The 57,069-nt window shown below is 71.2% G+C and carries 50 protein-coding genes (1 of these 50 only partly in view); 26 read left to right on the top strand and 24 right to left on the bottom strand.

Annotated elements, in window-relative coordinates; translation table 11 throughout:
• Positions 1–64: 64 nt before the first annotated feature.
• Positions 65–1,264, bottom strand: coding sequence for a PucR family transcriptional regulator (locus ACWFR3_RS28620; protein WP_453737529.1), 1,200 nt, complete (start codon positions 1,262–1,264; stop codon positions 65–67).
• Between the two features lie 260 nt (positions 1,265–1,524).
• On the opposite strand from ACWFR3_RS28620, the gene ACWFR3_RS28625 reads away from it, so the two are divergent.
• The 5 genes from ACWFR3_RS28625 to ACWFR3_RS28645 are packed head-to-tail and all read left to right on the top strand — an operon-like array spanning position 1,525 to position 6,409.
• Entirely contained in the window at positions 1,525–2,337 is an 813-nt protein-coding gene (locus tag ACWFR3_RS28625) for an ABC transporter ATP-binding protein (protein ID WP_453737530.1), read from the top strand.
• On the top strand, positions 2,334–3,152 hold the full coding sequence (locus ACWFR3_RS28630) for an ABC transporter ATP-binding protein (protein ID WP_453737531.1): 819 nt from the start codon (positions 2,334–2,336) through the stop codon (positions 3,150–3,152). Before ACWFR3_RS28625 ends, ACWFR3_RS28630 begins: the two co-directional genes overlap by 4 nt.
• On the top strand, positions 3,149–4,039 hold the full coding sequence (locus ACWFR3_RS28635; RefSeq protein ID WP_453737532.1) for a branched-chain amino acid ABC transporter permease: 891 nt from the start codon (positions 3,149–3,151) through the stop codon (positions 4,037–4,039). Before ACWFR3_RS28630 ends, ACWFR3_RS28635 begins: the two co-directional genes overlap by 4 nt.
• Entirely contained in the window at positions 4,032–5,147 is a 1,116-nt protein-coding gene (locus ACWFR3_RS28640) for a branched-chain amino acid ABC transporter permease (RefSeq protein ID WP_453737533.1), read from the top strand. The genes ACWFR3_RS28635 and ACWFR3_RS28640 overlap by 8 nt, the downstream gene beginning before the upstream one ends.
• A complete protein-coding gene (locus ACWFR3_RS28645) occupies positions 5,144–6,409 on the top strand; it encodes an ABC transporter substrate-binding protein (protein WP_453737534.1) in 1,266 nt (421 codons plus the stop codon). Before ACWFR3_RS28640 ends, ACWFR3_RS28645 begins: the two co-directional genes overlap by 4 nt.
• Before the next feature lie 112 nt (positions 6,410–6,521).
• On the opposite strand, the gene pssA is transcribed toward ACWFR3_RS28645, so the two are convergent.
• From pssA to ACWFR3_RS28690, 9 genes are all read right to left on the bottom strand, one after another.
• Positions 6,522–7,376, bottom strand: a complete 855-nt coding sequence (pssA, locus tag ACWFR3_RS28650) for a CDP-diacylglycerol--serine O-phosphatidyltransferase (RefSeq protein ID WP_190080876.1) — start codon at positions 7,374–7,376, stop codon at positions 6,522–6,524.
• Entirely contained in the window at positions 7,363–8,019 is a 657-nt protein-coding gene (locus ACWFR3_RS28655) for a phosphatidylserine decarboxylase (protein ID WP_453737535.1), read from the bottom strand. The genes pssA and ACWFR3_RS28655 overlap by 14 nt, the downstream gene beginning before the upstream one ends.
• A 169-nt stretch (positions 8,020–8,188) precedes the next feature.
• On the bottom strand, positions 8,189–9,394 hold the full coding sequence (locus tag ACWFR3_RS28660) for an acyl-CoA dehydrogenase family protein (RefSeq protein ID WP_453737536.1): 1,206 nt from the start codon (positions 9,392–9,394) through the stop codon (positions 8,189–8,191).
• A gap of 2 nt (positions 9,395–9,396) precedes the next feature.
• Entirely contained in the window at positions 9,397–9,909 is a 513-nt protein-coding gene (locus ACWFR3_RS28665) for a MaoC family dehydratase (RefSeq protein ID WP_398022693.1), read from the bottom strand.
• Positions 9,910–9,911: 2 nt separating this feature from the next.
• A complete protein-coding gene (locus ACWFR3_RS28670; protein WP_383316132.1) occupies positions 9,912–10,877 on the bottom strand; it encodes an HpcH/HpaI aldolase/citrate lyase family protein in 966 nt (321 codons plus the stop codon).
• The gene (locus ACWFR3_RS28675) at positions 10,874–12,901 is read right to left on the bottom strand and encodes a methylmalonyl-CoA mutase family protein (RefSeq protein ID WP_453737537.1); all 2,028 of its coding nucleotides are present in this window, start codon (positions 12,899–12,901) and stop codon (positions 10,874–10,876) included. Before ACWFR3_RS28675 ends, ACWFR3_RS28670 begins: the two co-directional genes overlap by 4 nt.
• Before the next feature lie 17 nt (positions 12,902–12,918).
• The gene (gene ccrA, locus ACWFR3_RS28680; protein WP_453737538.1) at positions 12,919–14,256 is read right to left on the bottom strand and encodes a crotonyl-CoA carboxylase/reductase; all 1,338 of its coding nucleotides are present in this window, start codon (positions 14,254–14,256) and stop codon (positions 12,919–12,921) included.
• A gap of 401 nt (positions 14,257–14,657) precedes the next feature.
• Complete coding sequence (locus tag ACWFR3_RS28685) at positions 14,658–15,461, bottom strand: TetR family transcriptional regulator (RefSeq protein ID WP_453737539.1); 804 nt, start codon at positions 15,459–15,461, stop codon at positions 14,658–14,660.
• A gap of 124 nt (positions 15,462–15,585) precedes the next feature.
• The gene (locus ACWFR3_RS28690) at positions 15,586–17,376 is read right to left on the bottom strand and encodes a 3-hydroxyacyl-CoA dehydrogenase family protein (protein ID WP_453737540.1); all 1,791 of its coding nucleotides are present in this window, start codon (positions 17,374–17,376) and stop codon (positions 15,586–15,588) included.
• A gap of 344 nt (positions 17,377–17,720) precedes the next feature.
• Between ACWFR3_RS28690 and ACWFR3_RS28695 the strand changes: the two genes are divergently transcribed.
• Positions 17,721–18,290, top strand: coding sequence for an adenylosuccinate lyase (locus tag ACWFR3_RS28695; RefSeq protein WP_453737541.1), 570 nt, complete (start codon positions 17,721–17,723; stop codon positions 18,288–18,290).
• A 21-nt stretch (positions 18,291–18,311) separates the two neighbouring features.
• On the opposite strand, the gene ACWFR3_RS28700 is transcribed toward ACWFR3_RS28695, so the two are convergent.
• Together ACWFR3_RS28700 and ACWFR3_RS28705 are read right to left on the bottom strand one after the other, a co-directional pair.
• Positions 18,312–18,704 carry a RidA family protein gene (locus tag ACWFR3_RS28700; RefSeq protein ID WP_453737542.1) on the bottom strand — a complete coding sequence of 131 codons (393 nt, stop codon included), beginning with the start codon at positions 18,702–18,704 and terminating at the stop codon, positions 18,312–18,314.
• 57 nt (positions 18,705–18,761) lie between these two features.
• A complete protein-coding gene (locus ACWFR3_RS28705) occupies positions 18,762–19,805 on the bottom strand; it encodes an Rv2578c family radical SAM protein (protein WP_453737543.1) in 1,044 nt (347 codons plus the stop codon).
• 155 nt (positions 19,806–19,960) lie between these two features.
• Here ACWFR3_RS28705 and ACWFR3_RS28710 point away from each other — a divergent pair, with 155 nt between their 5' ends.
• The 4 genes from ACWFR3_RS28710 (at position 19,961) to ACWFR3_RS28725 (ending at position 26,514) form a co-directional block, all read left to right on the top strand.
• Complete coding sequence (locus ACWFR3_RS28710) at positions 19,961–20,404, top strand: SRPBCC family protein (protein WP_453737544.1); 444 nt, start codon at positions 19,961–19,963, stop codon at positions 20,402–20,404.
• A 218-nt stretch (positions 20,405–20,622) separates the two neighbouring features.
• Positions 20,623–23,037 (top strand): MFS transporter, encoded by a 2,415-nt coding sequence (locus ACWFR3_RS28715; protein WP_453737545.1) that lies wholly within the window; start codon positions 20,623–20,625, stop codon positions 23,035–23,037.
• Positions 23,038–23,209: 172 nt separating this feature from the next.
• Positions 23,210–25,645 (top strand): SpoIIE family protein phosphatase, encoded by a 2,436-nt coding sequence (locus tag ACWFR3_RS28720; RefSeq protein WP_453737546.1) that lies wholly within the window; start codon positions 23,210–23,212, stop codon positions 25,643–25,645.
• 149 nt (positions 25,646–25,794) lie between these two features.
• Complete coding sequence (locus tag ACWFR3_RS28725; protein ID WP_453737547.1) at positions 25,795–26,514, top strand: class I SAM-dependent methyltransferase; 720 nt, start codon at positions 25,795–25,797, stop codon at positions 26,512–26,514.
• A 97-nt stretch (positions 26,515–26,611) separates the two neighbouring features.
• Here ACWFR3_RS28725 and ACWFR3_RS28730 read toward each other — a convergent pair whose 3' ends face one another.
• On the bottom strand, positions 26,612–27,553 hold the full coding sequence (locus tag ACWFR3_RS28730) for a LysR family transcriptional regulator (RefSeq protein WP_453737548.1): 942 nt from the start codon (positions 27,551–27,553) through the stop codon (positions 26,612–26,614).
• A 145-nt stretch (positions 27,554–27,698) separates the two neighbouring features.
• Here ACWFR3_RS28730 and ACWFR3_RS28735 point away from each other — a divergent pair, with 145 nt between their 5' ends.
• From ACWFR3_RS28735 to ACWFR3_RS28775, 9 genes are all read left to right on the top strand, one after another.
• Positions 27,699–29,225: an MFS transporter gene (locus ACWFR3_RS28735; RefSeq protein ID WP_453737549.1), complete on the top strand. Its 1,527-nt coding sequence runs from the start codon at positions 27,699–27,701 to the stop codon at positions 29,223–29,225.
• A 6-nt stretch (positions 29,226–29,231) separates the two neighbouring features.
• The gene (locus tag ACWFR3_RS28740; RefSeq protein WP_453737550.1) at positions 29,232–30,065 is read left to right on the top strand and encodes a M55 family metallopeptidase; all 834 of its coding nucleotides are present in this window, start codon (positions 29,232–29,234) and stop codon (positions 30,063–30,065) included.
• Positions 30,058–31,410, top strand: coding sequence for a M20/M25/M40 family metallo-hydrolase (locus tag ACWFR3_RS28745; protein WP_453737551.1), 1,353 nt, complete (start codon positions 30,058–30,060; stop codon positions 31,408–31,410). Before ACWFR3_RS28740 ends, ACWFR3_RS28745 begins: the two co-directional genes overlap by 8 nt.
• A gap of 36 nt (positions 31,411–31,446) precedes the next feature.
• The gene (locus ACWFR3_RS28750) at positions 31,447–33,432 is read left to right on the top strand and encodes a prolyl oligopeptidase family serine peptidase (protein WP_453737579.1); all 1,986 of its coding nucleotides are present in this window, start codon (positions 31,447–31,449) and stop codon (positions 33,430–33,432) included.
• Positions 33,429–34,352 carry a S66 peptidase family protein gene (locus ACWFR3_RS28755; RefSeq protein WP_453737552.1) on the top strand — a complete coding sequence of 308 codons (924 nt, stop codon included), beginning with the start codon at positions 33,429–33,431 and terminating at the stop codon, positions 34,350–34,352. The genes ACWFR3_RS28750 and ACWFR3_RS28755 overlap by 4 nt, the downstream gene beginning before the upstream one ends.
• A 239-nt stretch (positions 34,353–34,591) precedes the next feature.
• Positions 34,592–36,337, top strand: a complete 1,746-nt coding sequence (locus tag ACWFR3_RS28760; protein WP_453737580.1) for a CocE/NonD family hydrolase — start codon at positions 34,592–34,594, stop codon at positions 36,335–36,337.
• Between the two features lie 138 nt (positions 36,338–36,475).
• Complete coding sequence (locus ACWFR3_RS28765; protein WP_453737553.1) at positions 36,476–36,724, top strand: DUF1049 domain-containing protein; 249 nt, start codon at positions 36,476–36,478, stop codon at positions 36,722–36,724.
• A gap of 51 nt (positions 36,725–36,775) precedes the next feature.
• The gene (locus ACWFR3_RS28770) at positions 36,776–37,327 is read left to right on the top strand and encodes a GNAT family N-acetyltransferase (RefSeq protein WP_453737554.1); all 552 of its coding nucleotides are present in this window, start codon (positions 36,776–36,778) and stop codon (positions 37,325–37,327) included.
• 82 nt (positions 37,328–37,409) lie between these two features.
• Positions 37,410–39,392 carry a DUF5107 domain-containing protein gene (locus ACWFR3_RS28775; RefSeq protein WP_453737555.1) on the top strand — a complete coding sequence of 661 codons (1,983 nt, stop codon included), beginning with the start codon at positions 37,410–37,412 and terminating at the stop codon, positions 39,390–39,392.
• Positions 39,393–39,450: 58 nt separating this feature from the next.
• Here the strand turns inward: ACWFR3_RS28775 and ACWFR3_RS28780 are convergent, their stop codons facing one another.
• From ACWFR3_RS28780 to ACWFR3_RS28805, 6 genes are all read right to left on the bottom strand, one after another.
• A complete protein-coding gene (locus ACWFR3_RS28780; protein ID WP_453737556.1) occupies positions 39,451–40,749 on the bottom strand; it encodes an amidohydrolase family protein in 1,299 nt (432 codons plus the stop codon).
• Between the two features lie 44 nt (positions 40,750–40,793).
• Positions 40,794–42,074: an amidohydrolase family protein gene (locus tag ACWFR3_RS28785; RefSeq protein WP_453737557.1), complete on the bottom strand. Its 1,281-nt coding sequence runs from the start codon at positions 42,072–42,074 to the stop codon at positions 40,794–40,796.
• A gap of 153 nt (positions 42,075–42,227) precedes the next feature.
• The gene (locus ACWFR3_RS28790) at positions 42,228–42,872 is read right to left on the bottom strand and encodes a GntR family transcriptional regulator (RefSeq protein ID WP_453737558.1); all 645 of its coding nucleotides are present in this window, start codon (positions 42,870–42,872) and stop codon (positions 42,228–42,230) included.
• A gap of 91 nt (positions 42,873–42,963) precedes the next feature.
• On the bottom strand, positions 42,964–43,317 hold the full coding sequence (locus ACWFR3_RS28795; RefSeq protein ID WP_397715317.1) for a VOC family protein: 354 nt from the start codon (positions 43,315–43,317) through the stop codon (positions 42,964–42,966).
• 10 nt (positions 43,318–43,327) lie between these two features.
• A complete protein-coding gene (locus tag ACWFR3_RS28800) occupies positions 43,328–43,915 on the bottom strand; it encodes a hypothetical protein (protein ID WP_453737559.1) in 588 nt (195 codons plus the stop codon).
• Between the two features lie 28 nt (positions 43,916–43,943).
• Entirely contained in the window at positions 43,944–45,044 is a 1,101-nt protein-coding gene (locus ACWFR3_RS28805; RefSeq protein WP_453737560.1) for an enolase C-terminal domain-like protein, read from the bottom strand.
• A gap of 290 nt (positions 45,045–45,334) precedes the next feature.
• Here ACWFR3_RS28805 and ACWFR3_RS28810 point away from each other — a divergent pair, with 290 nt between their 5' ends.
• Entirely contained in the window at positions 45,335–47,182 is a 1,848-nt protein-coding gene (locus ACWFR3_RS28810; RefSeq protein WP_453737561.1) for a transketolase, read from the top strand.
• Between the two features lie 6 nt (positions 47,183–47,188).
• On the opposite strand, the gene ACWFR3_RS28815 is transcribed toward ACWFR3_RS28810, so the two are convergent.
• Positions 47,189–47,707 (bottom strand): hypothetical protein, encoded by a 519-nt coding sequence (locus ACWFR3_RS28815; RefSeq protein ID WP_453737562.1) that lies wholly within the window; start codon positions 47,705–47,707, stop codon positions 47,189–47,191.
• 135 nt (positions 47,708–47,842) lie between these two features.
• On the opposite strand from ACWFR3_RS28815, the gene ligD reads away from it, so the two are divergent.
• Together ligD and ACWFR3_RS28825 are read left to right on the top strand one after the other, a co-directional pair.
• Entirely contained in the window at positions 47,843–48,790 is a 948-nt protein-coding gene (gene ligD, locus ACWFR3_RS28820; protein ID WP_453737563.1) for a non-homologous end-joining DNA ligase, read from the top strand.
• Positions 48,791–48,851: 61 nt separating this feature from the next.
• A complete protein-coding gene (locus ACWFR3_RS28825; protein WP_453737564.1) occupies positions 48,852–49,619 on the top strand; it encodes a GvpL/GvpF family gas vesicle protein in 768 nt (255 codons plus the stop codon).
• A gap of 48 nt (positions 49,620–49,667) precedes the next feature.
• On the opposite strand, the gene ACWFR3_RS28830 is transcribed toward ACWFR3_RS28825, so the two are convergent.
• The 3 genes from ACWFR3_RS28830 to ACWFR3_RS28840 all read right to left on the bottom strand — a co-directional run bounded on the left by ACWFR3_RS28830 (position 49,668) and on the right by ACWFR3_RS28840 (position 52,307).
• Complete coding sequence (locus tag ACWFR3_RS28830) at positions 49,668–49,838, bottom strand: hydrophobic protein (RefSeq protein WP_453737565.1); 171 nt, start codon at positions 49,836–49,838, stop codon at positions 49,668–49,670.
• Between the two features lie 102 nt (positions 49,839–49,940).
• On the bottom strand, positions 49,941–50,756 hold the full coding sequence (locus ACWFR3_RS28835; RefSeq protein WP_453737566.1) for a class I SAM-dependent methyltransferase: 816 nt from the start codon (positions 50,754–50,756) through the stop codon (positions 49,941–49,943).
• Between the two features lie 93 nt (positions 50,757–50,849).
• A complete protein-coding gene (locus tag ACWFR3_RS28840; protein ID WP_453737567.1) occupies positions 50,850–52,307 on the bottom strand; it encodes a phosphatase PAP2 family protein in 1,458 nt (485 codons plus the stop codon).
• Positions 52,308–52,482: 175 nt separating this feature from the next.
• Here ACWFR3_RS28840 and ACWFR3_RS28845 point away from each other — a divergent pair, with 175 nt between their 5' ends.
• From ACWFR3_RS28845 to ACWFR3_RS28855, 3 genes are all read left to right on the top strand, one after another.
• Complete coding sequence (locus ACWFR3_RS28845; protein WP_453737568.1) at positions 52,483–54,102, top strand: ABC-F family ATP-binding cassette domain-containing protein; 1,620 nt, start codon at positions 52,483–52,485, stop codon at positions 54,100–54,102.
• 115 nt (positions 54,103–54,217) lie between these two features.
• A complete protein-coding gene (locus ACWFR3_RS28850; protein WP_453737569.1) occupies positions 54,218–54,829 on the top strand; it encodes a TIGR03086 family metal-binding protein in 612 nt (203 codons plus the stop codon).
• A gap of 42 nt (positions 54,830–54,871) precedes the next feature.
• Positions 54,872–55,867: an AraC family transcriptional regulator gene (locus ACWFR3_RS28855; RefSeq protein WP_453737570.1), complete on the top strand. Its 996-nt coding sequence runs from the start codon at positions 54,872–54,874 to the stop codon at positions 55,865–55,867.
• Between the two features lie 345 nt (positions 55,868–56,212).
• Here the strand turns inward: ACWFR3_RS28855 and ACWFR3_RS28860 are convergent, their stop codons facing one another.
• Entirely contained in the window at positions 56,213–56,584 is a 372-nt protein-coding gene (locus ACWFR3_RS28860; RefSeq protein ID WP_453737571.1) for a CBS domain-containing protein, read from the bottom strand.
• 245 nt (positions 56,585–56,829) lie between these two features.
• Here ACWFR3_RS28860 and ACWFR3_RS28865 point away from each other — a divergent pair, with 245 nt between their 5' ends.
• Positions 56,830–57,069, top strand: the start of a protein-coding gene (locus tag ACWFR3_RS28865; RefSeq protein ID WP_453737572.1) for an RNA polymerase sigma factor SigF. Its footprint extends 558 nt past the window's final position; only the first 240 of its 798 coding nucleotides appear in the window; it begins with the start codon at positions 56,830–56,832; the stop codon falls past the right edge of the window.

The following is a 57,069-nucleotide window of genomic DNA, read 5'->3' on the forward strand; positions in this document are numbered from 1 at the left end:
GGCTGAATATCTTCAGCCCGTCCGGCGTTTGAGGACGAACTCGGCGGAGCCGGTGATCACCGCCCTAGCCCGGCGCCAGCCGATACGCGTCCAGGGCCAGCGTCATCTCCATCAGGTCCCGCGGGCGCGCCAGCGATCGTGATGTCAGTTGTTCCAGGCGCCGCAAGCGGTTGAACACCGTGTTGCGGTGGCAGTACAGACGTCCCGCGGCCCGCCCCGCGGACCCCTCGCACAGCAACCACGCGTCCAGCGTCTCCAGGAGCACCGCCCGGTCGGCCGGCTCAAGGGCGAGGACCTCGCCGAAGACGTCCGACACCAGGCGGCCCGCCAGTTCCGGCTGGCTCACCACCAGGGCCGTCGGCATCCGCTGGTCGAGGCGGACGATGCCGGTCGCGTCCGGCGGGCACGTACGCAGCGCCAGTTCGGCCAGGCGCCGCGCGTGGCCCAGTTCGGAGAGGCCCGCCACGACAGGGCTGATGCCGCCCGGCCCCGGGCACCGCCCCTCAAGCGCGGCGGCCAGCTCGTCAAGGCCCTCCTCGTCGCCGAGCGCCACCACCCCCACCTCCCGGTCCGTCCGCATCCGCCAGACGAAGCGGAACCCGGCCCGCTGGATCTGCCGGTGGAACGCGGCCCGCCCGTCCCGCCGCTCGGCGCGCAGCACCACCACCGCGTACGGCCCGCGCTCCGGCAGGTCGAGACCCGCCGCCACCTGCGCGGCCAGGCCGGGTCCCGCCTGGCCCTCCAGGAGCGCGTCGAGCAGTGCCTGCAGCTGCTCGTCGGTGCGCCGCCGCAGCTCCATCTCCGTGGCCCGGTACGCGTCGGACGCGGCCGCCGCCTGCGCGTCGACCGCCGACCACACCATCGTCGCCGACCGCATCAGGACCGCCAGCTTCTCCGGGTCCTGCCCCTCGGTGCCTTCGAGCAGCGAGTCCCAGACCAGATAACCCGCGTTGCGGTACGAGTGCACCACCAGTTCGAGCGGCAGGCCCTGCTGGGCCCGGCGCTTTCCCGCCTCCTCCGCGTACTCCAGGTCCCGGCGCGGCGACGCCCGCGGCGCCGAGATGGTCTCGATGCCGATCCGCATCGCCTCCTCCGCCTCCCGCCACTGCTGGTCGTGCGGCAGGACCCGCGCGTACACCGGCGAGTGCTCGAAGAGCTGCCGCAGATGTTCGTCCACCAGATCGGGGATGCGGGGGAGCAGCGCGGCGCACGCCTCCTCGAGCACCTTCCAGTCATGGCCCGTACGAGGTCTGCGTCCGCTCATGAAACCCCCATCGCCGCCGGCGGCCGTGCTTCCGTGCTGCGGAGGATGCCATCGCCCGACCACCCCTGGCAGGCCCCTGACACGCGGTGTTGTGCCCGTGCACAACGGGCGGCCGGTCCCGCTGGTCACCCGCAGCGATTCGGAGACAGGCCGTGGACGGGCGGGCGCGGCGGTGCTGGGGTGAGCGCCACGCAGCGGGTCGTGCGGTGCCGGCGGCCGGGCGCAAGGAACAGGGCAGGCAGAGGACAGGGGGGTCCCAGGTGGGTGGTTCCGGACTGGTCGTACAGGACGCGTCGGTCGGATACGGACCGGTACGCGCACTGCGCCAGGTGTCGCTCGAAGTACCGGAGGGCGCCGTGGTCGCCGTCCTCGGCGGCAACGGCGCGGGCAAGTCGACGCTCCTGCGCGCCATTTCACGCACCCTCGGCTTTCACCGGGGGGCGCTCACCACCGGTTCCATCCACTTCGGCGGGCGGCGCATCGACGGATGGCACGCGGACCGGGTGGTCGCCGCAGGAGTCTCCCAAGTACCGGAAGGAAGGCAGGTGTTCGCCCGGATGACCGTCGCCGACAACCTGCGGGCGGGCGCGCTCGGCTCCGCGGGAAGCCGGGGCGCGAAGGCCACGGCCCTGAGCCGCGTCCACGAACTCTTCCCCGTGCTCGCCGAGCGCGCGGGCCAGCGGGCCGGGCTCCTCTCCGGCGGCGAGCAGCAGATGCTGGCGGTCGCCAGGGCGCTGATGGCCTCGCCGAAGCTGCTGCTCCTGGACGAACCCTCCCTGGGACTCGCCCCGTTGATGGCGGCACGCATCGCCGACACCATCCAGGAGATCAACACCCAGGGCACCTCGGTCCTCCTCGTCGAGCAGAACGCCGCCCTCGCGCTGCGCCTCGCGTCGAGCGCGTACGTCCTGGACGTCGGCGAAGTGGCTCTGGCGGGAGCGGCGGACGATCTTGCCGCCTCCGACGAGGTGCGCCGCCGCTACCTCGGGGTGGTCGACGAGACCGCCGCGGCCGATGCCTCGCGGGGTGTCGCCGCGCTGCCGGTGCTTGAGCGATGGGCGGGCCGGCGATGACCGAGAACCGTCCGGCGGTCGACACGACCCCGCGAGAAGAAGACGTACCCGCCCTGGAAGTGCGGGACCTGACCGTGCGGTTCGCGGGCCTCACCGCCCTCGACGCCGTCAGTTTCACCGTCAGGCCCGGCACCGTGCACGCCGTCATCGGACCCAACGGCGCGGGCAAGTCGACCTGCTTCAACGTCCTGTCCGGCGTGTACAAGGCCACCGGCGGCAGCGTCCGCCTCGGCGAGCACGAGCTCACGACGATGCCTCCGCACCGCATCGCAGGACTCGGCGTCGCACGGATCTTCCAGAACCTGGCCCTGCCCCCGCGCGCGACGGTAGCCGACAGCCTGATGCTCGGCCGCCACCGACTGACCCGCACCGGGTTCGTCGCGGCAGGTCTGCGCCTCCCGTCGGCCGCGCGCGAGGAGCGCCGGCATCGCGAACGGGTGCGTGAGATAGCGGCGTTCGTCGGCATAGAACATCAACTCCAGGCCCCGGCGGGCTCATTGCCGTACGGGCAGCAGAAACTCGCCGAACTGGCCCGTGCCCTGTGCATGGAGCCCCGGCTGCTCCTGCTCGACGAGCCCGTCGCGGGCATGACCGCCGACGAGCGGCAGCGCACGGCGGCCGTCATCGCGGGCGTCCGCGACAGCCTCGGAATCTCGATCGTCCTGGTGGAACACGACATGGGGGTGGTGATGCGGCTCGCGGACGCGGTGACCGTACTGGACTTCGGCAGGCGCATAGCGGACGGCGCCCCGGCGGCCGTGCAGAACGACCCGGCGGTCGTGCGCGCCTACCTGGGAGAGGAGGCCGCGTCGTGACCACCTTCGTCGAGCTCTTCCTCAACGGTCTCTCGATGGGCTCCGTCTACGCCCTCATCGCCCTCGGCTTCGTCGTCATCTTCCGGGCCACCGAGGTCGTGAACTTCGCGCACGCCTCGCTGCTCCTGGCCGGCGGCTACATCACCGCCACCCTCCACGACGACATCGGCTTCTGGGCGGCACTCGGCGTCGGCATCGCGGGCGCCGCCGTCGTCGGCGCGGCCATCGAGTTCCTGGTCATGCGGCGCTATCGCGGCTCCGACCACAGCGTCCTCGCCATCGTCACCATCGGCGTCGACATCCTGCTCACCACCGAACTCACCCGGCGCCTCGGCACCGACGTGCTCGCTCTCGGCGACCCCTGGGGCGACTCGGTGCTCACGATCGGGTCGGTCTCCATCGCGTACACGCGGATCGCCGCGTTCGTCGCCGCCGCGCTCCTCATCACCGTCTTCCTGCTCGCCTTCCGCTACACCTCCTGGGGCGTGGCGATGCGGGCCGCGGCGGAGAGCCCCGAGACCGCCGCCCTGATGGGCGTGCGCCTGGGCCGGGTCTCCCTCGGCGCCTGGGCGGTCGCGGGCGGGCTCGCCGCGGTCGCGGCACTCTTCCTCACCGTCTTCCCGACGCCGGGACTCGAACGGGCCACTTCGCTGGCCGCGCTCAAGGCGTTCCCCGCCGCGATCCTCGGCGGCCTCGACTCCACCACGGGCGCGCTCGTCGGCGGGCTCGTCGTGGGGGTCACCGAGTCGCTCGCCACCGGCTACCAGAGCGAACTCACCTTCCTGGGGCGGGGCCTCGGCGACCTCGCGCCCTACCTCGTGATGACCGTCATCCTCCTCATCCGGCCCGCCGGACTCTTCGGCACGAAGGAGCTCACCCGTGTCTGAAGTCCTGGCCCGCGGACGCGAGCTGCGCTCCCGCAACCGCACGAGGCTGACACGCCCGCGCACATACGTCTGGATCGCGGGGGCCGTGCTCCTGCTCGCCCTGCCCTTCTACCTCGACCGGTTCTGGCTCCAGGCGGGCCTGTTCGCCATGGCTGCCGCGATCGGCGCCATCGGCCTCAATCTCCTCACCGGCGCGACCGGCCAGCTCTCCATGGGACACGCCTTCTTCCTGGCGATCGGGGCGTACGGATACTGCGTCTTCGCGGGAGACGGCGAGGCCGGGCTCACCGGCCTCGGGCTCCCCACCTGGATCGCCGCCGCCCTGGCGGTGGGCGTTGCGGGGGTCGCGGGCGGGCTCTTCAGCCCCATCGCGGGACGCCTGCGCGGCGCCTACCTCGGCATCGCGACCCTCGCGCTGATCTTCATCGGGCAGCACGTGCTCTTCAACGCCCATGACCTGACCGGCGGCTCCAACGGACGTGACGTACCGCCCCTGAGCGTCTTCGGCATCACCTTCGACGACAGCGAGCTCGTCGTGGCCTCCGTGCCGTTCGGGGCGTCGGAGAAGCTCTGGTACGCCGGACTCGTCCTGCTCGTCGGCGGCGGACTCTTCGCCCGCGGCGTGCTGCGCGGGCGCCCGGGGCGGGCCATGAACGCCATCCGCGACCACCGCATCGCCGCCGGCGTCATCGGGGTGCCCGTCGCCCGCTACCGCGCGGGCGTCTTCGTCCTGTCGTCGATGTACGCGGGCCTCGCGGGGGTCCTCCTCGCGCTCGTCTTCCAGCGCACCGTGCCGGACTACTTCGGCATGGTGCTGTCCCTCGAATACCTCGCCATGATCGTCATCGGCGGCCTCGGCTCGGTGGCGGGCGCGGTGGCCGGTGCCGCCGTCGTCTCCCTGCTCCCGCAGCTCCTGACCCGGTACAGCGACGCGCTGCCCCTGGTCTCGGCCCCCGGCAGTGGCGGGATCACACCGGGCGAGGCGTCCCGGTATCTGTACGGCGCCGCCGTCGTGGCGGTGGTGCTGTTCCTGCCCGGCGGTCTGGCCAGCATCGCCGCCCGGCGCTCCAGGCCGAAGTCCGGCCACACTCCAGGGGAGGAACAATGAGTTCACGCAGGTTGAGAAGGGCCACCGCGACGGCGACAGCGCTCGCCGCACTGCTCGCGGTCGCGGGCTGCAGCTCGAAGGCGGGCGACAGCGAGGGCGACAAGGAGGGCGCGGGCGGGGTCAAGGCCGGTGCCGGCGTCTCCGCCAAGACGATCGATCTCGGTGTGCTCACCGACATGACCGGCGTCTACGCGACCCTCGGCAAGAGCGTCACCCAGGCCCAGCAGCTCTACGTCAAGCAGACCAACGCCGACGGCGGCATCTGCGGCCGCAAGCTGAAGCTGACCGTCCGCGACCACGGCTACGACCCCCAGAAGGCGGTCGCCGCGTACACCGAGCTTGAGCCGGACGTCCTGGGCTTCGCCCAGTTCATCGGCTCGCCGTTCGTCGCCGCGGTCGAGCAGCGGGTCGACGCCGACAAGGCGCTCGTCCTGCCGCAGGCCTGGTCGGCCAATCTCCTGGGCAGCCCGTACGTCCGGGTCGTCGGCTCGACGTACGACCTGGAGACGATCAACGCGATCGACTTCCTGATGAAGGAGAAGGGCCTGAAGAAGGGCGACAAGCTCGGGCATGTCTACTTCGAGGGCGACTACGGCGAGAACGCCCTGCAGGGCTCGAAGTACATGGCGAAGAAGTCGGGCCTCACCGTCGTCGAGCAGAAGATCAAGGCGACCGACAACGACATGACGGCGCAGGTCGCGGCCCTGAAGAAGGCGGGCGTGAAGGGCATCGTCATCAGTGCGGGGCCCCGGCAGGCGGCTTCGCTGGTCGGTGTCGCGGCGGCGGGCAGGTTCGACGTGCCGATCATCGGCAACAACTCGGCGTTCGCCCCCCAGCTCCTGGGGACGCAGGCGGGCCCGGCCCTGGCCAAGAACTACTACGTGGCCTCGCCGACCCTCCCGATCGGCGCCGACACCGCCGCGGCGAAGAAGCTGGTCAGCGACTACAAGGCGGCCTACCCGAAGGACTCCCTGGACAACGGCGTGACCGCCGGCTGGACCGCGGCGTCCATCTTCGGCGAGGCCCTGAAGAAGGCGTGCGAGAGCAAGGACCTCACGCGTGAGGGCGTCGACAAGGCGCTCCTGACCATCAGCGACTACGACACGGGCTTCGGCGTCTCGCAGGACTTCAGCGACCCCAAGGCCCCGTCCTCGAAGGAGAGCGTCATCCTGCGCCCCGACAAGAGCGCGACGGGCGGCATGAAGGTGGTCCGCGAGCCGGGCGCCGCGGACGCGGTGGAGGGCTACACGGCGGGAAGCTGAGCGATTTTAGCCCGTCCGGCATTTGAGGACGAGCCCGAAGGGCGACAGACGGCAAGCGAAGGGGGGCCCGCACCATCTGGTGCGGGCCCCCCTTCAAACCGTTCAAGCGCCGCTACGGCAACTGCGCCGCCCGTGCCTCGCGCCGGTTCCCGCGGAAGTTGTTCACCCGGCGGGCCGTGGCGAAGAGCGGGATGACCGCGCCGAGCACCAGCTGCAGCGCACAGCCGGTCTGCAGCAGCAGCTGGCCGCCCGGAGCCTCGAAGGCCCAGGCCGCGAGCAGTCCCATCGCCGCGACGATCCACGCGAGCATCGCCACCGCGAGCGGGCCCCGCGGCTTGGGGTACTCGACCCGGCTGACCATGAGCCACGCCGTACCGATGATCGCGAGGAGCGTCGCCACGAAAGGCAGCTCCAGGAGCACGATCGAGACGACCGTGAGGGCGCCGAAGGGCGAGGGCATGCCCTGGAAGGTGCCGTCCTTCACGGTCACGCAGCTGAACCGCGCAAGCCTCAGCACCACCGCCAGGAGCACGACGATCGCTCCGACCGCGGCCACTCTCTGGTGCGCGTCGTCGGCGACCATGCCGTAGACGAGCACGAAGTACGCGGGGGCCAGACCGAAGCTGATCAGGTCCGACAGGTTGTCGAGCTCCGCGCCCATCGGCGAGGACCGCAGCTTGCGCGCCACGAGCCCGTCGAAGAGGTCGAAGACCGCCGCGCAGAGCATCAGGATCACGGCGGTCGCGGCGGAGTGCCGCGCCATGCCGCTTTCGTTGCTGCCCTGCAGGTGCGGGATGAGGATGCCGGTGGTGGTGAAGTACACCGCCATGAACCCGCACGTGGCGTTACCGAGCGTGAGGGTGTCCGCTATCGAGAGGCGGAGTGAGAGAGGCATCTCCTCGTCGGCCTCGTCCTCGGCCGCCTCGGGCACCCAGCCCGCTTGTGTCTCAGGATCAACCACGGTCAATTCGAGTCACCCCAGCCACGGTCTTCTGACCGACCTCGACATCCACGTCGACACCCTCGGGGAGGTAGATGTCCACACGGGAGCCGAAGCGGATCAGGCCGATCCGTTCACCTTGCTCCACCTTCGTGCCCTGCGGCACGTAAGGAACGATGCGTCGCGCGACCGCGCCCGCGATCTGGATCATCTCGATGTCACCGAGCTCGGTGTCGAAGTGCCAGACAACGCGCTCGTTGTTCTCGCTCTCCTTGTTGAACGCCGGGACGAACCCGCCGGGGATGTGCTCCACGGACGTCACCGTGCCCGCCAGGGGCGCGCGGTTGACGTGGACGTTCAGCGGGCTCATGAAGATCGCGACGCGGGTGCGCCCGTCCTTCCACGGCATGATGCTCTGCACCACACCGTCGGCCGGCGAGATGACCCGGCCCTGGGTGATCTCACGCTCGGGGTCGCGGAAGAACCACAGCATGCCCGCCGCCAGAGCGGTGACGGGTACAGCTACGGCCGCGGCGCCCTTGGAGCGACGCGCGCGGGCGAGGCTGAGTGCCGCGGTGGCGACAGTCGGCAGGAGCCACGGCGATGCTCCGCGCGCAAGGCGTACGCCAGCGAGGCTGTCGCGTGGTGCAGAGGTTTGGCTGTGGGGCATGGATGACCTTCGTAGCGGATGATGCCGCGCATGAACGGGGGACGGCGGCTTTTTCCGGATGGTATCGGTTGCGAGCCACAACTGGGCAAGCCAGGAAGCGGAGTCGACGGCCGAAGAGTGCTGACAGGGTGTGACCTTCTTCTCGACGAAACCGCCCCAAAGCGGGCATTTAGCCCTGGAGTCGATACTCTTCGAGCAGTCGGCGCCCAATGATCATCTTCTGGATCTCGGCGGTACCTTCACCGATCAACAGCATCGGAGCCTCACGGTACAGGCGCTCGATCTCGTACTCCTTCGAGAAGCCGTAACCGCCATGAATCCGGAACGCGTCCTCTACGACTTCTTTGCAGTATTCGGAGGCGAGGTACTTCGCCATCCCTGCTTCGAGGTCGTTTCGTTCCCCGGAGTCCTTTTTGCGTGCTGCGTTCACCATCATCGCATGGGCGGCCTCGACCTTGGTAGCCATCTCGGCCAGCTTGAACTGGATCGCCTGGTGCTGAGCGATCGCCTTGCCGAAAGTGTGACGTTGCTGGGCATACGAGACACCGAGCTCAAATGCACGCTGAGCGACACCGCAGCCACGCGCCGCGACATTTACCCGACCGACTTCGACGCCGTCCATCATTTGGTAAAAACCGCGACCGGTTTCCCCGCCGAGTACGCGATTGGCCGGAATTCGTAGCCCGTTCATGACGAGTTCGGTCGTGTCGACGCCCTTGTAACCCATCTTGTCGATCTTGCCGGGGATGGTGAGGCCGGGCCGGACCTCTCCGAAACCGGGCTCCTTCTCCACGAGGAAGGTCGTCATCGACTTGTGGGGCGCCGTGCCCTCGGGGTGTCCTTCGTCACTCCGGCACAGAACGGCGACCAGCGTGGACGTGCCGCCGTTCGTGAGCCACATCTTCTGACCGTTGAGGACGTACTCGTCGCCTTCCTTGACGCCCTTGGACGTGATCGCCGACACGTCGGAGCCGAGCCCGGGCTCCGACATGGAGAACGCGCCGCGCACCTCGCCGGCCGCCATGCGGGGCAGGAAGGTGTCCTTCTGCTCCTGTGTCCCGTGCTGCTTGAGCATGTAGGCCACGATGAAGTGGGTGTTGATGATGCCGGAGACCGACATCCAGCCACGCGCTATTTCCTCGACGCACAGGGCGTACGTGAGCAGCGACTCGCCCAGACCGCCGTACTCCTCCGGGATCATGAGCCCGAAGAGGCCCAACTCCTTGAGGCCGTCGACGATCGCTTGCGGGTACTCGTCGCGGTGCTCCAGCTCCGTGGCGACCGGAATGATCTCCTTGTCGACGAAGTCCCGGACGGTGGAGAGGATCTCCCGCTGGATGTCCGTGAGACCTGCGGTCTGCGCGAGTCGGCTCATGGCTACTTCTCCTGCTGCTTGAGTTCGGGGCGGCCGGGCTGCTCGCCGCCGCGCTCCTTGATGTACGTCTCGGTGGGGACCATCACCTTGCGGCGGAACACGCAGACCAGCGTGCCGTCCTGCTTGTAGCCCTTGGTCTCCACGTAGACGATCCCGCGGTCCGACTTGGACTTCGACGGCGTCTTGTCCAGGACCGTGGTCTCGCCGTAGATCGTGTCGCCGTGGAAGGTCGGCGCCACGTGCTTGAGCGACTCCACCTCCAGGTTGGCGATCGCCTTGCCCGAGACGTCCGGCACGGACATGCCCAGAAGCAGCGAGTAGATGTAGTTCCCCACGACGACGTTCTTCCCGAAGTCCGTCGTCTTCTCCGCATAGTTGCTGTCCATGTGGAGGGGGTGGTGGTTCATCGTCAGGAGGCAGAAGAGGTGGTCGTCGTACTCGGTGACCGTCTTTCCGGGCCAGTGCTTGTAGACGTCCCCGACGGTGAACTCTTCGTAGGTGCGGCCGAACTGCATCGTCAGGCCTCCGGGATCTCGAACTTGGAGGTCCGGGTCATGCCCGCGGCGCGCCCCTTGCCGGAGATGACGAGCGCCATCTTGCGGCTCGCCTCGTCGATCATCTCGTCGCCGAGCATCGCGGAGCCCTTCTTGCCGCCCGCCTCGGAGGTGCAGTAGTCGTACGCGTCCAGGATCAGCTCGGCGTGGTCGAAGTCCTCCTGGGAGGGCGAGAAGACCTCGTTGGCGGCGTCGACCTGGCCGGGGTGCAGGACCCACTTGCCGTCGAAGCCGAGCGCGGCGGCGCGGTTCGCGACCTCGCGGTAGCCGTCGACGTTCTTGATCTGGAGGTAGGGGCCGTCGATCGCCTGGAGGTTGTTGGCGCGGGCGGCCATCAGGATCTTCATCAGGATGAAGTGGTAGGCGTCAGCCGGGTAGCCGGGCGGCTGCTCGCCGACGACCAGGGACTTCATGTTGATGGACGCCATGAAGTCGGCCGGGCCGAAGATGATCGTCTCGACGCGCGGCGAGGCCTGCGCGATCGCGTTGACGTTGTTCAGGCCCTGCGCGTTCTCGATCTGCGCCTCGATGCCGATCTTGCCGACCTCGAAGCCCATCGTCTTCTCGATCTGCGTCAGCAGGAAGTCGAGCGCCACGACCTGGTCCGCGCTCTGCACCTTCGGCAGCATGATGCAGTCGAGGTTCTGGCCCGCGCCCTCGACGACCGTGACGACGTCGCGGTACGTCCACTCGGTCGTCCAGTCGTTGACGCGCACCACCCGCGTCTTGCCCGTCCAGTCGCCCTCGTTGAGGAACTTGACGATGGTGTGCCTGGCCTCCGGCTTGGCGAGCGGCGCGCAGGCGTCCTCCAGGTCGAGGAAGACCTGGTCGGCGGGGAGGCCCTGGGCCTTCTCCAGGAAGCGGGGGTTCGAGCCGGGAACCGCCAGACACGAGCGGCGCGGGCGCAGGCGGTTGATGGGCGCGGTCATGCGGGGACCTCCAGAGGGTCGAGCTTGTTCGCTTTCCGGATCTCGTCGACGATACGGCCGATGATCTCGGTGATACCGAAGTCCTTGGGGGTGAAAACGGCGGCGACACCCGCCGCCTTCAGGTCCTCGGCGTCGCTGTTGGGGATGATGCCGCCCGCGATGACGGGGATGTCGGGCGCGCCCGCCTCACGCAGGCGCACGAGCACGTCCGGCACGAGCTGGGCGTGCGAGCCGGAGAGGATCGAGAGGCCCACGGCGTGCACGTCCTCGGCCAGGGCGGCGTCGACGATCTGCTCGGGGGTGAGCCTGATGCCCTGGTAGACCACCTCGAAGCCGGCGTCACGCGCACGCACCGCGATCTGCTCGGCCCCGTTGGAGTGCCCGTCAAGGCCCGGCTTGCCGACCAGGAAGCGCAGCTTGCCGGTGCCGAGGTCGGCGGCGGTCCTTGCGACCTTGTCCCGGACCAGGGCGAGCGGCGTGCCCGCCTCCGCGGTGACGGCCACCGGGGCGCTGGAGACGCCCGTGGGCGCCCGGAACTCCCCGAAGACCTCCCGCAGGGCCCCGGCCCACTCTCCGGTCGTCACACCGGCGCGTGCGCACTCCAGGGTGGCTTCCATGAGGTTGCCGGTGCCCGCGGCGACCTCCTTGAGCTTCTCCAGGGCCTTGCAGGGCCGCGGGTGGTTGAACGGGGGCTGGTAGCGGGTGTCGCGCCAGGTGCCAAGGGCCTTCACGACGCGGTTCTCGACGGCGGGGTCGACCGTCATGATCGCGGTGTCCAGGTCCGCGGTGAGCGGGTTCGGCTCGGTCGACTCGTAGGCGTTGACGCCGACGATCTTCTCGTCGCCCGACTCGATGCGCGCCCTGCGCTCGGCGTGCGAGGAGACCAGCTGCGACTTCAGGTAGCCGGACTCGACGGCGGCCATCGCGCCGCCCATCTGCTCGATGCGGTCGATCTCGGCGAGCGACTCCTCGACGAGGGACTCCACCTTGGCCTCGATGACGTGCGAGCCCGCGAAGATGTCCTCGTACTCCAGGAGATCGCTCTCCAGGGCGAGCACCTGCTGGATGCGCAGCGACCACTGCTGGTCCCACGGCCGGGGCAGGCCCAGGGCCTCGTTCCAGGCGGGAAGCTGCACGGCACGCGCGCGTGCGTCCTTGGAGAGCGTGACGGCCAGCATCTCCAGGACGATGCGCTGGACGTTGTTCTCGGGCTGCGCCTCCGTCAGGCCGAGGGAGTTGACCTGCACGCCGTAGCGGAAGCGGCGCTGCTTGGGGTTGGTGATGCCGTACCGCTCACGCGTGATCCGGTCCCAGATGCGGCCGAACGCCCGCATCTTGCACATCTCCTCGATGAAGCGGACGCCCGCGTTCACGAAGAAGGAGATACGGGCGACGACGTCACCGAACTTCTCCGGCGGCACCTGCCCGGAGTCGCGCACGGCGTCGAGCACGGCGACGGCGGTGGACATCGCGTAGGCGATCTCCTGCACCGGCGTGGCCCCGGCCTCCTGCAGGTGATAGCTGCAGATGTTGATCGGGTTCCACTTGGGGATGTTCGCCACCGTGTACGTGATCATGTCGGTGGTCAGGCGGAGGGAGGGCCCCGGCGGGAAGACGTGCGTCCCGCGCGAGAGGTACTCCTTGACGATGTCGTTCTGTGTCGTCCCCTGGAGCTGCGTGATGTCCACGCCCTGCTCCTCCGCGACCACCTGATAGAGCGCCAGGGTCCACATGGCCGTGGCATTGATCGTCATCGAGGTGTTCATCTGGTCCAGGGGGATGTCCTGGAAAAGACGCCGCATGTCCCCGACGTGCGAGACGGGGACGCCGACCCGGCCGACCTCGCCGCGGGCGAGGATGTGGTCCGGGTCGTAGCCCGTCTGCGTGGGCAGGTCGAACGCGACCGAGAGGCCCGTCTGACCCTTGGCGAGGTTGCGACGGTACAGCTCGTTGGACGCCTCGGCCGTGGAGTGACCGGCATAGGTCCGCATGAGCCACGGCCGGTCCTTCTGACGCTCTGTCATGTGCGAACCCTCAGCCCTCAGACGTTGCGGAAGCGGTTGATGGCGTCGATGTGCTGCGCGCGCTTCTCGTGGTCGCGCACGCCCAGGCCCTCACGGGGCGCGAGGGCGAGGACGCCGACCTTGCCCTGGTGGAGGTTGCGGTGCACGTCGTAGGCGGCCTGGCCGGTCTCTTCGAGGGAGTAGACGCGGGAGAGCGTGGGGTGGATCTTGCCCTTGGCGATCAGGCGGTTGGCCTCCCAGGCCTCGCGGTAGTTCGCGAAGTGCGAGCCGATGATCCTCTTCAGGGACATCCACAGGTAGCGGTTGTCGTACTCGTGGTTGTAGCCCGACGTCGAGGCACAGGTGACGATCGTGCCGCCCTTGCGCGTGACGTAGACCGAGGCACCGAAGGTCTCGCGGCCGGGGTGCTCGAAGACGATGTCGACGTCCTCGCCGCCGGTCAGCTCGCGGATGCGCTTGCCGAAGCGCTTCCACTCGCGGGGGTCCTGCTCGTGCTCGTTCTTCCAGAACTTGTAGCCCTCGGCGTTGCGGTCGATGACCGCCTCGGCGCCCATGGCCTCGCAGATGGCGGCCTTCTCCGGGCTGGAGACGACACAGATGGGGTTGGCGCCGCCGGCCAGGGCGAACTGGGTGGCGTAGGAGCCGAGGCCGCCGCTGGCGCCCCAGATCAGGACGTTGTCGCCCTGCTTCATGCCGGCGCCGTTGCGGGAGACGAGCTGGCGGTAGGCGGTGGAGTTCACCAGGCCGGGCGATGCGGCCTCTTCCCAGCTCAGGTGGTCCGGCTTGGGCATGAGCTGGTTGGACTTGACCAGGGCGATCTCGGCGAGCCCGCCGAAGTTGGTCTCGAAGCCCCAGATGCGCTGCTCGGGGTCGAGCATCGTGTCGTTGTGGCCGTCCGAGGACTCCAGCTCGACGCTCAGGCAGTGCGCGACGACCTCGTCGCCGGGGTTCCAGGCGTTCACGCCGGGGCCGGTGCGCAGCACGACGCCCGCGAGGTCGGAGCCGATGATGTGGTACGGCAGGTCGTGGCGCTTGGTGAGCTCGCTCAGGCGGCCGTAGCGCTCCAGGAAGCTGAAGGTGGAGACCGGCTCGAAGATCGAGGTCCACACGGAGTTGTAGTTGACCGAGGAGGCCATCACGGCCACCAGGGCCTCGCCCGGGCCGAGTTCGGGGACGGGCACGTCGTCCAGGTGGATCGACTTGCGGGGGTCCTTGTCGCGGGTCTCGAGCCCGGCGAACATCTCCGCCTCGTCCTTGTGCACGGTGATCGCGCGGTACGAGTCGGGCAGGGGGAGAGCGGCGAAGTCGGCGGCCTTGGAGTCCGGCGACTGGATCGCGTCCAGGATTTCCTTCACGGTTTTGCCTCCGGCGAAGTGCGGGCCCCCTTTGAGGGGACCACGCTCTTGAGGGTTACGTCGGGTGCTGCTGGTGCTTGTGAGGGTGTGCCGTCGGTTCGGCGAAGGTGTTGCTCGGCAGCGCTTGGTGTGGCGCGGGAGGTTGCCTGTGACGCAGGCGTCCGGGCACACGAGCCGTGGCTTGTGGGGACAGCCGGCGTACGAAGGTTCTCTGCACGCCGGCCGCCCGGACAACATCAACGTATGACACCGCGTGCCAGTGAGCAAGACACTGAGTGCCATCAATTTTTGATGGATGATCGATCAGTGCAGGTCAGAGGGTGTGGTGGCATGGCAGAGGGGGCGCTACCCGTGGGTAGTGCCCCCTCAAAAGCCCAGGAGAAAAAGGTGGAAAACGGGATCTACTGCTCCCGCAGCGCCTTCTCGATCGTCCGCATGATCTCGTCCAACGGTGCGTCCGTCCGTGCCACGGTGACCAGCACATCGCCTCCGGTGCTCACCGAGGCCGCCGGAGCGGTGGTGGAGTCGCGCCCCGCCCCGATGCCGGAACCGAACGTCCTGCGGACGATGGCGAAGGCGTGGTCCAACTGGGTCTCCACGTCGCCCTGGCCGCCCGCGCGCAGCCAGCGCCGGAGGACGTGGTTGTGGGCGGTCACCACCGCCGACGCCGCGACCTCCGCGAGCAGCGGATCGTCGTTGCCGTCGTGGTGGGCCTGCTCGTCGAAGTGGCCGAGCAGATAGCGCGTGAAGAGCCGTTCGTAGCGGGCCACCGAGGCGATCTCGCGCTCGCGCAGCGTGGGTACCTCACGGGTCAGGCGGTAGCGCTCGACGGACACCGCGGGCGAGGCCGCGTACATCTTCATGACTTCCTTGATGCCCCGGCACACGGTGTCCAGCGGGTGCTCGTGCGGCGGCGCCGCGTTCAGGACCGCTTCCGCCCGGATCAGGGTGTCGTCGTGGTCCGGGAAGATCGCCTCTTCCTTGGAGCGGAAGTGCCGGAAGAAGGTCCGCCGGGCGACGCCTGCCTGCGCGGCGATCTCGTCGACCGTCGTCGCCTCGTACCCCTTGGACGCGAAGAGCTCCATCGCGGCCGCCGCCAGCTCCCGGCGCATCTTGAGCCGTTGGGCGGCGGCGCGGCTGCCGGCCGCGCTCTCCGGAGCGTCGGGCGTAGCGGGCGTACGTGAGGACTTGGCGGCCTTGGGCATGACCCGAACGTACTGCATATGCGCAGCCGAGTGTTCCCGTGGGACGGGGCTGCCCGACGGTTCGAGCAGCCCGCCCCAGTGCGTGCGCGGTCTTCCCTCAGGCGCGCCCCCGTCCGATCCCGGCTTACCGCCGCGCATATTCGCGGAAGCCGCGGCCGGTCTTGCGGCCGAGGCAGCCCGCGGCCACCAGGTGTTCGAGCAGCGGAGCGGGGGCGAGACCCGGGTCGCGGAACTCGCGGTGCAGGACCTTCTCGATGGCGAGCGAGACATCCAGGCCGACGACGTCCAGGAGCTCGAAGGGGCCCATGGGGTAGCCGCCGCCGAGCTTCATCGCGGCGTCGATGTCGTCGAGCGTCGCGTAGTGCTCCTGGACCATCTTGACCGCGTTGTTGAGGTAGGGGAACAGGAGCGCGTTCACGATGAAGCCCGCGCGGTCGCCGCAGTCCACCGGGTGCTTCTTGATGGTCGTGCAGACCTGGCGCACCGTCGCGTGCACGTCGTCGTCCGTGAGGACCGTGCGGACCACCTCGACCAGCTTCATCGCCGGTGCCGGGTTGAAGAAGTGCATGCCGATCACGTCGCCGGGGCGCGAGGTGGCCCGGGCGCAGGCGACGACCGGCAGCGACGAGGTGGTGGTCGCCAGGATCGCGCCCGGCTTGCAGACCTTGTCGAACGCCGCGAACAGCTGCTGCTTGATCTCCAGGTCCTCGGCGACCGCCTCCAGGGCCAGATCGACGTCGGCGAACGCGTCGTACGTACCCGCCGGAACGATCCGGTCCAGCGTCTTGGCCGCGGTCTCCGCCGTCATCCGCCCCTTGTCGACGGAGCGCGAAAGCGACTTGGCGATACGGGACTTGGCCTTCTCCGCCTTCTCCTCGCTGCGTGCGGCGAGCACCACGTCGTAACCGGCCTTGGCGAACACCTCGGCGATGCCGGACGCCATGGTCCCCGAGCCCGCGACGCCGACCGAGCGGACGGTGCGCCCGCCGGTCCGCCGGCCGTCCTCGGACGGGGTCAGCGCGTCGCGCACGACGGTCGAACTGCCCGGCGCTGCTGTCTTGTCGTATGAGTAGAATCCACGCCCCGACTTGCGGCCGGTCAGGCCCGCTTCGCTGAGCTGCTTGAGGATGGGGGCGGGCGCGTGCAGACGGTCATGCGACTCGGAGTACATCGCGTCCAGGACCGTGCGGGCGGTGTCGACGCCGATCAGGTCGAGCAGGGCCAGGGGCCCCATGGGCAGGCCGCAGCCGAGTCGCATCGCCGCGTCGATGTCCTCGCGGGACGCGTACTTGGCCTCGTACATCGCCGCTGCCTGGTTGAGGTAGCCGAAGAGCAGGCCGTCGGCGACGAATCCGGGCCGGTCGCCCACCGCGACGGGCTCCTTGCCGAGGGCGTAAGCGAGGTCGGTGACGGAGGCGACCGCGGCGGGCGCGGTCAGCACGGACGACACGACCTCGACCAGCTTCATCGCCGGTGCCGGATTGAAGAAGTGCAGGCCGAGGACCCGCTCGGGGCGCTGGGATTCGGCGGCGAGACGGGTCACGGACAGCGCGTTCGTGCCGGTCGCGATGATCGTCCCGGGGCGCACGACGTCGTCGAGTTCACGGATCAGCTGCTGCTTGATCTCGTACGACTCCGGGGCGACCTCGATCACCAGGTCGGCGTCGGCCGCGGCCTGCAGGTCGGTGAACGTACGGATACGGGCGAGCGCGTCACGCCGCTCGTCCTCGGTGAGCTGCTCGCGGCGCACGGCTCGCGCGGTCGACGACTCGATGGCGGACACCGCCTGGGCGCCCGCGGCCTCGCTGATGTCGATGCCGATGACCTCGCGTCCCGCGCGGGCCAGGACCTCGGCGATGCCGGTGCCCATCGTGCCGAGACCGATCACGGCGACGGTGTTCAAGGGAGTGTCCATGGGTGGACTCCAGGAAGTGAGTGACGACTGAGGGGCGCACGCGGTGCGCGGCGACGGCGGCGCGGCGTACGGAGGGGAGCTGCTGCGTGTCGTGACCGGGCGGCGAAGAGCGCACGCCCGTGAGGAGTCGACCGGCCCTGTCCCGGAGCCGCGTCGTACTGGATGGAGCTGAGGTGCTCGAAGCACCGAACCGACAAGCACTCGCAGCAGCTGCGTCACCAGGCCGCTGCGAGGAAAGAAAACTGCTGACGAGGAGTGTGCCCCGCTCACTTGAGATTAACCGGCGAGTAACGAGCGCGCCAGTCCCCGGGGTTTGTGATCTGCATCGCGGATAGGCTCCCCGCATGGACGTGGAGTTGCGCACGGTGACGGAACGCTTACGCCGCGAGGCAGGGGTCTCGGAGAGTTACGAGAGGCTGGTCGCGACCGGCGATATTGAGGAACTCGCGGAGGTGCTCGTCGGGGCGGGCCAGCCGTTGTGGGCACGGGAACTGGCGGCCGTCCGGCTCGGCACCGCCGGCGACCGCCGGGCCTTCGAAGCCCTGGTGCTGCTTCTGAACCACCGGGATCCCTCGCGGTGCGCGGCCGCCGCGTACGCCCTGGCCAGGCTGCGTGACCCGCGTACGGCGCGAGCGGCAGCCGCCCTGGCCACCAATGAGCTGCGCATCGCCTACGCCCTGCACCCGGTGCGTCTGCTCACCGAGCTGCGCGCGCCGGAATCGGCGCCCGCCCTCATCACCACGCTGGGGCGCAGACTCGCCCCGCACGATCCGTACGGGAAGATCGCGCTGGCCTGCGTGGAGGGCCTGGGTGCGCTGGGGGACCCGCGTGCCAGGCCCGTACTCACGCAGGCGTGCGGCTTCCCGCGGCTCGCGGCGGCGGCGTCCGCGGCCCTGGCCCGGCTGCCCGCCTAGCCTCCCGCGGCCGGGCGGGGTTCACAGAACGGCGTACCCCTCTATCTCCATCAGGAACTTCGGCGAGACCAGCGCGGAGACCTGGACCGCGGAGGAGGCGGGGAGGTGCGCGGGGTCCATATAGGTGTCCCGTGCGGCCCGGATGTCGGTCATGTAGGCCATGTCCGTGACGAAGTACGTCAGTTTCACGACGTCCCGGAAGCTGCCGCCCGCGGCCACCAGGCAGTGCCACAGGTTGTCGAACACCTGCCGCGCCTGCGCCGCCGGGTCCTCCTCGCCGACAAGCTGTCCGTCCTTGTCCAGGGGCAGTTGACCTGAGATGGCGACGAAACGGCCGGTTCCCATGACCACGTGCGTGTACTGGGTGGCGGGGAAGACGCCGTCGGGGGCGTTGATGCGGGTGAGTCGGCTCATGTGGTCATCCTGGACCATGCCTCTGACAAATGCCTTGGCGGGCTTGCCCATTGGCGATCACAGCAGGGTGAGCTGAGTGCCGCCGGGTGGGGCGGGGGCGGGCCCGGCCTGCTCCGGTACGCGGATGCGGCGGGCGGCGTCCGCACGCGCGGGTCCGATGCCGAACTCCTCCGCCAGTTCGTGCACTTGGCGGGTGATCCGGCGCTGGTACCACTTGGGTGCGTAGGCCCCTTCCGCGTACAGCCGCTCGTAACGCCGCACCAGATACGGATGGTGCCGCTCCAGCCAGGCCATGAACCACTCGCGCGCGCCGGGCCGCAGATGCAGCACGAGCGGTGTCACGGAGGTGGCACCCGAGGCGGCGATGGCCCGCACGGTCGCCCGCAGCTGCTCGGGCCTGTCCCCGAGGAACGGGATCACGGGCGCCATCAGCACGCCGCACCCGATGCCGTGCTCGGTCAGGGTCCGTACGGCATCAAGGCGTCGCTCCGGAGCGGGCGTGCCCGGCTCGACGGTGCGCCACAGCTCCTGGTCGACGAAGCCGACGGACACCGAGATCCCGACGTCCGTGACGGCGGCTGCCTGCTTCAGGAGTTCCAGGTCGCGCAGGATCAGCGTGCCCTTCGTGAGGATGGAGAAGGGGTTCGCGTGATCGCGCAGGGCGGCGATGATGCCGGGCATGAGGCCGTAGCGCCCCTCGGCCCGCTGGTAGCAGTCGACGTTCGTGCCCATCGCGATGTGCTCGCCGTGCCAGCGCGGCGAGGCGAGCTGGCGGCGCAGCAGATCGGGGGCGTTGACCTTGACCACGATCTGGCTGTCGAAGCCGAGCCCGGTGTCCAGGTCCAGATAGCTGTGCGTCTTGCGCGCGAAGCAGTACACGCAGGCGTGTGAGCAGCCCCGATAGGGATTGACCGTCCACTCGAACGGCATGCGTGACGCCCCCGGCACCCGGTTCACGATCGATCTCGCCCGGATCTCGTGAAAGGTGATCCCACGGAACTCAGGGGTGTCGAAGGTCCTCGTGGTAACCGCGTCCGCGCCGAACAGCGCGGCATCCGCGACACCCCGTACCGGACCGTCGGCGAGGTTCTCCCAGCGCATGACGCCTCCTCGGTAGCACTGACCACAGAATAGAACATACGTTCCCTTGATCGCGCGACCTGGTATCGCGGAGACCCCGATTTGAGGGCCCGGTGGCCAGGGTGGTTGGCTTTCCGCGAACCACCCCCGAACAACCGAGTGCTGGAGGAAGTGCCATGGCGCAGGTCGAGGCGACCACGGAGCGGATCATCGCGGCGCGGCCGGAGGACGTCTTCGACGCACTCGCCGACTACGCGAACGTGCGCCCGAAGATCCTGTCGGAGCACTTCAGCGAGTTCGAGGTGCGCGAGGGCGGCGACGGCGACGGGACGCTCGTCCACTGGAAGCTCCAGGCGACCAGCAAGCGGATCCGCGACTGCCTCCTCGACGTCTCCGAGCCGACCGACGGGCAGCTCGTCGAGAAGGACCGCAACTCCTCCATGGTCACCACCTGGACCGTGACCCCGGCGGGCGAGGGCAAGGCGCGCGTCGTCGTCTCCACCGTGTGGAACGGCGCGGGCGGCATCGGCGGCTTCTTCGAGAAGACCTTCGCCCCCAAGGGTCTCGGGCGCATCTACGACGAGGTGCTCGGCAAGCTCGCGGGGCAGGTCGAGAAGTAACCCGACCGCTGGCCGGCCCTCAACTCCGGTAGCCCATCAGGGTTGTTGTCACGCTCACCGTTTCGAGTGGTTTTCTGTTCGGGCCAGTTGTACGGCGTAGGGCTCCCACCGGCGCATACGTGTGCCGGACCCCGCGCAGGGGCGACTCGTCGCGCTTGCTCGCAGTTGTCGCGTAATGCGAGAAATGTGCGGCGCAGGTGCGACGAGGGGAGCAGGACGTGGGCGGCACGACGCTGGTGAAGGGCGCCGAACTGGGGGAACCGGTGGCGGTCGTGGCGCCCGACGGGCCCCGCGAGCCGCCACCGCCGCAGCGGCACGGGTCGGCGGCTGACGGGCTCAGCCCGGCACGGGTCCGGATGGTCTTCGTCGGGCTCATGCTCGCCCTGCTGCTCGCCGCCCTGGAGCAGATGATCGTCGCCACCGCGCTCCCGAAGATCGTCGGTGAGCTGCACGGCCTCGACAAGATGTCCTGGGCGATCACCGCCTACCTCCTGACGTCCACCGTCGGGCTGCCCATCTACGGCAAGCTCGGGGACCTCTTCGGACGCAAGGGTGTCTTCCAGTTCGCGATCATCATCTTCATCGTCGGCTCGGCGCTCGCCGGTTGGTCGCGGACGATGGACCAGCTCATCGCCTTCCGCGCCCTCCAGGGCGTCGGCGCGGGCGGCCTCATGATCGGCGTACAGGCGATCATCGCGGACATCGTGCCGCCACGGGAACGCGGCCGCTACATGGGCCTCATCGGCGCCGCCTTCGGCCTCGCGTCGGTCGCCGGACCCCTGCTCGGCGGGTTCTTCACCGACCACGTCACCTGGCGCTGGTGCTTCTACTTCAATGTGCCCTTCGGGCTCGTCACCCTCGCCGTCGTCAGCTTCGTGCTGAAACTGCCCAAGCCCACGGCCAAGGCCCGACTCGACGTCCTCGGCGCCCTGTTGCTCACCTCCGCGTCCACCTGCCTGGTCCTGCTGACCAGTTGGGGCGGCACCGAGTACGAGTGGGGCTCGCGCGTCATCCTGGGGCTCGCGGCCGGGGCCGTCGCCTCGATCGTGCTCTTCGTCGTCGCCGAGCGCTTCGCCGCAGAACCGATCATTCCGCTGCGCCTGTTCCGCGACCCGGTCTTCAACGTCACCGCCGTCGTGGGCATGGTCGTCGGCGTCGCCCTCTTCGGAGCCGCCAGCTATCTGCCGACCTTCCTGCAAATGGTCGACGGTGCGAGCGCCACCGAGTCCGGACTGCTCATGCTGCCGATGATGGGCGGCGTCGTCGGCGCCTCGATCCTCTCCGGCCAGCTCATCAGCCACACCGGGCGCTACAAGATCTATCCGGTGATCGGCGGCATCCTGTCCGTCATCGGCATGTATCTGCTCTCCCGGCTCGAAGTCGACACGCCCCGGCTGCACTACAGCATCTGGATGGCCGTCCTGGGCGCGGGCGTCGGCCTCGTCATGCCGGTGCTCATCCTCGCCGTGCAGAACGCGGTGCGCCCCGCCGACCTCGGCACCGCCACCAGCGCCAACAACTACTTCCGGCAGATCGGCGGCAGTGTCGGCGCCGCGATCTTCGGCACGCTCTTCGCCGACCGCCTCGCCGACTCGCTGAGCGACCGCATCCCGGCCGGAGCGGGCCTGCCCGACCCCGAGGCCATCACCCCGCAGCTCGTCCACGCGATGCCCGCAGCGCTGCGCGACGGCTACATCCAGGCGTACGCCGACGCGATGCCGCGGATCTTCCTGTACCTGGTGCCGGTGCTCGTACTCGGCATGATCATCACCTTCCTCCTCAAGGAGACACCCCTGTTGTCCAGTGCAGCAGCGTCCCAGGACGCTCCCACGGCAGAGCCCACGACCGTCCCGCAGGCCCGTGCCTCGTACGCCGCCGGGGTGCCCGTCTGCGGCACCGTGCAGCACCCGGACGGCACCGTCGTGCCCCGCGCCGCCCTCACCCTCATCGACGTCGGGGGGCAGCAGATCGGCCGCGGCGCGAGCGGCGACGACGGGCGGTACGCGCTCTCCACGCCGGGCCCGGGATCGTTCGTCCTGATCGCGGCCGCGGGCGGCCACCAGCCGCAGGCGGTCACCGTCACCGTGGGGGAGCGGCCCGTGGAGCTCGACGTGGTGCTCGGCGGCGCCGGGCGCCTGGCGGGCAGCGTCGTCACCGCCGACGGCACCCCGGTCAGGGACGCCGCGGTGACCCTCACCGACGTACGGGGCGAGGTCGTGGCGAGCACCCGCAGCGGGCGCGAGGGCGGCTACGTCATCACGGAGTTGGTGGCCGGCGAGTACACCCTCGCCGCCAGCGCCCCCGCCTTCCGCCCGGCGGCCCTTCCCGTCTCCGTACAGGCATCGCGCGAGACCCGCCAGGACGTCGAGCTCGCGGGCGGCGCCGTCCTGCGCGGGACCGTGCGGGCCAGCGGCGGGCGGCCCGTGGAGGACGCGCGCGTGACGCTGCTCGACGCGGCGGGCAACGTCGTGGACACCCTCACGACCAGGGAAGACGGCACGTTCCGGTTCATCGATCTGTCGTCCGGCGAGTACACGGTCATCGCCGCGGGTTACCCGCCGGTCGCCACCGTGCTCCAGGTCGCGGGCGGCGGGCGCACGGAGCGGGATCTCCAGCTGGGGCACGAGGACTAGAGCCTGGTGGGGCGGGCGGCGGAGGCCCGGCGGGCGGGCGGCGCGAAATACCCGCCGGAGGCGCTCCTGTGCGCCCAATTCCCTTATTGCACCGCACGGCAACCTGCGCCGGTCGTACGGTGGTTGAGGGCGGCGCAGGGCCTTCGCGGTGCCGCCGGAAGGAGCGTTCGCCATGGAATACGGCAGCCCGGGCGGGCCGGTGGCGCAGCCTGCCATGGCCGGCCGGATCCCACTCGCCGTGGTCGTCGTCGACGGCGCCGGTTCCGTCTCCCACTGGAGCACCGGCGCGCGCAAGCTGTTCGGGTACTCCAGGGAAGAGGCCGTCGGAAGCCCGGCGGGCGACCTGCTCCCGGTGTCGGGCGCGATTCCGGAGGAACACGCCAACTTCGGTGTGTACGACGGCCTGGGCCCCGACCTGGAGACCTCCCTCGACGGACGCATCTCCTACCCCGCGGCCGGGCGCGCGCGGCTCTCCGTGCCCGGCGGCGAGAACCACCGCGTGGACGTCCTGTGGTGGGCGTATCCGCTCGTCGGCCCCGGCCCCGAGCGGCTGCTCGTGCTCGCGGCCGACGCCGACCGCCTTGCCGACGAGGAGGGCGGGGACCCGGGCCAGGTGGAGCGCATAGCACCGGGATTCGCCCTGCACACGGACTTCCCCGGAGCGGACGAGCTGGCGCGCCGGCTTCCCGAGATCCTGCCCAGCATGAGCGTGGGCGAGAGCTCCCGCATCGTGGCGCAGATCCTCGAACTGGGCTATCCCGTCCTTGAGTTCAGCAAGCACGACCGGGTGCCCGTCACCCCCGACTGGGGCGTGCCGCGGCGCACCGAGCGCAAGGAGCGCAGGCTGCGCGCCCAGCAGGCCGCCGCCGAAGGCATCACCCCCGGGCCGGGCACGCCCGACGAGGGCCAGGACCTCGAGTACGCGGCGGTGCGCGAGCACCTGGAGTTCTTGAACGAGGTCAGCGGGCGCATCGGCTCGTCGCTCGACCTCTCCCGGACGATCATCGAGGTCAGCCGGGCCGTCGTGCCCCGCTTCACGGATGTCGCGGGCACCTACCTGCGCGAACAGGTCGTCGCCGGTGAGGGCTTCCCCGAGGGGCCGCCGGACGAGACGACGATGTGGCACCGGGTCGCCGTGGAGCACACGGACGAGCCGGGCCGCTGGGACGACGTCGTGCCCGTCGGCGAATCCATGCCGTTCCCCTCGCACACGCCGTTCTTCCAGTGCATGACCTCCGGCGATCCGGTCCTCGTGCCGCGCATCACCGAGGAGATGGGCAACGCGATCGCCTCGCAGTTCGAGAAGCGCGACATCCGCCCGCTCATCAACCACCGCTCGATGCTCGTCGTGCCCCTCAAGGCCCGCAATGTGGTGCTCGGATTCATGATCCTGCTGCGCCACCGGGAGCGGCCCGTCTTCAACGACATGGACCGCGTCACCGGCGCCGAACTCGCCGCCCGCGCCGGCCTCGTGCTCGACAACGCCCGCATGTACACCTACCAGGAGAGCGTCGCCGACACCCTCCAGGACAGCATGCTGCCGCACATCGAACCGCGCATGACCGGCTGCGACATCGCCACGCGCTATCTGCCGGGCACGCTCCTGGGCCGGGTCGGCGGCGACTGGTTCGACTCCGTGAAACTGCCCGGATCGCGCACGGCGCTCGTCGTCGGCGACGTGATGGGCCACGGCCTCAACTCGGCGGCGATGATGGGCCAGTTGCGCACCGCCGTGCAGACCATGGCCGCCCTTGACCTGCCTCCCGCGCAGCTCCTGCGCAACCTCGACGACCTGGCGCAACGGCTCGGCGAGCACTACCTCGCGACCTGCCTGTACGCGGTCTACGACCCCATAGCGAGCGAGCTGCACCTCGCCAACGCGGGACACATCCCGCCCGTCCTGGTCCGCGCCGACGACGGCCGCAGCGAGCTCCTGGACCTGCCGACCGGCGCGCCCATCGGCGTCGGCGGTGTGCCCTTCGAGGCGGTCACCGTCCGGGTGGCGCCCGGCGACCGGCTCCTGATGTGCACCGACGGCCTCGTCGAGGTGCGCGGCGAGGACATCGGCGTCGGCCTGGCCACGCTCACCGAGTCCGCCGCGCATCCGGCGGCCTCCATGGACGACGCCTGCGACACCATCATCCGGGCGCTCAACACACGCGGCGGACGCAAGGACGACGTGGCGCTCCTGATGGCACGCCTGAACGGCGTCGCGGACGAGGACGTCGCGAGCTGGCGGCTCGCGCTCGACCCGAGCGAGGTGAGCAGGGCCCGCGACCTGGTGCGCGGCCAGCTGATCAGCTGGTCCCGCCAGAGCCAGTCGGAGACCGCCGAGCTCTTGGTCAGCGAGCTCGTCACCAACGCCGTACGGCACTCGCGCGGACGCCGCGTCGAGCTCCGTCTCGTCCGCTCCGGGACCACGCTGATCTGTGAGGTCGAGGACGACGACCACACCCTGCCGACACTGCTGAACGCGGGCCCCCGCGACGAGTTCGGGCGCGGCCTGCGGATCGTCAGCGTGCTCGCCAAGGAGTGGGGGACCAGCCGTACGTCGTCCGGCAAGACCGTGTGGTTCGAGCTGGCGCCGCCTCGCACGGGAAGGGGCTGAGGGGGCAACGGGGGCGCACGCCGGGCGGGAATGCGCTGAAGTCGCGGTGAATGCTCGCGCCGGTGACTTGTCCGTGCACTCCGGGCGCGGTAGACCGATCTTGCCGTCGGCTTCGGCGGCGGTCGTCGTCGCATCCTGGGGAGCTGGGCATGAGCGTCACGAGTCGGTACAGAGAGGCCTGGGAGGGGTTCTGGCGGGAAGCCCCCGAGGAACCGGGGGCCGTCTTCTGGGACGCCGAACCCGCGCTCACCGTCGGCATCCATCTCGCCCTCTTCGAACCGCACATGACGGCCGCAGGCCTTCCCGTCGTGGACGTCGGCTGCGGCAACGGCACCCAGACCCGCTTCCTCGCCGACCGCTACCTGCGCGTCCTGGGCGTCGACCTGTCCGCCGCCGCGCTCGCGCACGCACGGCGCGCCGACCCGGCGGAACAGGTCGAGTTCCGGCAGGTCGACGCCGCGGAGAGATCCGAGGCCCAGCAACTGCACGCGGAACTGGGCGACGTGAACGTCTATATGCGCGGGGTGCTCCACCAGTGCGAACCCGCCGACCGCGGGCCGCTCGTCGAGGGCATCGCGGCGCTGGTCGGCGAGCGCGGACGAGCATTCGTCGTCGAGCTCGCCGAGGCCGCGGGTACGGTCCTGAAGGGTCTTGCCCAGCGCCCCGAGGGCCCGCCGCCGAAGCTGGCGCCGGTGTTCGCGCACGGCATCGCGCCGGGCGAGGTCGCGGACGCGGCGGTGCCGGAGTACCTCGCGGCGGCGGGGCTGACGATCATCGCCTCGGGTGAACTGCCGCTCATCACCACCGAGTTCACGCCCGACGGCACGCGGATCGAACTGCCGTCGAAGTGGCTCGTGGTGGGCCGGTGAACTCAAGTCCCGCCACACCGTCCGTACGCTGACGCGATGGGTCTCTTGGACGTGCCCTACGTGGCGCGCGACGGCACCCCGGCCGAGGGCGCCGACCTCAGCCCACCGCGGTGACGGGCCCCGGCGCCGTTCGCCGGTCGTCACCCCGCGACACCTCACCGGCCACCTCACGGGCGGTCCGCGCGAAGGTCTGCGTCGCCCCCGTGCCGTGGCCGGCCCGCCATACCAGGCCGTAGCGGACCGGCTCGGCGTCGGCGAAGGGGATGTACGCGACACCCGGCCTGGCGAAGTACGTCCCCGTGTGCGCGGGAGCGAGGAACGCGCCCCTGCCGCCCGCGACCAGCATCAGCGCCTCCTGCATGTTGGTCACCGACGGGCCGCGGGCGATCGGCATGCCGGACGGGGTGTGGGACGGGACGTGGTGCTCCAGCCAGTAGTCGGGCACCTCGCCCTCGATCGGCAGGAGCGGCACGTCGGCCAGATCATCCAGCGACACCGAGTCCCGTACGGCCAGCGGATGCGACGAGGCGATCGCGAGCACGCGCTCCTCCGTGAGCAGCTCGGGCCCGCCCCCCAGGTCCTCCTCGCGCACCGGGAACTCCGTGAGCTGCACGTCGAACTCGCCCTTGCGCAACTGCCCGTACGGATCGCCGAGGGGCACCTCGCAGATCTCCACCGCGAGCCCCGGATGGCTGACACGCAGTGCCTCCGTCGCCCGCATCACGAGCTCGCCCGCCAGCGGATTGGCGAAGCCGACGTGCAGCACACCGTCGATGCCGCGCGCGGTGGCCGCGGCCCGCTCCACGGCGGCGTCGATGGCCCGGTGGTGCGGTTCCAGATCGGCGCGGAGCTGGCGGCCGAGCGCGGTGAGGCCGACACGGCGGCTCGTGCGGACGAACAGCGGGGCGCCGACGCGGCGCTCGGTGCGCTGGATCAGCTGGCTCACCCTGGCCCGGGAGAGCCGCATGCGCTCGGCCGTCCGGCCGAAGTGCAGCTCCTCGGCGAGCAGCAGAAAGCACTCCAGTTCATCGCGTTCCATCGACGTCCCCCCGGGGCAGCTCGGATCGGTAAACCTGGTTGAACGAACGTTGCGCTCTTCGCCGTTGTTCCGTCACAGCGCCCTGATCGAGGGTGAGTGGGCCGGGAAATCCCCGGCGGTACCGGTCGATCGGCGGAGAGCTGACGTGAGTTCGAGTTCGCAGAGAGAATCATCAGCCGGGGCGCCGCGCGCCTCCCGGGTCGCCTTCGAGCCCCGCGAGTGGGGCGTCCTGCTCGTCCTGTGCGGCGCGATCTTCCTCGAAGGCATCGACGTGGCCATGCTCAACGTGGCGATGCCGTCCATCCGCGCCGACCTGGGCCTGTCCACCGGGTCCCTGCAGTGGGTCATGAGCGCCTACGTCCTCGGATACGGGGGCTTCATGCTGCTCGGCGGCCGGGCCGCCGACCTCTTCGGGCGCCGCCAGATGTTCGTCTTCTGGCTCTCCGTCTTCCTGGTCTTCTCCGGGCTGGGCGGCTTCGCCACCGATGGCTGGACGCTGATCGTCGCCCGCTTCGTCACCGGCGTCGCCGCGGCCTTCATGACCCCCGCGGGCCTCTCCATCATCACCACCGGTTTCGAGGAGGGCCCGCGCCGCAACAAGGCGCTGCTCTTCTACTCCGGCACCGCGGCGGGCGGCTTCTCGATCGGCCTGGTCGTCGGCGGTCTGCTCACCGCGTTCGGCTGGCGCTGGGTCTTCTTCGTGCCCGTCGTGCTCTCCGCCCTGATCCTTCTCGCCGCGCTCGCCTTCGTCCCCCGCTCCCCGCGCCCCGACCGCACCGGGCAGCGCGTCGACCTGCCGGGCGCCCTCACGGTCACCGCCGCGATCGTGCTGCTCGTCCTCGGCGTGGAGCGCGCGTCCCACGCGAGCGCCGCCGCCACGACCGGCACCCTCGCGGCGGGCTTCGCCCTGCTCGCCGTCTTCGTCGCCGTCGAGCGACGCTCGGCCTCGCCCCTCGTCCGCCTGGGAATCTTCCGCAGCGGCCCCCTGGTCCGCGCCAACCTCGCGGGTCTGTTCTTCGCGGGCGGCTTCTTCGGGTTCCAGTTCCTTGTCGTCCTCTACCTCCAGGAGCTGCGGAACTGGTCCACCCTCCAGACCAGCCTCGCGATGATCGTCATCGGGATCGACGCGGTCCTCTCGCCCACCGTCACGCCCCGGATCGTCGAGCGGCTCGGCAACGCCAGAGCGATCTTCGGCGGACTGCTGCTCGCCGCGCTCTCCTACGCGCTGTTCCTGCCGGTCGGCGCCGACTGGACGTACCTGGCGATGTTCCCGAGCCTGATCCTCCTCGGCGTCGCCTTCGCCCTCAGCTACGGACCGCTCACCATCGTCGCCACCGAGGGCGTCAAGGAGGAGGAGCAGGGCCTGGCCGGCGGGCTGCTCTACACCGCCTTCCAGTTCGGGGCCGCGCTCGGTCTCTCCGCGGCATCCGCCGTCAACGTCTGGGCCACCACGTCGAGTTCACCCGAAGCCCTCCTCGACGGCTACCACGCGGCCCTGTGGGTCCCGCTCGCGGCAGCTCTGCTCGCCGCCCTGATCAGCGCCTTCGGGCTCCGTTCGCGGCGGGGCACGGTGGCCGCGTCCGGCGCCGGGCCCGTCCGGAACGGGGACGCGGGGGCACGCGACGCGATGGCTGACGGATCTGGTCCAGGAGTGGGTGAACGCGTAGCGTGAGGCGGCATGAAGATCCTGATCAGCGCCGACATGGAGGGCGCCACGGGCGTGACCTGGCCGGCCGACGTGCTGCCCGGCACGCCGCAGTGGGAGAGGTGCCGTTCGATGTTCACCTCGGACGTGAACGCCGCCGTGCTCGGATTCTTCGACGGCGGAGCCGACGAGGTGCTCGTCAACGAGGCGCACTGGACCATGCGCAACCTCCTCCTGGAGGACCTCGACGAGCGGGCCGAGATGCTCACCGGGCGGCACAAGTCCCTCTCCATGGTCGAGGGCGTACAGCACGACGACGTGGACGGCATCGCCTTCATCGGCTACCACGCGGGCGCCGGCATGGAGGGTGTGCTCGCGCACACCTACCTCGCCAACTCGATCACCGGCGTGTGGGTCAACGGCGACCGGGCGAGCGAGGGGCTGCTCAACTCCCACGTCGTCGCCGAGTACGGAGTGCCCGTCGTCCTCGTCACCGGTGACGACCTGGCCTGCGACGACGCGCTCGGCTATGCGCCAGGCGCGCTGAAGGTCGCCGTCAAGGACCACGTGTCGCGCTACGCGGCGGTCTGCCGCACCCCGCGGCGGACCGCCGCGGACATCCGGGCCGCGGCGAAGGAGGCGGCGCCGCTCGCCGTGCGCCACGATCCGGTTCAAGGCGGCCCGTTCACCGTGGAGCTCGAATTCGACGCCGAGCACCTGTCCATGGCGTCCACCGTGGTGCCGGGCGTGCGGCGCACCGGCGAGCGGAAGATCGCGTACACCAGCGAAACCATGTACGAGGGCATTCGTACGTTCAAGGCGGTCACGACGATCGCGTCTGCGGCTGTGGAGGAACAATATGGCTGAGGAGCAGCCGGGGCATCAGGCCGCCGGACACGTCGACGAGCAGGCGCTCGACGAGGTCGTCCGGTTCACCTCCGATCTCATCCGCATCGACACCACGAACCGGGGCGGCGGCGACTGCCACGAGCGGCCCGCCGCCGAGTACGCCGCCGAGTGCCTCGCCGGAGCCGGGCTCGAACCTCGCCTCCTGGAGCGCACACCGGGGCGCACGAACGTCGTCGCGCGCATCGAGGGCACCGACCCCTCGGCCGACGCGCTGCTCCTGCACGGCCACCTGGACGTCGTTCCGGCCGAGGCCGCCGACTGGAGCGTGGACCCCTTCTCCGGGGAGATCCGCGACGGCGTCGTATGGGGCCGCGGCGCCGTCGACATGAAGAACATGGACGCGATGATCCTCTCCGTGGTGCGCGGCTGGGCGCGCCAGGGAGTGCGGCCCCGCCGCGACATCGTGATCGCGTTCACCGCCGACGAGGAGGCGAGCGCCGTCGACGGCTCCGGGTTCCTCGCCGACCAGCACGCCTCGCTCTTCGAGGGCTGCACGGAGGGGGTAAGCGAGTCCGGTGCCTTCACCTTCCACGACGGGCGCGGCAACCAGCTCTACGGCATCGCGGCGGGGGAGCGCGGCACCGGCTGGCTCACGCTGACCGCGCGCGGCAGGGCGGGCCACGGCTCGAAGGTGAACCACGAGAACGCCGTCACCAGGCTTTCGGCCGCGATCACCCGCATCGGGAGCCACCGCTGGCCGCTGCGTCTGACACCGACGGTCCGGGCGGCGCTGACCGAACTGGCCGCGCTGTACGGCCTGGACGCGGACCTGGACGCGCCCGGATTCGACGTGGACATGCTCCTGGAGAAGCTCGGCCCCGCCGCCTCCCTCGTCGAGGCCACCGTGCGCAACAGCGCCAACCCGACGATGCTGCAGGCCGGCTACAAGGTCAATGTGATCCCCGGCGAGGCCGTCGCCCACGTGGATGGCCGCTTTCTGCCCGGCGGCGAGGAAGAGTTCGCCGCCACCCTTGACCGGCTCACCGGAGTCGACGTCGACTGGGAGTTCCACCACCGCGAGGTGGCGCTGCAGGCGCCGGTCCACTCCTCGACGTACGCGAAGATGCGCGCGGCAGTCGAGGAGTTCGCGCCCGAGGGGCATGTCGTGCCGTACTGCATGTCCGGCGGCACGGACGCCAAGCAGTTCTCGCGACTCGGCATCACGGGCTACGGCTTCACGCCGCTGAAGACACCGGAGGGCTTCGACTACCAAGCGCTCTTCCACGGAGTCGACGAGCGCGTGCCGGTCGACGCGCTGCACTTCGGGGTCCGCGTCCTCGACCGCTATCTGAGAACGGCCTAGGGCACACAACCGATCATGGGGGAAGAGAAGGACATGATGGAGACCCAGGCTTACGGATCATGGCCGTCACCCATCGACGCGGCACTCGCCGCCGCCCACGACGGCTCCCCGGGCCACGTGGGCTTCGTCGGTGACGAGGCGTGGTGGACCGAGCCGAGGCCCGCCGAAGGCGGCAGGCGCGCCCTGGTCCGGCGGCGTCCTGACGGCGCGGAGGAGTCCGTGCTGCCCGAGCCGTGGAACGTGCGCAGCCGGGTCATGGAGTACGGGGGGCGTTCGTGGGCCGGGGCCGAGGGCCCTGACGGCCCCTTCGTGGTGTTCGCGAACTTCGCCGACCAGCGCCTGTACGCCTACGAGCCCGACACCGCGGGCGCCGCGCCGCGCCCGCTGACCCCGCTCTCCGGCGTGGGCGGCGGCCTGCGGTTCATCGATCCGTGCGTGCACCTGGACCGGGGCGAAGTCTGGTGCGTCATGGAAGAGTTCACCGGGGAGGCGTCCACCGACATACGGCGGGTCGCCGTCGCCGTCCCGCTCGACGGCTCGGCCGCCGACGACCGCTCGGCGGTGCGTGAACTCTCCGACGACCGGCACCGCTTTATCACCGGGCCCCGGCTCTCGCCGGACGGCGCCCGCGTGGCGTGGATCGCCTGGGACCACCCCCGGATGCCGTGGGACGGCACGGAACTCCTGGTCGCGACGGTCCGCGAGGACGGCACGTTCGCCGCGCCGCGGGTCATCGCCGGCGGCTCCGAGGAGTCCGTCGCGCAGGTGGAGTGGGCGCACGACGGACGGCTCCTCTACGTCAGCGACCGCACGGGCTGGTGGAACCTCTACCGCACGGACCCGGCGGACGGCGGGAACGGAGCGCCGGTCTGTCCGCGCGACGAGGAGTTCGGCGGACCCCTGTGGCAGCTCGGCTCCGGCTGGTTCGCGCCCCTGGACAGCGGCCTGGTCGCCGTCGTGCACGGCAAGGGCGCCACCGCGCTCGGCGTGCTCGACCCGGAGACCGGCGAGGTCGTCGACGCGGCGGGCCCCTGGACGGAGTGGTCGGCGACCGTCGCGGTCAACGGCAGCCGCGCCGTCGGCGTCGCGGCCAGCCCCCGCAGCGCGTACGAGGTCGTGGAGCTGGACACCAGCACAGGGCGCGCCCGGGTGATCGGCGCCGCGCACGACGACCCGGTGGACACCGCCTACTACCCCGAGCCGCGCATCCGCACCTTCAGCGGCCCGGCGGGCCGCGAGATCCACGCGCACGTCTACCCGCCGCACCACCCGACCCGCGTCGCCCCCGACGACGAACTCCCGCCGTACGTCGTGTGGGTGCACGGCGGCCCCACCAGCCGCTCCCCGCTCGTGCTCGACCTGGAGATCGCCTATTTCACCTCGCGCGGCATCGGTGTCGCCGAGGTCAACTACGGCGGCTCGACGGGCTACGGCCGCGCGTACCGCAACCGCCTGCGCGAGCAGTGGGGCATCGTCGACGTCGAGGACTGCGCGGCCGTCGCGCTCGCGCTGGCCGACGAGGGCACCGCCGACCGCGACCGCCTGGCGATCCGGGGCGGCAGCGCGGGCGGCTGGACCACGGCGGCCTCGCTGACCACGACGGACGTGTACGCCTGCGGCACGATCATCTACCCCGTCCTCGACCTCACGGAGTGGGCCGCGGGCGGGACCCACGACTTCGAGTCGCGGTACCTGGACTCGATGATCGGGCCGTTCGACGAGGTGCCCACGCGGTACGTGGAGCGCTCGCCCGCGGAACACGCCGACCGGGTGAGCGTGCCCTTCCTGCTGCTCCAGGGCCTGGACGACGTGATCTGCCCGCCCGAGCAGGCCGAGCGGTTCGTCTCCGAGCTGGAGGGGCGGGACGTGCCGTACGCCTACATCGCCTTCGAGGGCGAGGGGCACGGCTTCCGCCGCGTGGACACGCTGATCCGCGCCCTGGAGGCCGAACTCTCCCTGTACGCCCAAGTGTTCGGCCTGGATCTGGCCGGTACCACTCCCGTCCTGGAGCTCTCCAAGTGAACCCTCTGAAGCGTCCCGCGCGGCTGGTCCCCGGCGCGCGGGTCGCCGTCGTCGCGCCCAGTGGCCCCATCCCCGAGGAGCGGCTCCAGGCGGGCCTCGACATCCTGCGCGGCTGGGACCTCGAACCGGTCGTCGCCCCGCACGTCCTGGACCGGCATCCGCGCTTCGACTACCTCGCGGGCACTGACGCGGACCGCGCCCGCGACCTCCAGGAGGCGTGGTGCGACCCTTCCGTCTCCGCCGTGCTCTGCGCGCGCGGCGGCTACGGCGCACTGCGGATGGTGGAGCTGCTCGACTGGACGGCGATGCGGGCGGCAGGCCCCAAGGTGTTCGTCGGCTACAGCGACATCACCACCCTGCACGAGGCGTTCGCGGCGCGGCTCGGCCTGGTCACGCTGCACGGCCCGATGGTCGCCGCCATGGACTTCCTCAAGAACGCCCGTGCGCAGGAGCACCTGAGGGCCACGCTCCTCGCACCGGAGCAGGTCCAGGTGATCGCCTCGGGCGGGACCGCGCTCGTGCCGGGCCGCGCGCGGGGCGTCACGCTCGGCGGCTGCCTCTGCCTGCTCGCCTCTGACCTCGGCGCCCCCGGGGCGCGCACGTCGGCGGGGGGCGGGCTGCTCTGCCTGGAGGACATCGGCGAGGAGAACTACCGCCTGGACCGCTACCTCACGCAACTCGCGCGCGCGGGCTGGCTGGAGGGGGTGCGCGGGGTCGTGCTCGGCTCGTGGGCGGACTGCGATCCGTACGACTCGGTGCGGACCATGCTGCTCGACCGGCTCGGCGGGCTCGGGGTGCCGGTCGTCGAGGAGTTCGGATTCGGGCACTGCGACGGGGCGCTGACGGTTCCGTTCGGAGCGGCGGGAGAACTGGACGCGGACGCGGCGACGTTGACGCTCGACGTGCCCGCGCTGGCCTGAGAACCGCCCCGTCACGGCGGGGCGCTCTCCTCGCTGGATCTCCGTACTGAATCTCCGTCAATTTCTGCCGAGAAACTCCTGTCACGAGCGTTGACCCACACCTGACACGTGTCACAACATGACCCTGGCCGGTTACTTACCGGTCGGTAGTCGGCTGTCCTCAGCGTGGAGGTCTCGTGTCCCGTCGTACCGCATCCCGTCGTGCCGTCCCCCGGGCCCGCGCCCCGCTCGCCCTCGCCATGGGCGCCGCCCTCGCCGCACCCCTGGCGATCGCGGCACCCGCGCCCGCGAGTGCCACCGGTCAGTACACGGTCACCGCGCTGAAGTTCACGGTCGACGCGGGCGGCAGGAAATGCACCATCGACGCCGACCTCTACCGCCCCGCCGGGGTGGACGCCGCGCACCCCGCCCCCGCCGTCCTGACCACCAACGGCTTCGGCGGCAGCAAGTCGGACGGCGGAACGGCGGCCACCGGCAAGGCCTTCGCCGAGCGCGGCTACGTCGGGCTCGTCTACTCCGGTCTCGGCTTCGGCAAGTCCGGCTGTCTGATCTCCCTCGACGACCCGAAGACCGACGGCAAGGCGGCGTCCGGGCTAGTCGACTTCCTCGCGGGCAAGCGCGCGGCCGACGACGGCACGACGATCGACTACGTCACCAAGGACGCCGGGTCCGACCCCCGCGTCGGCATGATCGGCGGTTCGTACGGCGGGGCGATCCAGCTGGCGACGGCCGCCGTGGACCGCCGGGTCGACGCCCTCGTACCGATGATCACCTGGAACGACCTGAGCTACTCGCTCGACCCGAACAACGCCGCCGACCGCAGCGTCCCCGGCGCCTCCAAGTGGCAGTGGATGAACGGCTTCTACCTCATCGGCGAGGGCCAGCCGCTCCTCGAACCGAGCCTCGACCCCTCCCGCATCAACTCCCTCACCTGCCTGCACTTCGTCACCAAGGCCTGCGAGACGATCCGCACGCTCAATTCCGGCCGCTATCCCGCCGACAAGACCCGGGCCCTCCAGGAGTACGCGCGCGGCGTCTCGCCCGTCTCGTACCTGCCGAAGGTCAAGACGCCGACGCTCCTCATCCAGGGCCAGGTCGACAGCCTCTTCAACCTCAGCGAGGCGCAGGCGACGTACGAGACGCTCAAGGCGCAGGGCACCACGACGAAGATGATCTGGCAGTCGGCGGGCCACAGCGGCGGGCTCTCCGACCCGGCGTCCGGTGAACTCAACATCTCCGAGGGCAACCTGGAGACGAGCTACGTCGGCAAGCGCGTCCTGTCGTGGTTCGACCGCTACCTGAGGAAGAACAAGGGCGCCGACACCGGGCCCGCCTTCGCCTACCACCAGGACTGGGTCCCCGCCGACAGCGGACCGAACGGCTCCTACGCCACCGCCGCGAACGTGCCCGCCCTGAGCCAGAAGCTGTACCTGTCCGGCGACGGCAAGCTCGTCGACAACCGCAAGAAGGTCGCGCGCGGCAGCCGCGAGTACCGCAACTGGCTGATCCCCACGAGCCACTCCGAGAGCTCCCTGGCCGGACTCATCGGCCTGCCCGACCCCGCGCCGCACGACACGAAGGGCACCTACCTCGACTGGACGACCGAGCCGCTGAGCGCCCCGGTGGACGTCGTCGGCTCCGCGAAGGCCACCCTCAAGGTCGTCTCGCCCCGGACCGAGAAGGTGCAGAACTCCGGCGACGCGGCCGACAAGCTGGTCCTCTTCGCCAAGCTGTACGACGTGGCGCCCGACGGCAAGAAGACGCTCGTGCACCGGCTCGTGTCGCCCGTGCGCGTGCCGGACGTGACGAAGCCGTTCACCGTGTCGCTGCCGGGGATCGTGCACCGGTACGAGGCGGGGCACAAGCTGCGGTTCGTGGTGGCGGCGAGCGACGACGCCTACGGGGGCAACAGGGGCGTGAAGCCGGTGACCGTCACCAGCGCTCCTGGCGACACCGGAGTGCTCCGGCTCCCTGTCGTGCGCTGACTCTCCCCGGACTCCCGGACTCACCCGTACGGCCCACACCTCCACCCGGCAGGGGCATCCACCGCGCGCGAACCCGGCCCAGCTGCCCATGCTGGTCACCGGGGGAGGCCGGTCGAAGCTCCGACGGAAGGTCCACGTATGAGTCCCAACACCTCCTCGGGCGGTTCCAAGGGCGGCTCGGGCGGAGCCAAGGGCTTCCTGACGCCCGGCAGGATCGTCGTCGCCGTGCTCGCCGTCCTCACCCTGATCTTCATCTTCGAGAACACCCGCCACACCAAGATCAGACTGCTGATCCCCGAGGTGACCATGCCGCTGTGGGTGGCGCTGCTCGGCACCGGCCTGATCGGCGCGCTGTGCGGGGCCTACTTCGTCCGGCGGCGCAAGTGAGGACGCGCGGGTGACGCCGGGGCCCGTCCCGGCAGCGGTTAGCGTGGCCTGATGTCCGACAGAACCCCGCGTCTCGCCGAGGGACCCCACGCAGTCATACGTCCCTACACCTACGCCGACGGCCCCGAGTTCACCGCACGCGCGCGGGAGAGCCGCGAGCTGCACACCCCCTGGCTCTTCCCGCCCACCACGGACAAGGCGTACGCGGAGTACGCGGGCGCGCTGATCGAGGGCCGGGGCAGGATCGGGTTCCTGGTCTGCGAGCGGGCTCGTGAGCACGCGGCCGGTGGCGCCATCGCCGGGTTCATCAACATCAACAACATCGTCGAGGGCGCCTTCCTGTGCGGAGCACTGGGATACGGCGCCTTCGCGCACGCCGCGGGGCGCGGCCTGATGAGCGAGGGGCTCGGGCTCGTCACGCGGTACGCCTTCGACGTCCTGAAGCTGCACCGTCTGGAGATCAACGTCCAGCCGGGCAACACCGCCTCGATCGCGCTCGCCCGCCGCTGCGGCTACCGCCTCGAGGGTTTCTCCCCGGACTTCCTCTACATCGACGGGGCCTGGCGCGACCACGAACGATGGGCGCTGACCGCCACGGAGTAGCGGCGCCGCTCGGAGGTGCCGCGCGCCTTTGCGCAATCCTGACCGGGATAGCCCCTGGTCGGCACGGCGTCGACCGTGTTCCATGGTGATCGTGACGACCACCGTGCGACGTGACGTACTGACGCTGCCCGCCGCCCCGTTGGGCCCCGAGAACCCCCTGCCGCCCCTGCGGCCACTGCGCGAAGTGCACACCCTGGACGAGCGCGGCAGAGAGGGACTGCCACGCGACATGGCGCGGCAGCTGGGATACGAGCCGCTGCGCGGCGTCCTGCCCACACGCATGCTCGACGGATACGGACGCGAGCGGACCGACACGGCGATCGACACGCTGGTCATCGAGAACGACCGGCTGCGCGCCACCGTCCTGCCCGGCTTCGGCGGCCGCGTGCACTCCCTCTTCCACAAGCCCACCGGCCGCGAACTCCTCTACCGCAACCCGGTGTTGCAGCCCGCCGCCTTCGCGCTCAACGGCGCCTGGTTCTCCGGCGGCATCGAATGGAACATCGGCGCCACCGGCCATACGACCCTGTCCTGCGCCCCGCTGCACGCGGCGCGCGTGACGGCGCCCGACGGCGGCGAGATGCTGCGCCTGTGGGAGTGGGAGCGGCTGCGGGACGTGCCGTTCCAGGTGGACCTGTGGCTGCCCGATGACTCCGACTTCCTGCACGTGGGGGTGCGGATCCGCAACCCGCACGAGAAGGCGGTGCCGGTCTACTGGTGGTCCAACATCGCGGTGCCGCAGGAGCGCCGGATCATCGCCCCGGCCGACGAGGCCTGGCACTTCGGGTACTCGGGCGGTCTGAGCAAGGTGCCGGTGCCGGAGACCGACGGGATGGACCGGACGTATCCGCCGCGCAGCGAGTACGCCGCCGACTACTTCTACGACGTACCGGACCGGGCACGGCGCTGGATAGCCGCGCTCGACGACGACGGGTACGGCCTCGTCCAGACGTCGACCGACCTCCTTCGCGGCCGCAAGCTCTTCGTGTGGGGTTCCGGCACGGGCGGGCAGCGCTGGCAGGAGTGGCTGACGGAGCCCGGCACCGGCGGGTACGCGGAGATCCAGGCGGGCCTCGCGCGGACCCAGCTGGAGCACGTACGCCTGGACGCCGAAGCCGAGTTCGCGTGGCTGGAGTCGTACGGGCCGCTGTCGGCGGAGCCGGGTCCCGTGCACGGCGGTGACTGGCGGGCCGCCCGTGACGAGGTGCAGGCCCGGCTCGCGGACGCGCTGCCGCGGGTCGCCGTGGAGGAGGCGTACGACGCGTGGCGGCCGTGTGCCGACAACGAACCGGGGGAGGTGCTCGCCACCGGGTCCGGGTGGGGTGCGCTCGAAGTCCTGCGCGCCGCCTACAAGTTGCCGGGCACGCCCTTCGCCGAGTCCACGCTGGGTCCCGAACAGGAGCCGTGGCTCGAGCTGTTGCACTCCGGAGCGGTGCCGGAGCCACGGCGGGTCGCGCCGCCGGGTCCGACCCTGGTGGCTCCGCACTGGCGGGACATGCTGGAGACGGCGCCCGCGCGGCCGGTCGCCGAGTACCACCTGGGTGTCGCGCAGTGGCACGCGGGTGACCGGGCGCAGGCGGTGCGCAGCTGGGAGCGCGGCCTCGGACTCGCCCCCTCGCGCTGGCCGTTGCTGCGGTGCCTGGCGGTCGCCGACCAGGACGCGGGCCACATCGAGCGCGCCGCCGACCGGTACGCGGAAGCCTTCGACGACCTGTGCCAGGAGCGGCGCGACGACGGTGTCCTGTGGACGTCGGCCAGTGCGGCCCTCGGCAGGGAGGCGATAGCCGTCCTCCTCGCGGCCGGACGGCAGGAGGCGGCGCGCGGCGTGTGGGAGCGCCTGCGGCCGGCCACGCGCGCGGAGGGCCGCTTCCGCCTCGTGGAGGTCCAACTGCTCCTCGCGGAGGGGGAGCGGGACGCGGCCCGTGCGGTCTTCGACGAGGGCTTCGAGGTGGCCGACCTGCGCGAGGGCGCCGAGGTGCTCGGCGAGCTGTGGCGCGCCACGACCGACGAGGAACTGCCCGCCCGGTACGACTACCGGATGCGGCCGGCGGCTTCGCGGGAGTGAGGTACCCGGGGGGCGGGGCAGCCGCCCCCCGGGAGTGCCGGGCGTGCCAGGAGACCGGCTACGCCAGCTCGCCGTTCCTGGCCACGACACGGCCGCCGTGCACGACCATGTCCCGCTGCGGCATGTCCACCAGGGCCTGCTGGACGTTCTCGCCGCGTACGAGGATGAAGTCGGCGGGGGCGCCGGGCTTCAGGTCCGCGTGGTCCAGGCCCATCACGTCGGCGCCGCCGTGCGCGCCCACGTCGTAGCAGTCGGCCAGTTCCTCGTCGAGGCGGACGTCGGTGACCCAGCCCAGGATGTGCGCGCGGTGCAGCATGTCGGCGTTGCCGAACGGGCTCCACGCGTCGCGGACCCCGTCCGAGCCGAGCCCGACCCGCACGCCGTGCTCGCGCAGCTTCGCGATCGGCAGGACGAGCGACTCGTTCGGCGCGACCGTCGTCAGGGAGATGTCCTGCTCGCCCAGGTCGGCCGCCATCTTGCCCAGGTCGCCGTCGGACAGGTTCGGCAGGCAGAAGACGTGGCTGACGGTGACCTTGCCGCGCAGGGAGAGCGCCTTGGTGCGCTCGATGATCGCCCGCAGGACCTTGGTGCCCTTCTCGTCACGGTCGTGCAGGTGGATGTCCACGCCGACACCGTGGCGGTCCGCGAGGCCGAAGACCAGGTCGAGCTGTTCGTCCATGGCGTTGTCGAAGCTGATCGGGTCGATGCCGCCGACCAGGTCGATGGCGCCGGAACGGGCCGCCTCCTCAAGGAGCTCCGCCGTGCCAGGGGTCCGGATCACGCCGTGCTGCGGGAAGGCCACGACCTGTACGTCGAGTGCGTGCCCGAGGCGCTTACGGGCCTCGTTCACGCCCTCGACCCCGGCCAGGTCGTAGGCGGGCGCCACGTCCACGTGGGCGCGCATCGCGCGGGTGCCGCGGGTCACGGCGTGCGACATCAGGCCGTACGCGCGCTCGCCGACCGGGCGCGGCTGGCTCTTGAAGATCTCCACGTCCTGCTCGCAGTAGTCGGCGATACCGCTTGCCGGCTTCCGCGTCACCCAGGAGCTGCCCCAGGTGGTCTTGTCCGGGTGGATGTGGGCGTCCACGAGCGAGGGCAGGGCGACGCGGCCACCGCCGTCGATCACCTTGGCGCCCTTGGGCGCCGGGCCGTCCGTGATCCGGCCGTCGACCACCGTGAGGTCCACGGGGGTCTTCGCGCCGAAGGGGCGGACGTTGCGGAAGACCACGGCCTTGGGGTGCTTGCCGTCGCCGCCGCGGGAAGCGGCGGCGGCCGGAGTCGCGGCCGAAAGGGCGGCTCCGGTGCCCGCGATGGCGGCGGCACCGGCGAGTATGCCGCGACGGGAGAGAGGCGTCATGGGGGTCTCCTTCAGGGGTGGGGGACTCGGTGACTCGGCGGGATTCAGAGCGCGATGCCCGAACGGACCACGCGTACGGGCTTCTTGAGGACCGTCACGTCGGACAGCGGATCGCCGTCCACGAGGAGCACGTCACCGGCGAAGCCGCGCGCGAGCCGGCCCGCCGTGCGCTCCAGGCCGAGCAGCCTGGCGGCACCGGTGGTGGCCGTGCGGATCGCGTCGAGCGCGGAGAGCCCCGCCGCGCGCATCAGCTCCACCTCGCGGCCGATGGGCTTGATCTTCCCGCCGGAGGAGTCCGTGCCCGCCGCGAGCGGCACCCCCATCTCGTGCGCGGCGAGCACGGCCCGCTTCAGGACCGGCAGGTACTGACGGCCGCGCTCCGCGAGCACCGGGTCCGACGACTCGGCGAGACCGGCGATGGCGGTGAGGGTCGGCGTGAAGTACGTGCCCCTGCGCCGCATCTCGTGCAGCGTGTGCTCGCCGACGAAGGCGCCGTGCTCCAGGGAGCGGATGCCCGCCATGACGGCGTCGTGGCAGCCCTTCTCGCTGTAGCTGTGGCAGAGCACGCCCTTGCCGCCGCGCCGGGCCGCCGCGACCACGGCGGACAGCTGCTCGCGGTCGTACACCTGGGCCAGCGGGTCCTGCTCGGGCAGCCCCGCCCGCTCGTTGACCCTGGTCTTGATGACGTCGGCCCCACGGGCGAGGTTGACCTCGACGACGCGGCGCAGCGCCTCGGGCGAGCGCACGCCGTCCCGCAGCCTGGCCAGCGGGGTCAGCTCCGGGTCGGCGAGGATCGTGTCGCCGAGGTCGGGCGTCACGAAGATGCCCGCGGCCCGCAGGCGGGGCGCCTGCTTCGGTGCCTCGCGGGCCAGCTCCCGTACGGCGATGTCCTGGTAGAAGTTGGTCGAGCCGCTGCGGGCGCTGGTCGCGCCGAGCAGCACCGCGTCGCGCGCCTCGGCGGCGGTGTTGAGGTGGATGTGCGCCTCGACGAGCCCCGGCAGGATCCAGCGCCCGTGCGCCTGGAGCACCTCGGCGCCTTCGGGCACCCCGGTCCGGCCGCGCCTGCCCGCCGAGCGGACCACGCCGTCCGCGATGACGACCACCGCGTCCTCGGTCACCTCGCCGGTCGCCGGGTCGAGGAGGGTGCCGCCCTCGACGACCAGATCGCCGCCGGTCCGCCGCCCCTCGCGTGCGGGGGTGCTCGCGCTCGCCCGGGGCGCTGCGGCGGTCAGCGCGGCCGTGGTCCCGGCGAGCGCCGCCGCACCGGCGAGGACGCCGCGCCGGGTGAGCCGTGAGGAGGGCGGAGGGATGGACTCGACGCACATGGGGCTGCTCCAGGACGGGTTGTGGAGGGAACGCGTCCGCAGTTTGTATACCAAGCCGGAGTGGCCCGCAAGGAGTGGCGGGTAAATGTACAGGTATGGGCGAGCTGGAGCTCGCAGGGGTGACCGACATGAGGGGCTTGGTATACAGAGCGCTTAAGAGTCGTTTTCCTCGAAAAGCGCCCGCAATGCCACCGCCTGGCTGTCCCGCACATGCAGCAGCGTGCTCGCGGCCGCCGTCTCCTCGTCGCCCGAAGCGATATGGCGGTAGATGAGGTCGTGCTGGGCCCGCATGTGGTCCGGCTCGGCGCGCATGCCGAACAGGAGCTGGAGCTGCCAGCTCAGCTGCTCCATCGTGCGGGCGAGCAGAGGGTTGCCGGAGAGGGCCACGATGCCGTCGTGGAACGCCGTATGTGCGGCGACCTCGCGCGGCCCGTCGTCCACGTCCGACGCCCGCTCGGCCTGGCCGAGCGTGGCGCGCAGCGCGGCCAGCTCAGGCGGCTCGTCCGGCGCGCTCGCCGCCACCCGGCGCGCGGAGAGCCGGGACGCCTGGACGGCGAGCGGCTCCCACACCTCGTACAGGTGCCGTACGTCGGACCGCTCCAGGCGGCGCACCCGCACCCCGCTGTGCGGCAGGAGTTCGAGGAGGCCCTCGGCGACCAGCGCGCGCAGCGCCTCCCGCACCGGGACCCGCGACATCCGCAGCTCCTCGGCGACCTCGCGCTCCACCAGCCGCGAGCCCAGCGGATAGCGGCGGTCCACGATGCGCCGCCGGACGGCCTCGCGCGCCTGAGCGCTCATCGAGACCCGTTCCGTACCGTCCGCCGTACTGCCCGCCACGTGCACCGTCCTCCGTTCGGCCTGCCTGCCGTGGAGGATACGGGCAGACCGGTCAGGTCGCGGGGCGCCGGTCCGCGTACTCGAAGACCGTGCCGTCCGGGTGCACCGCGATGAGATTGCGGCCCACCGGCGTCGGGACGGGGCCCGCGATGACCCGGGCGCCGGACGCGTTCAGGACGGAGTACGCCTCGTCGACGTCCGGTACCGCGATCGTCGCCGAGACCTTCCGCAGGATCTCCAGCTCGCGCTCGGGTCCGCTCATCAACAGAAAGCAGCCGACCGCCGCGACGGACACGCCCTCTCGCTCGAAACGCTGCGCGGTACCGCCCGCGAGGCGTTCGTAGAAGGCGACCGAGGACTCCAGGTCCTCGACGCAGATACGCAGCGTGGCTCCCAGGATCTCCATACGGGCGAGCCTAGTTGGCCCGGCCGTCGTTCGAGATCGTTTCCGGCGACTTCCGGGAGTTCCATCCCGTGGCGGCCACCACATCGGCCGCGATCTCCCCGACCCGCCGCCCGTCCGTCGCCACGCGACGTGTGCCGTCGGCCGCGTGCTCCTGAAGGTGCCCGGCCATGAACGCGCTTCTGCGCAGCTGCTGTTCGAGCTCCGAGCCCAGCTCGCGCGCCGTGAGACGCTCCTCGACGGTGGCGTCCGTCGCGGTGAGGAGTACGCGGATGATGCGCGGTCCGCGCAGGGCGCCGGTGAACAGCCACTCCTCGCTGCCCAGGACGCTCGCCGAGTTCGTGTAGACGAGGCGGTGGCAGCCTAGGTCCGTGTAGTTCGCCCAGAGCGCCGCGAGGTTGCGCTCGGTGATCCGGGAGCGGTCGGGATCGCCCCTCGGCGCCGGGTGGACCGCGTCCAGGACGTCCCCCTCGATGTACGCGTGGCCCACGTCGGCCGCCCGCAGCAGCGCCGCGACCTCCCGGCCCACCGACGACTTGCCGGCCCCGGAGCGGCCTCCGATGAGCAGTGCTTCCGTCTTCAGCGCTTCTGTCTCCCGCATCGGCTGAGCGTGGCAGGCCCGCACTCCCTCACGCGACCCGGTATTCCTCGACCTCCTCCGTGCGCCGCAGCTCCAGGCCGTGGCCGATGCCGCCGTCGGGGCGGACGGTGCCGCCCGTCGGGTCGAGGGCGCCGTCGAAGAACATCGACTCGATCCGCACATGGTCGTGGAACCACTCGATGTGCCGCAGATTCGGTACGCACGAGGCGACCGCGGCATGAGCGTGCGGGGCGCAGCGGGCCGAGACCTCGATTCCGTGCGCCTGCGCGAGGGCCGCCGCGCGCAGCCATTCGGTCAGGCCGCCGCAGCGCGTCGCGTCCAGCTGGAGGCAGTCCACGGAGGGGACCATCCGTGCGAAGTACGCGAGGTCGTGGCCGTACCCGCCCGCCGTCACGTCGCAGACCAGCGCGTTCCGTACCAGCGCGAGCCCCCGCAGATCGTCCTCGGGCACCGGCTCCTCGAACCAGCCCACACCGTGCTCGGCGAGCGCCCGGCCCACCCGGATCGCCTGCTTGCGGTTGTAGCCGCCGCTCGCGTCGACGTACAGCTCGGCCTGCGGTCCGATGACGTCACGCGCGGTGCGCACCCGCAGCACGTCACGGGTGACCGCCCGCCCCCACCCCTCACCGACCTTGATCTTCACGCGGGGTATGCGCTGGCCGTGCACCCAGCCGTTGAGCTGGGCCGCCAGATGCGTGTCGTGGTACGTGGTGAAGCCCCCGCTGCCGTAGACGGGGACCTCGTCGCGGGCCGCGCCCAGGAGGCGTACGAGCGGAAGCTCAAGGAGGCGTGCCTTCAGGTCCCACAGGGCGATGTCGATCGCGGACACGGCGCAGGAGGCGGCACCGGCCCGGCCGGTGTTGCGGACCGCCTTCGTCATCGCCGCGTGCGCCGCAGGGATGTCGAGCGCGTCGAGGCCCGCGACGGCCGGGCCCAGCTGCTCGGCGATCAGGGACACGGTGGACGCGGGGGCATAGGTCCAGCCCGTGCCCGTGGCGCCGCCCGCGGTCACCTCGACGAACACGATGGTCGTGCTCTCCCAGGCGAAGGTGCCGTCCGCCTCGGGGGCGTCCGCTGGCACGAGGTAGGCGGATACGGCGGGGCTTTCGATGGGCACTGCGTCCTTCATCGGGACCGTCCTGGATCACGTGCGTGAGTGGGGGGCCGCGGGAGGCGTAGGAGGCGGCTGGGGCCCCGGCACCTGCGGCGGCGCGTCGTACGGGTATCCCTTTGCCCGGCGGGCAAACGGAGGCCGCGCCGCCCCCGCCCCGGAGTCCGGCGGAGTTTGGCGGCGATTCGCCCGGGGAACCGAGGGACCCGCGTGCCAGGGTCGTCGGGAGGTCTCGCGACCCGGGAACCGACGGCCGATGCCACCCGCGGACCGCCGGAACCGAGAGCCCCGTCCAAGGAGGACCCGCCATGACCACCAGTGAACTCGCCCAGCTCGCCAGGCAGCTGCGGGTCGACTCCGTCCGGGCCGCGGATGCCGCGGGCTCAGGGCACCCCACCTCCTCGATGTCCGCCGCCGACCTGATGGCGGTGCTCCTCGCGGACCATCTGCACTACGACTTCGACCGGCCCGACCACCCCGGCAACGACCGCTTCGTCCTCTCCAAGGGCCATGCCTCGCCGCTCATGTACGCGGCGTACAAGGCGGCGGGCGTGATCACCGACAGCGAGCTGCTGACCTTCCGCGAACAGGGCAGCCGCCTGGAAGGGCATCCCACCCCGCGCCGCCTTCCGTGGGTCGAGGTCGCCACCGGGTCCCTCGGCCAGGGGCTGCCCATCGGCGTCGGCATGGCCCTCTCGGGCAAACGGCTCGACCGGATCCCCTACCGGGTCTGGGTGCTGTGCGGCGACAGCGAGCTGGCGGAGGGCTCGGTGTGGGAGGCCGCCGAGCACGCCGGGTACGAGCACCTGGACAATCTGACCGCCGTCATCGACGTCAACCGCCTCGGGCAGCGCGGCCCCACCCGCCACGCATGGGACCTGGATGCCTACGCCCGCCGTTTCGCCGCCTTCGGCTGGCATGTCGTCGAGATCGACGGCCACGACCTGGACGCGGTCGAGCGCGCCTTCGGGCAGGCGCGTTCCACCAAGGGGCAGCCCACGGCCATCCTCGCCCGCACCGTCAAGGGCAAGGGCGTCGCCTCCGTCGAGGACCGCGAGGGCATGCACGGCAAGCCGCTGCCGGACGCCGCGGCGGCGATCGAGGAGCTGGGCGGCGTACAGGACGTGCACGTCGAGGTGCGCAAGCCCGCCGCCGCGCGGGCGCTGCACGCCACCCGCACCGGTCATCTGGAACTGCCGCGCCACGAGACGGGCGACTCCGTCGCCACCCGCGACGCCTACGGCCAGGCGCTCACCGCGCTCGGGACGGCGCGCGGCGACGTCGTGGCCCTGGACGGGGAGGTCGGCGACTCCACGCGGACCGAGTACTTCGCCAAGGAGCACCCCGAGCGGTACTTCGAGTGCTACATCGCCGAGCAGCAACTCGTGGCCGCCGCAGTGGGGTTGGCGGTCCGCGGCTGGGTCCCGTACGCGGCCACGTTCGCCGCCTTCTTCACCCGCGCCCACGACTTCATCCGGATGGCGGCGATCAGCGGCGCCGGCATCAATCTCGTCGGCTCCCACGCGGGTGTGGCCATCGGCCAGGACGGGCCCTCCCAGATGGGCCTGGAAGACCTGGCGATGCTCCGCGCCGTGCACGGCTCGACGGTCCTGTATCCGTGCGACGCCCACCAGACGGGGCGGCTCATCGCGCAGATGGCGGACCTGGACGGTGTGCGGTACCTGCGTACGTCGCGCGGGGACACGCCCGTCATCTACGGACCCGGCGAGGAGTTCCCGGTCGGCGGCTCCAAGGTCCTGCGCTCGTCCGACGCCGACCGGCTCACGCTGGTCGCCGCGGGCGTGACCGTGCACGAGGCCCTGACAGCGGCCGAGTACCTGGACCGTGAGGGCATCCAGGTGCGGGTCATCGACCTGTACTCGGTCAAGCCGGTCGACCGCGCGACCCTGCGCGAGGCCGCGGACCGTACCGGCTGCCTGCTCACCGTGGAGGACCACCGGCCTGAGGGCGGCATCGGCGACGCCGTCGCGGAGGCGTTCAGCGACGGGGGCCCGGTGCCGCGCCTCGCGCGGCTCGCGGTGAAGTCGATGCCGGGCTCGGCCACTCCCGATGAGCAACTGCACGCGGCCGGTATCGACGCCGAGTCCATCGCGGCGGCGGCGCGGCTGCTCGTGGAGCAGGCCGTCGTACGGTGAGCCCGGTCAGTGCCTGCCGGATTCCGCGGCCCGCGCCCTGAACCAGGCGTTGGCCGCGGGCCGGAACATCAGGACCAGCGCGGTGAGCACCGCGCTGAGCTGCAGGACGCGGCTCGCGCCGAACAGGACGTCCACCGCCCCCACGTCCCGAAAGGCGTCGCCCAGGGGGTGGTCGGCGAGCCACCGGACGGGTTCGGCCACCAGGGACAGCGTGCCGAGGACGCCGAGTCCCGCGGCGAGCGCCAGGCGGGCCCGGTTCCTGCCGCGGCGCAGCTGGACGGCGAGCAGGACGGCCGCCGAGCACACGGCCATCCGCGGCACCAGGCCGCCGGAGAGCTCCCCGGCGGACGTGCCGCCGTCGGCGATCAGCCTGCCTGCCATGAGCACCGCCTCGAAGAAGCCCGCCACGACCGCGGTGATCCAGAGGGCGAACGCGGCCTGCACGGGCGGGGGAGCGGAGGGCAGCGCGCCGCCCGTCCGCTCCCGTCGCGGGTGTACCGGAGTTCTGTGCGTTTCGTTCGCCACGGTGTGCCTCGCTCACTACGGTCCGACCTGAACCGTCCTTCTGAATCCTTCCGGCGTACGCGGCCGGGGGCACGCCTGTCGGCCCCCGTCCCCGGGTGTTGTCAGCACCCCCGCGCAGCATGAAAGGAACCCCACATGACACCCCGCACGACCAGCACACGGACACTGCGGGCGGGACGCCGCACCGTACGCCTGAGCCGTCCCGACAAGGTCCTCTTCCCGCCCGGCGGTTCGCAGGGCTCCGTGAGTCACACCAAGAGCGACCTCGCCGACTACTACCGGGCCGTCGCCCCGTTCATGCTGCCCCACCTGCGCGGCCGCCCCTTGATGCTGGAACGGCACCCGGACGGCGTCGACGGGCCCCGCTTCATGCAGAAGGACACCCCCGACCACTACCCGGACTGGATCACCCGCGCCGAGGTCGCCAAGGAGGGCGGCACGCTCACGCACACCGTGTGCGACGACACCGCCACCCTCCTCTACCTCGCCGACCAGGCCTGCCTCACGCTGCACCGCTGGATGTCCCGGGTCGGCGGCGCCGGCGGGGTCGATCACCCCGACCGGCTCGTCTTCGACCTCGACCCGGCCGGGGACGACTTCGGGCCGGTGCGCGAAGCGGCGCGGCTCACGGGGGAACTGCTCGACCACATCGGCCTTCCGTCCGCCCTGATGACCACGGGCTCGCGCGGACTGCACGTCATCGTGCCCCTCAACGGCCGCCACGACTTCGACGACGTACGCGCCTTCGCGAAGGATGTCGCCGAGACCCTCGCCCTGGCCCACCCCGAGAGGCTCACCACGGCCGCCCGCAAGAAGGACCGGGGCGACCGCCTCTATCTCGACGTGCAGCGCAACGCGTACGCGCAGACCGCCGTCGCCCCCTTCTCGGTCCGCGCGCGGCCGGGCGCCCCGGTGGCCGTGCCCGTCGCCTGGGAGGACATCGACGACCCCGCGCTCTCGGCCCGCCGCTGGACCATCGAGGACGCCGTCGAGCAGGCGCGCACCGACCCCTGGGCGGGCCTGCTCCGCTCGGGGCGCGCCCTGGGCCCGGCCCGCCGCAAGCTGCGCGCGCTGCGCGGCTGAGGTTTGGCCCGGGCACGCAGGGTCACCCGGACTTCTTGCTGCGGAGTGAGGAGCGAGACCAGTGAGCACCTACATCTACGGCATCGTCGCCGGACCGCACCCGGATCTGCCGGACGGCATGGACGGCATCGGCACACCGCCCTTACCCGTCAGGATCGTGCGCTGCGGGGAGCTGGCCGCGCTGGTCAGCGATGTCCCCGGGGACCTGAGGGCCGGACAGCGCGACCTGGAGGCGCACCACTGCGTCCTGACCGAGGCGGGTGCCCTGGGCGCCGTGCTCCCGATGCGTTTCGGCAGCCTCGCGCCCGACGACGGGGCGGTCTCGACGGTCCTCGCGGAGCGGGCCGACCACTACGCCGAGCGGCTGCGCGCCCTTGACGGCAGGGTCGAGTACAACGTGAAGGCCTCCCACAACGAACGGGCCGTCCTGCACCAGGTCCTCGGCGAGAACCCGGAACTGCGTGCCATGGTCGAGGCCAGCCAGCTGCGCAGCGGCGGCAGTCACGAGCAGAAGCTGGATCTGGGCGCGAAGGTCGCGGCGACCGTACGGGCGCGGGAGGCGAGCGACGCCGACCATGTGCGGCGCGCCCTCGAACCGACCACCGAAGCGGTCCGTGCGGGGCCGGAAGGGGAGGGTCGGCTGACCGATCTCTCCTTCCTCGTGCACCGCGACTCGGCCGGGGGATTCCTCTGTGCGGTGGACGAACTGCGCGCGGACCAGCCCCACTTGGATCTTCGGGTGCGCGGTCCGCTGCCCCCGTACAGCTTCGTCGATTTCGTCGATCCGGGCGCGGCAGAGCCCGCGGACCGAGGCCCGCGGGCTCTTTGACCTGTCGGATTGACTTGTGGGACGAGTGTGTCCGCGAACGCCGTACGGCTACCACCGGTACCAGCGGGACCTCGTTCCGGAGGCCGTCGTGCTGCGCATCAGGAATCCGACCAGCCAGATCACGAGCACGGCGATGGCGATCCACCAGAGAATCTTCACGGCGAACCCCGCACCGAAGAGGAGCAGGGCAAGCAGCAGGACGAGCAGGACAGGAACCATGATGTCGTACCTCCTGCTGTCCCGAGTGTCCCCAACTAGGCGCTCTACGCAGCCAATTGGAAACCCGTGCCCGGCTCGCGACCGTGCGTCCCGCCTCGCGCGTCACTTGCGGCAGAGGATCTCCCCGTGCAGCACGGCGAACCAGCCGTCCTCCCGCTCTCCCCACTGACGCCACGCGTCGGCGACGGCCCGCAGCTCACCCGCGTCGGCATGCCCGCCCTCGACGGCGCGTTCGGCGTACGAGGAGGCGACCGTGCGGTCCGCCCAGAGCCCGCTCCACCAGGCCCGCTCCTGTGCCGAGCTGTAGCACCAGGTGCCCGCGCTCGCGGTGATGTCACCGGCCCCGAAACCCGCCTCCAGCGCCCAGGACTTCAGGCGGCGTCCCGCGTCCGGCTCGCCGCCGTTGGCGCGGGCCACCCGCAGGTACAGGTCGAGCCAGTCGTCCATGACGGGGGAGGCCGGGTGCCAGGTCATCGCCGAGTAGTCCGCGTCGCGGACGGCGACGATGCCGCCGGGCGCACAGACGCGCCGCATCTCGCTCAGGGCGCGCACCGGGTCGCCGACGTGCTGGAGCACCTGGTGGGCGTGCACGACGCAGAAGGTGTCGTCCGGATAGTCCAGGGCGTGTACGTCGGCGACGGCGAACTCCACGTTCTCCAGGCCCCGTTCGGCAGCCGTCGCGCGGGCGCGGTCCAGGATGCCGGGTGCGTGGTCGACGCCCGTGACGTGACCGTCGGGGACCAGCTCGGCCAGGTCGGCGGTGATGGTGCCGGGCCCGCAGCCGATGTCCAGGATCCGCATGTGCGGCTTCACCGAGCCGACGAGATAGGCGGCCGAGTTGGCGGCGGTCCGCCAGGTGTGGGAGCGCAGGACGGACTCGTGATGTCCGTGCGTGTATACGGCGGTCTCCTCCGGCATGACGGGACTCCTTCGCGTTCGCTGCCGCTCGCTGCGGTGGACCGAACGCTACGCCGTCATGTCGAATAATGAGACCCGCATATCACTATGTGGTCACTGCCCGGCAGGGAGCGGCCGGTACACGGTCAGCGCCTCGGGCAGCTTGTCGATGAGCAACCCGCCCTGAACGGTGGCCACTTCACCGTCGAAGGCCGCCACCGTTCCCGTCTCCAGACCGTCGATCCGCAGTCCGGGCAGCCGCGCGGCGGCCTGCGCCGGAGAGCGCCTGACCGGCCCCGCGAGCGCCGCGGCGAGCAGCCGCGTACCCGGCTTGCGACCGCCGTGCACGATGCGTACGTCGAGCAGCCCGTCGGCCAGGTCGACCCTGCGGCCGGGAGTGAACCCCAGCCGGTGATAGGTGCAGTTGCCCGCGAAGAGCAGCCACAACGCCCGCTGCCTGCCCCGGAATTCGGCGTTCAGCGGCTGCCGGTCCGAACGGAGCAGCCGGGCGGCGGCGAGGGCGGCGGCGGCCCGGCTGCCGATGCGGTGGGCCCAGCGGTCGCGCAGCCGCACGAGCTCGGGGTAGACACCGAGGCTGAAGGAGTTGAGGAAGTAGCCCCGCGGGCCGCTCCCGGAGCTGAAGCGCCCGACGTCCACGGCGACCGCGTCCCCCGCCTCGACGGCACGGCGGAGATCACGCGGCTCCTCGACCCCGATGTCGTACGCGAAGTGGTTGAGCGTGCCGCCCGGCAGGACCGCGAGCGGCAGCCGGTGGCGCAGGGCGACCGGCACCGCGGCGTTGACCGTGCCGTCCCCGCCGCACACCCCGAGCACCCGGGCCCGCCCGGCGGCCTTCTCCAGCTCGGCGCCCAAATCCTCCGGCAGGCACTGGACGACCTCGGCGAGCGGCAGGGCTTCGAGCAGCGCCCCGGCACGTTCCGGCGCGCGGGCGGCGGTGTTGACCACGAGCACCAGACCCTTGCCGCCGCGCAGGGCGGGGGCGTCCACGCGGGGCCTGCCCGGCGGCGGCAGCAGGTCCCGGGTCGGCACCATGCCGCGCACCGCGAAGGCCGCCCCCGCGCCGAGCGCCGCCCCCGCGAGGACATCGCTCGGGAAGTGCACGCCGGTGTAGACGCGGGACAGCGCGACGGCACCCGCGACGGGCGCGACACCGGCGCCCCACCCCCGCGACTCCAGCGCGACGCCGGTGGCGAAGGCGGCTGCCGACGCGGAGTGCCCCGAGGGGAAGGACGTGGTGAGCGGCTGCCGCTTCAGCCGGCGCATCAGCGGCACCCCGTCGAGCATCGGCCTGGCCCGGCGCACCGAGCGCTTGCCGAGGGTGTTGACGGCGGCGGAGGCGAGCGCGAGCGACGTGCTCCCGCGCAGCGCGGCACGCCGCGCGCGGGGCGAGCCGGTCGTCGCTATCCCGGCGGCCACACCGAACCAGAGCAGGCCGTGGTTCGCGCTGCGGCTCAGGCGGGGCAGGAAGCGGTCGGCGCCCGGCCAGTGCCGGGTGGCGATCGCGTCGAAGGTCCGGTGGTCCAGGGCGATGAGGCGCGTTCGCAGAGGCATGGAGGGCGGATACCCCCCGGGGCCGCTTCCTTGCCCGCGGGGGCCGGACATGTCGGAAAACCGACCCGCCGGACGGCCGGGAGCCGGGCCGGGAGCCGCGCCGGGACCGTCCGGCCCGGAAGGGCATGACGAAACGCATTTGCAGCAACGTGCACCCGACACAGACAATCCCCGCATGGGACATCTGGAAGCCGCGCACATCGAGTACTACCTGCCGGACGGCCGGGCTCTGCTCGGCGATGTCTCATTCCGGGTCGGTGAGGGCGCCGTCGTCGCCCTCGTCGGGGCGAACGGCGCGGGCAAGACGACCTTGCTCCGCCTCATCTCGGGCGAGATCCAGCCGCACGGCGGCTCCGTCACCGTCAGCGGCGGCCTCGGCGTCATGCCGCAGTTCGTGGGCTCCGTGCGCGACGAGACGACCGTGCGCGACCTGCTCGTCTCCGTGTCCAACGCACGTATCCGCGAGACCGCGAAGGCCGTGGACGTCGCCGAGCACCTGATCATGACCGTCGACGACGAGGCCGCCCAGCTCCAGTACGCCCAGGCGCTCTCCGACTGGGCCGAGGCCCACGGCTACGAGGCCGAGACGCTCTGGGACATGTGCACCACCGCCGCGCTCGGCATCCCGTACGACAAGGCGCAGTTCCGCGAGGTCCGCACGCTCTCCGGCGGCGAGCAGAAGCGCCTGGTGCTCGAAGCCCTGCTGCGCGGCGGCGACGAGGTGCTGCTCCTGGACGAGCCGGACAACTACCTCGACGTTCCCGGAAAGCGCTGGCTCGAGGAGCGCCTCAAGGAGACCCGCAAGACCGTCCTGTTCGTCTCGCACGACCGCGAGCTCCTCTCCCGCGCCGCCGAGAAGATCGTCAGCGTCGAGCCGGGTCCCGCGGGCGCCGACGCCTGGGTGCACGGCGGCGGCTTCGCCACCTTCCACGAGGCGCGGCGCGAGCGGTTCGCGCGCTTCGAGGAGCTGCGCAGGCGCTGGGACGAGAAGCACGCCCAGCTGAAGAAGCTGGTGCTCAGCCTGCGCCAGGCCGCATCCATCAGCCATGAGCTCGCCTCGCGGTACGCCGCCGCGCAGACCCGCCTTCGCAAGTTCGAGGAGGCGGGGCCGCCGCCCGAGCCGCCGCGCGAGCAGGACATCACGATGCGGCTGCACGGCGGGCGCACGGGCATCCGGGCCATCACCTGCAAGGGTCTTGAGCTGACGGGCCTGATGAAGCCCTTCGACCTGGAGGTCTTCTACGGCGAGCGCGTGGCCGTCCTCGGCTCGAACGGCTCGGGCAAGTCGCACTTCCTGCGCCTCCTGGCCGGCGGCGACGTCGCGCACACCGGCGAGTGGAAGCTCGGCGCGCGCGTCGTGGCGGGACACTTCGCGCAGACCCACGCCCACCCGGAGCTCTTCGGCCGCACCCTCCTGGACATCCTGTGGCGCGAGCACGCCCAGGCCAAGGGACCCGCCATGTCGCGCCTGCGCCGGTACGAGCTCACCGGACAGGCCGAGCAGCGCTTCGAGCGGCTCTCGGGCGGCCAGCAGGCGCGCTTCCAGATCCTGCTCCTGGAGCTGGAGGGCTCCACCGCCCTGCTGCTCGACGAGCCCACCGACAACCTCGACCTGGAATCGGCCGAGGCGCTCCAGGAGGGCCTCGAAGCGTACGAAGGGACGGTGCTCGCCGTGACGCACGACCGCTGGTTCGCCCGTTCCTTCGACCGTTATCTCGTCTTCGGCAGCGACGGTCTCGTACGCGAGACGCAGGAGCCGGTGTGGGACGAGCGGCGGGTGGAGCGCGCGCGGTAGCGGCGCGTTCCGGCCGCAGCAGGGCCGCAGAAGGGCCGCGGGCGGGCAGCCCCTTCCGGCTCCGGAAGAACGGCAAGCGGTAGCGCCTCCCGGCTCCGGGAGGACAATGGCGGGTATGGCAGACACGACTGGCACAGCAGGCCCGTCCGACCAGGCGGGCCACCCGCTCCTCGCCCGGCACGCGGCCGCCCTGGAACTGTTCACGGACCGGGTGCACGCGGTCGGCGGCGACCAGTGGGACGCGGACACGCCGTGCGCCGACTGGTCCGTGCACGACCTCGTCAACCACCTCACCACCGAGCAGCTCTGGGTGCCCTCACTGGTCCGTGACGGCGCCACCATCGACTCGGTCGGCGACGCCTTCGACGGCGACATGCTCGGCCCCGACCCGGTGGCCTCCTGGGACACGGCCGCCGAGGCGTCCCGCGAGGCGTTCCGCGAGCAGGGCGCCCTCGACCGCACGGTCCATCTCTCCTCCGGCGACTCGGACGCCGACTTCTACTGCGGGCAGATGATCAGCGACCTCGTCGTGCACGCCTGGGACCTCTCCAGGGCCATCGGCGCGGACGAAAAGCTTCCGGATGACCTCGTCTCCTTCTCGCTACGGGAAATCAAGCCGTACGCTGCGGACTTGGCGAAGACCGGGCTCTTCGCCCCCGCGGTGGAACCACCACAGGGCGCCGACGAGCAGACCCAGCTTCTGAGTCTGCTGGGGCGCAAGGTGTAGCCGCGGGTGCACGAGTGACGGCGGGGGAGCAGGTGGTCACGCGTGAGTACTGAGGCGTTGAAGACGTCCTTCAGGACCGCGGACGTGGACGAGGCACGGAAGATGATCGGTGCCACGTTCTACAGCAATTTCATGGACGTCATCGACGGACAGCGGCCCTTTAGGGCCGAGTTCGACATCGGACGGCTCGGCGCGCTCACCGTCGGCGAGCTGAGCTGCGGCGCCGATGTGCGGATGCGGGTCGGCGAACTGGGCGCGTACCACGTGAACATCCCGCTCGGCGGGCAGATGTACTTCCGCCAGGGCGGCGGCGCGAGCACCGTCGCGACGGCGGAGCGGGCCGGGGTGTTCCAGCCCGTCGGCGACACGGTGGTGGAGCGCTGGACAGGCGACTGCCGGGTGCTCGCCGTGAAGATGGACCGCGAGGCGCTGGAGCAACGCCTCGAACAACTCATCGGCAGGCCCGCCCGCGCCCCGCTGACGCTCGCGCCCGAACTCGACACCACCCGTGGTCCCGGCCGCAGCTGGAGCAGGCTCGTCACCACGGTCATCCAGGACCTGCAAGAGGAGCCCGACGCGGCGCCGCAGGCCCGGACGTCGCTCTACACGTCACCGCTGGTGGCGGCGCCCCTCCAGGAGGCGATCCTGAGCGGCTTTCTGCTCGCCGTCGAACATCCCTTCCGCGCCGAGCTCAGCGCTCCGGCACGGAGGCTGCGCCCGGCGCCGGTGAAGCGTGCGATGGACGCCGTCCACGAGCGGCCCGAGCATCCGTTCACGCCCGCCGGGCTCGCCGCCGAGGCGCGGGTCGGGGTGCGCTGGCTCCAGGAGGCGTTCCGCCGCTACGTGGGCATGTCGCCGATGGCGTACGTGCGTGACGTGCGGCTGACCCGCGTGCGCGACGAACTGCGGGCGGCGGAGCCCGGAGCGCTCAGCGTGAGTGAGGTGGCGCACCGGTGGGGCTTCAGCCATCTGGGGAGGTTCGCCGAGCAGTACCACGCCCGGTTCGGGGAGCTGCCGTCCGAGACGCTGCGGAGCTGAACCGCCGGTGACGAGTCGGCCTGCCCGCGTCGCAGGGCCGTGCGCTATGCGGACAGCGGCTGCGCTCAGCGGATCGTGGCCCGGGGGGTGATGGATTTATCGTTTCACCTGTCGCCGGTTGGGCCGGTCGCTGTCCGGGGTGCGTAACCCGCTCCGGGGGCAACGACCGTGACGGACCGCCGGGGATGATCCGGCCCGGCCAATGGCCGGGCCGGGCCCGCGCCGCGGGTCCGGTCGCTCCCCCTGCACCACCCGTGCAACCGGACCCGCTCCCTGCGGACCGGGCCAGGACCCCGCCCGGCCCGAGGGCCGGGTCCGTCGCCGGCCGCGTTCCGTGTCCGCCCTTCAGGCGGACTCGGCGAGATCCGAGAGGGTCACCATGCCCACCGGCTGACCGTCCTCGACGACGGGCAGCCTGCGCACGGCGTACTCGAGCATCAGGCTGACCGCCGAGGACACCGCGTCATCCGGCGCGACCATCACCGGATTTGGCGTACACACGGCCTGCGCGCTGACGGTAAGGGGATCGGCGCCGTCGGCGACGGCCCGCAGCGTGATGTCCCGGTCGGTGAGCACGCCGACCACCCGGCCGGCCGTGGCCACCAGGACATGACCGATGTCCTGCGCGCGCATCAGCTGCGCCGCTTCCACCAGCGAGGCATCGGGTCCTATCGCCACGATTCCCGGTGTCATGACGTCCCTGACGACAACAGCCATGGCTGGGCCTTTCTGTGGGGTGTCCGGGCCCCGCCGCAGTACCCCTGTGCGGCCGGACCATGCGGGGTCGGCACGCGTTTGTTTGTCGCCGGGACCTCGGGGCAGGCGGACTGGACAGTGCTTCGGACCGGAGGCACGTCCGTGGGAGCGGCTCCGCTCGCCCGGGTGTGCCCTGCCGTGGCCTGGCGCGCATCCCACGGTGACCCTTCAACCCAAGGCACCCCCCGAGGGAGTTGCGACGCATCATGCGATCCGACGCGCGACAGACGAAGCGCCATCCGCACGACGACGCCCCCGACACGGCCGCCGCTTTCCGCAGGCTCACCGAGATGCCGCACGGTCCCGAACGCGACGCACTGCGCCAGGAACTGGTCAAGGCCTGGCTGCCGATGGCCGAGCGGCTCGCGGGCCGGTTCCGCAACCGCGGCGAGGCACTGGACGACTTGCGCCAGGTCGCGGCACTCGGCCTGGTCAAGGCCGTCGAC

It is taken from the genome of Streptomyces sp. NPDC055189 (assembly GCF_053606765.1).

Coding starts and splice junctions, on each gene's coding strand:
- ACWFR3_RS28645 (WP_453737534.1), top strand. CDS start 5,144: ATGAGTTCACGCAGGTTGAGAAGGGCCACCGCGACGGCGACAGCGCTC.
- ACWFR3_RS28745 (WP_453737551.1), top strand. CDS start 30,058: ATGGCTGAGGAGCAGCCGGGGCATCAGGCCGCCGGACACGTCGACGAG.
- ACWFR3_RS28675 (WP_453737537.1), bottom strand. CDS start 12,901: ATGACAGAGCGTCAGAAGGACCGGCCGTGGCTCATGCGGACCTATGCC.
- ACWFR3_RS28840 (WP_453737567.1), bottom strand. CDS start 52,307: ATGCCTCTGCGAACGCGCCTCATCGCCCTGGACCACCGGACCTTCGAC.
- ACWFR3_RS28780 (WP_453737556.1), bottom strand. CDS start 40,749: ATGACGCCTCTCTCCCGTCGCGGCATACTCGCCGGTGCCGCCGCCATC.
- ACWFR3_RS28740 (WP_453737550.1), top strand. CDS start 29,232: ATGAAGATCCTGATCAGCGCCGACATGGAGGGCGCCACGGGCGTGACC.
- ACWFR3_RS28670 (WP_383316132.1), bottom strand. CDS start 10,877: ATGACCGCGCCCATCAACCGCCTGCGCCCGCGCCGCTCGTGTCTGGCG.
- ACWFR3_RS28785 (WP_453737557.1), bottom strand. CDS start 42,074: ATGTGCGTCGAGTCCATCCCTCCGCCCTCCTCACGGCTCACCCGGCGC.
- ACWFR3_RS28620 (WP_453737529.1), bottom strand. CDS start 1,264: ATGAGCGGACGCAGACCTCGTACGGGCCATGACTGGAAGGTGCTCGAG.
- ACWFR3_RS28720 (WP_453737546.1), top strand. CDS start 23,210: ATGGAATACGGCAGCCCGGGCGGGCCGGTGGCGCAGCCTGCCATGGCC.
- ACWFR3_RS28660 (WP_453737536.1), bottom strand. CDS start 9,394: ATGAGCCGACTCGCGCAGACCGCAGGTCTCACGGACATCCAGCGGGAG.
- ACWFR3_RS28845 (WP_453737568.1), top strand. CDS start 52,483: ATGGGACATCTGGAAGCCGCGCACATCGAGTACTACCTGCCGGACGGC.
- ACWFR3_RS28725 (WP_453737547.1), top strand. CDS start 25,795: ATGAGCGTCACGAGTCGGTACAGAGAGGCCTGGGAGGGGTTCTGGCGG.
- ACWFR3_RS28685 (WP_453737539.1), bottom strand. CDS start 15,461: ATGCCCAAGGCCGCCAAGTCCTCACGTACGCCCGCTACGCCCGACGCT.
- ACWFR3_RS28860 (WP_453737571.1), bottom strand. CDS start 56,584: ATGGCTGTTGTCGTCAGGGACGTCATGACACCGGGAATCGTGGCGATA.
- ACWFR3_RS28830 (WP_453737565.1), bottom strand. CDS start 49,838: ATGGTTCCTGTCCTGCTCGTCCTGCTGCTTGCCCTGCTCCTCTTCGGT.
- ACWFR3_RS28795 (WP_397715317.1), bottom strand. CDS start 43,317: ATGGAGATCCTGGGAGCCACGCTGCGTATCTGCGTCGAGGACCTGGAG.
- ACWFR3_RS28805 (WP_453737560.1), bottom strand. CDS start 45,044: ATGAAGGACGCAGTGCCCATCGAAAGCCCCGCCGTATCCGCCTACCTC.
- ACWFR3_RS28810 (WP_453737561.1), top strand. CDS start 45,335: ATGACCACCAGTGAACTCGCCCAGCTCGCCAGGCAGCTGCGGGTCGAC.
- ACWFR3_RS28790 (WP_453737558.1), bottom strand. CDS start 42,872: ATGAGCGCTCAGGCGCGCGAGGCCGTCCGGCGGCGCATCGTGGACCGC.
- ACWFR3_RS28655 (WP_453737535.1), bottom strand. CDS start 8,019: ATGCCCCACAGCCAAACCTCTGCACCACGCGACAGCCTCGCTGGCGTA.
- ACWFR3_RS28750 (WP_453737579.1), top strand. CDS start 31,447: ATGGAGACCCAGGCTTACGGATCATGGCCGTCACCCATCGACGCGGCA.
- ACWFR3_RS28800 (WP_453737559.1), bottom strand. CDS start 43,915: ATGCGGGAGACAGAAGCGCTGAAGACGGAAGCACTGCTCATCGGAGGC.
- ACWFR3_RS28770 (WP_453737554.1), top strand. CDS start 36,776: ATGTCCGACAGAACCCCGCGTCTCGCCGAGGGACCCCACGCAGTCATA.
- ACWFR3_RS28690 (WP_453737540.1), bottom strand. CDS start 17,376: ATGGACACTCCCTTGAACACCGTCGCCGTGATCGGTCTCGGCACGATG.
- ACWFR3_RS28775 (WP_453737555.1), top strand. CDS start 37,410: ATGGTGATCGTGACGACCACCGTGCGACGTGACGTACTGACGCTGCCC.
- ACWFR3_RS28765 (WP_453737553.1), top strand. CDS start 36,476: ATGAGTCCCAACACCTCCTCGGGCGGTTCCAAGGGCGGCTCGGGCGGA.
- ACWFR3_RS28710 (WP_453737544.1), top strand. CDS start 19,961: ATGGCGCAGGTCGAGGCGACCACGGAGCGGATCATCGCGGCGCGGCCG.
- ACWFR3_RS28700 (WP_453737542.1), bottom strand. CDS start 18,704: ATGAGCCGACTCACCCGCATCAACGCCCCCGACGGCGTCTTCCCCGCC.
- ACWFR3_RS28695 (WP_453737541.1), top strand. CDS start 17,721: ATGGACGTGGAGTTGCGCACGGTGACGGAACGCTTACGCCGCGAGGCA.
- ACWFR3_RS28760 (WP_453737580.1), top strand. CDS start 34,592: ATGGGCGCCGCCCTCGCCGCACCCCTGGCGATCGCGGCACCCGCGCCC.
- ACWFR3_RS28730 (WP_453737548.1), bottom strand. CDS start 27,553: ATGGAACGCGATGAACTGGAGTGCTTTCTGCTGCTCGCCGAGGAGCTG.
- ACWFR3_RS28665 (WP_398022693.1), bottom strand. CDS start 9,909: ATGCAGTTCGGCCGCACCTACGAAGAGTTCACCGTCGGGGACGTCTAC.
- ACWFR3_RS28705 (WP_453737543.1), bottom strand. CDS start 19,805: ATGCGCTGGGAGAACCTCGCCGACGGTCCGGTACGGGGTGTCGCGGAT.
- ACWFR3_RS28850 (WP_453737569.1), top strand. CDS start 54,218: ATGGCAGACACGACTGGCACAGCAGGCCCGTCCGACCAGGCGGGCCAC.
- ACWFR3_RS28835 (WP_453737566.1), bottom strand. CDS start 50,756: ATGCCGGAGGAGACCGCCGTATACACGCACGGACATCACGAGTCCGTC.
- ACWFR3_RS28630 (WP_453737531.1), top strand. CDS start 2,334: ATGACCGAGAACCGTCCGGCGGTCGACACGACCCCGCGAGAAGAAGAC.
- ligD (WP_453737563.1), top strand. CDS start 47,843: ATGACACCCCGCACGACCAGCACACGGACACTGCGGGCGGGACGCCGC.